At 62.8% G+C, this 55,238-nt stretch carries 58 protein-coding genes and 1 tRNA gene (1 of these 59 running past the window's edge); 23 read left to right on the top strand and 36 right to left on the bottom strand.

The window, feature by feature from the left end:
• The 3 genes from AC0L2Z_RS22500 to AC0L2Z_RS22490 form a co-directional block, all read right to left on the bottom strand.
• A protein-coding gene (locus AC0L2Z_RS22500) for a BolA/IbaG family iron-sulfur metabolism protein (RefSeq protein ID WP_023798252.1) crosses the window boundary here: on the bottom strand, nt 1-106 show its beginning. It extends 128 nt beyond the left edge of the window; only the first 106 of its 234 coding nucleotides appear in the window; its start codon is at nt 104-106; its stop codon lies off the left edge, out of view.
• A gap of 80 nt (nt 107-186) precedes the next feature.
• A complete protein-coding gene (gene purL, locus AC0L2Z_RS22495) occupies nt 187-2,427 on the bottom strand; it encodes a phosphoribosylformylglycinamidine synthase subunit PurL (RefSeq protein WP_473629336.1) in 2,241 nt (746 codons plus the stop codon).
• Nucleotides 2,428-2,570: 143 nt separating this feature from the next.
• Nucleotides 2,571-3,983, bottom strand: a complete 1,413-nt coding sequence (locus tag AC0L2Z_RS22490; RefSeq protein WP_287259666.1) for an aminotransferase-like domain-containing protein — start codon at nt 3,981-3,983, stop codon at nt 2,571-2,573.
• 132 nt (nt 3,984-4,115) lie between these two features.
• Between AC0L2Z_RS22490 and AC0L2Z_RS22485 the strand changes: the two genes are divergently transcribed.
• Nucleotides 4,116-4,322 (top strand): DUF1127 domain-containing protein, encoded by a 207-nt coding sequence (locus tag AC0L2Z_RS22485; protein WP_473629335.1) that lies wholly within the window; start codon nt 4,116-4,118, stop codon nt 4,320-4,322.
• A 144-nt stretch (nt 4,323-4,466) separates the two neighbouring features.
• Here AC0L2Z_RS22485 and AC0L2Z_RS22480 read toward each other — a convergent pair whose 3' ends face one another.
• From AC0L2Z_RS22480 to purC, 5 genes are read right to left on the bottom strand one after another with little or no spacing between them, the layout of a single operon-like run.
• Nucleotides 4,467-4,880, bottom strand: coding sequence for a hypothetical protein (locus tag AC0L2Z_RS22480; RefSeq protein WP_473629334.1), 414 nt, complete (start codon nt 4,878-4,880; stop codon nt 4,467-4,469).
• Nucleotides 4,881-4,925: 45 nt separating this feature from the next.
• A complete protein-coding gene (gene purQ, locus AC0L2Z_RS22475; protein ID WP_023798248.1) occupies nt 4,926-5,594 on the bottom strand; it encodes a phosphoribosylformylglycinamidine synthase subunit PurQ in 669 nt (222 codons plus the stop codon).
• The gene (locus AC0L2Z_RS22470; RefSeq protein ID WP_023798247.1) at nt 5,591-5,845 is read right to left on the bottom strand and encodes a hypothetical protein; all 255 of its coding nucleotides are present in this window, start codon (nt 5,843-5,845) and stop codon (nt 5,591-5,593) included. The genes purQ and AC0L2Z_RS22470 overlap by 4 nt, the downstream gene beginning before the upstream one ends.
• 18 nt (nt 5,846-5,863) lie before the next feature.
• Nucleotides 5,864-6,106, bottom strand: coding sequence for a phosphoribosylformylglycinamidine synthase subunit PurS (gene purS, locus AC0L2Z_RS22465; RefSeq protein WP_023798246.1), 243 nt, complete (start codon nt 6,104-6,106; stop codon nt 5,864-5,866).
• Nucleotides 6,107-6,148: 42 nt separating this feature from the next.
• Complete coding sequence (gene purC / locus AC0L2Z_RS22460; RefSeq protein ID WP_023798245.1) at nt 6,149-6,943, bottom strand: phosphoribosylaminoimidazolesuccinocarboxamide synthase; 795 nt, start codon at nt 6,941-6,943, stop codon at nt 6,149-6,151.
• A gap of 277 nt (nt 6,944-7,220) precedes the next feature.
• On the opposite strand from purC, the gene AC0L2Z_RS22455 reads away from it, so the two are divergent.
• Both AC0L2Z_RS22455 and AC0L2Z_RS22450 read left to right on the top strand, forming a co-directional pair.
• A complete protein-coding gene (locus AC0L2Z_RS22455) occupies nt 7,221-7,541 on the top strand; it encodes a DUF1476 domain-containing protein (RefSeq protein ID WP_027154189.1) in 321 nt (106 codons plus the stop codon).
• A gap of 207 nt (nt 7,542-7,748) precedes the next feature.
• Nucleotides 7,749-8,522 (top strand): HpcH/HpaI aldolase family protein, encoded by a 774-nt coding sequence (locus tag AC0L2Z_RS22450; protein WP_023798243.1) that lies wholly within the window; start codon nt 7,749-7,751, stop codon nt 8,520-8,522.
• Between the two features lie 117 nt (nt 8,523-8,639).
• On the opposite strand, the gene AC0L2Z_RS22445 is transcribed toward AC0L2Z_RS22450, so the two are convergent.
• Complete coding sequence (locus AC0L2Z_RS22445) at nt 8,640-9,188, bottom strand: RBBP9/YdeN family alpha/beta hydrolase (RefSeq protein ID WP_023798242.1); 549 nt, start codon at nt 9,186-9,188, stop codon at nt 8,640-8,642.
• Nucleotides 9,189-9,495: 307 nt separating this feature from the next.
• Here AC0L2Z_RS22445 and AC0L2Z_RS22440 point away from each other — a divergent pair, with 307 nt between their 5' ends.
• Nucleotides 9,496-10,308 carry a VOC family protein gene (locus AC0L2Z_RS22440; RefSeq protein WP_473629333.1) on the top strand — a complete coding sequence of 271 codons (813 nt, stop codon included), beginning with the start codon at nt 9,496-9,498 and terminating at the stop codon, nt 10,306-10,308.
• A 177-nt stretch (nt 10,309-10,485) separates the two neighbouring features.
• Here the strand turns inward: AC0L2Z_RS22440 and purB are convergent, their stop codons facing one another.
• The 3 genes from purB to AC0L2Z_RS22425 are packed head-to-tail and all read right to left on the bottom strand — an operon-like array spanning nt 10,486 to nt 13,093.
• Entirely contained in the window at nt 10,486-11,793 is a 1,308-nt protein-coding gene (purB, locus tag AC0L2Z_RS22435) for an adenylosuccinate lyase (RefSeq protein ID WP_473629332.1), read from the bottom strand.
• Nucleotides 11,794-11,852: 59 nt separating this feature from the next.
• Nucleotides 11,853-12,371 carry a hypothetical protein gene (locus tag AC0L2Z_RS22430; protein WP_287171908.1) on the bottom strand — a complete coding sequence of 173 codons (519 nt, stop codon included), beginning with the start codon at nt 12,369-12,371 and terminating at the stop codon, nt 11,853-11,855.
• A complete protein-coding gene (locus AC0L2Z_RS22425) occupies nt 12,368-13,093 on the bottom strand; it encodes a DUF2259 domain-containing protein (RefSeq protein WP_473481753.1) in 726 nt (241 codons plus the stop codon). Before AC0L2Z_RS22425 ends, AC0L2Z_RS22430 begins: the two co-directional genes overlap by 4 nt.
• Nucleotides 13,094-13,336: 243 nt before the next feature.
• Between AC0L2Z_RS22425 and AC0L2Z_RS22420 the strand changes: the two genes are divergently transcribed.
• The gene (locus AC0L2Z_RS22420; RefSeq protein WP_473629331.1) at nt 13,337-13,591 is read left to right on the top strand and encodes a DUF2171 domain-containing protein; all 255 of its coding nucleotides are present in this window, start codon (nt 13,337-13,339) and stop codon (nt 13,589-13,591) included.
• Nucleotides 13,592-13,614: 23 nt separating this feature from the next.
• Here AC0L2Z_RS22420 and AC0L2Z_RS22415 read toward each other — a convergent pair whose 3' ends face one another.
• A complete protein-coding gene (locus AC0L2Z_RS22415; RefSeq protein WP_473629344.1) occupies nt 13,615-14,616 on the bottom strand; it encodes a P1 family peptidase in 1,002 nt (333 codons plus the stop codon).
• Nucleotides 14,616-15,701, bottom strand: coding sequence for a branched-chain amino acid ABC transporter substrate-binding protein (locus tag AC0L2Z_RS22410; protein ID WP_473629330.1), 1,086 nt, complete (start codon nt 15,699-15,701; stop codon nt 14,616-14,618). Before AC0L2Z_RS22410 ends, AC0L2Z_RS22415 begins: the two co-directional genes overlap by 1 nt.
• A 191-nt stretch (nt 15,702-15,892) precedes the next feature.
• Between AC0L2Z_RS22410 and AC0L2Z_RS22405 the strand changes: the two genes are divergently transcribed.
• From AC0L2Z_RS22405 to AC0L2Z_RS22375, 7 genes are all read left to right on the top strand, one after another.
• Nucleotides 15,893-16,387 (top strand): flavin reductase, encoded by a 495-nt coding sequence (locus AC0L2Z_RS22405; RefSeq protein WP_473629329.1) that lies wholly within the window; start codon nt 15,893-15,895, stop codon nt 16,385-16,387.
• 33 nt (nt 16,388-16,420) lie between these two features.
• Entirely contained in the window at nt 16,421-17,350 is a 930-nt protein-coding gene (locus tag AC0L2Z_RS22400; protein WP_023798232.1) for an AAA family ATPase, read from the top strand.
• 4 nt (nt 17,351-17,354) lie between these two features.
• On the top strand, nt 17,355-18,605 hold the full coding sequence (locus AC0L2Z_RS22395; protein ID WP_473629328.1) for a vWA domain-containing protein: 1,251 nt from the start codon (nt 17,355-17,357) through the stop codon (nt 18,603-18,605).
• Nucleotides 18,606-18,633: 28 nt separating this feature from the next.
• Nucleotides 18,634-18,972: an XdhC family protein gene (locus AC0L2Z_RS22390; RefSeq protein ID WP_473629327.1), complete on the top strand. Its 339-nt coding sequence runs from the start codon at nt 18,634-18,636 to the stop codon at nt 18,970-18,972.
• A 183-nt stretch (nt 18,973-19,155) separates the two neighbouring features.
• Nucleotides 19,156-19,860: an XdhC family protein gene (locus AC0L2Z_RS22385; RefSeq protein WP_473629326.1), complete on the top strand. Its 705-nt coding sequence runs from the start codon at nt 19,156-19,158 to the stop codon at nt 19,858-19,860.
• Nucleotides 19,857-21,479: an NTP transferase domain-containing protein gene (locus AC0L2Z_RS22380; RefSeq protein ID WP_473629325.1), complete on the top strand. Its 1,623-nt coding sequence runs from the start codon at nt 19,857-19,859 to the stop codon at nt 21,477-21,479. The genes AC0L2Z_RS22385 and AC0L2Z_RS22380 overlap by 4 nt, the downstream gene beginning before the upstream one ends.
• 32 nt (nt 21,480-21,511) lie before the next feature.
• Entirely contained in the window at nt 21,512-22,390 is an 879-nt protein-coding gene (locus AC0L2Z_RS22375) for an alpha/beta hydrolase (protein ID WP_473629324.1), read from the top strand.
• Here AC0L2Z_RS22375 and AC0L2Z_RS22370 read toward each other — a convergent pair.
• A complete protein-coding gene (locus tag AC0L2Z_RS22370; protein ID WP_473629323.1) occupies nt 22,387-23,430 on the bottom strand; it encodes a DUF1176 domain-containing protein in 1,044 nt (347 codons plus the stop codon). The genes AC0L2Z_RS22375 and AC0L2Z_RS22370 overlap by 4 nt on opposite strands.
• 125 nt (nt 23,431-23,555) lie before the next feature.
• Between AC0L2Z_RS22370 and AC0L2Z_RS22365 the strand changes: the two genes are divergently transcribed.
• Nucleotides 23,556-24,062 (top strand): DUF1993 domain-containing protein, encoded by a 507-nt coding sequence (locus tag AC0L2Z_RS22365; RefSeq protein ID WP_473629322.1) that lies wholly within the window; start codon nt 23,556-23,558, stop codon nt 24,060-24,062.
• Between the two features lie 38 nt (nt 24,063-24,100).
• On the opposite strand, the gene AC0L2Z_RS22360 is transcribed toward AC0L2Z_RS22365, so the two are convergent.
• Nucleotides 24,101-24,511, bottom strand: a complete 411-nt coding sequence (locus tag AC0L2Z_RS22360) for a hypothetical protein (RefSeq protein ID WP_473629346.1) — start codon at nt 24,509-24,511, stop codon at nt 24,101-24,103.
• On the opposite strand from AC0L2Z_RS22360, the gene AC0L2Z_RS22355 reads away from it, so the two are divergent.
• Entirely contained in the window at nt 24,510-25,577 is a 1,068-nt protein-coding gene (locus AC0L2Z_RS22355; protein ID WP_473629321.1) for an aldo/keto reductase, read from the top strand. The genes AC0L2Z_RS22360 and AC0L2Z_RS22355 overlap by 2 nt on opposite strands.
• 60 nt (nt 25,578-25,637) lie before the next feature.
• Nucleotides 25,638-26,903 (top strand): cysteine desulfurase-like protein, encoded by a 1,266-nt coding sequence (locus AC0L2Z_RS22350; RefSeq protein ID WP_473629320.1) that lies wholly within the window; start codon nt 25,638-25,640, stop codon nt 26,901-26,903.
• A gap of 15 nt (nt 26,904-26,918) precedes the next feature.
• Here AC0L2Z_RS22350 and AC0L2Z_RS22345 read toward each other — a convergent pair whose 3' ends face one another.
• From AC0L2Z_RS22345 to AC0L2Z_RS22325, 5 genes are all read right to left on the bottom strand, one after another.
• Nucleotides 26,919-27,950: a histone deacetylase family protein gene (locus tag AC0L2Z_RS22345; RefSeq protein WP_473629319.1), complete on the bottom strand. Its 1,032-nt coding sequence runs from the start codon at nt 27,948-27,950 to the stop codon at nt 26,919-26,921.
• An 8-nt stretch (nt 27,951-27,958) separates the two neighbouring features.
• Nucleotides 27,959-28,462: a GNAT family N-acetyltransferase gene (locus AC0L2Z_RS22340; RefSeq protein ID WP_031254578.1), complete on the bottom strand. Its 504-nt coding sequence runs from the start codon at nt 28,460-28,462 to the stop codon at nt 27,959-27,961.
• A gap of 208 nt (nt 28,463-28,670) precedes the next feature.
• Nucleotides 28,671-29,600, bottom strand: coding sequence for a 3,5-dioxohexanoate:acetyl-CoA acetone transferase (gene kce / locus AC0L2Z_RS22335; RefSeq protein ID WP_473629318.1), 930 nt, complete (start codon nt 29,598-29,600; stop codon nt 28,671-28,673).
• 3 nt (nt 29,601-29,603) lie between these two features.
• A complete protein-coding gene (locus AC0L2Z_RS22330; RefSeq protein WP_473629317.1) occupies nt 29,604-30,983 on the bottom strand; it encodes an aminotransferase family protein in 1,380 nt (459 codons plus the stop codon).
• A gap of 1 nt (nt 30,984) precedes the next feature.
• Nucleotides 30,985-32,625 carry a N,N-dimethylformamidase beta subunit family domain-containing protein gene (locus AC0L2Z_RS22325; protein ID WP_473629316.1) on the bottom strand — a complete coding sequence of 547 codons (1,641 nt, stop codon included), beginning with the start codon at nt 32,623-32,625 and terminating at the stop codon, nt 30,985-30,987.
• Nucleotides 32,626-32,781: 156 nt separating this feature from the next.
• Between AC0L2Z_RS22325 and AC0L2Z_RS22320 the strand changes: the two genes are divergently transcribed.
• The 7 genes from AC0L2Z_RS22320 to AC0L2Z_RS22290 all read left to right on the top strand — a co-directional run bounded on the left by AC0L2Z_RS22320 (nt 32,782) and on the right by AC0L2Z_RS22290 (nt 39,226).
• On the top strand, nt 32,782-33,030 hold the full coding sequence (locus tag AC0L2Z_RS22320) for a ParB N-terminal domain-containing protein (RefSeq protein ID WP_023798216.1): 249 nt from the start codon (nt 32,782-32,784) through the stop codon (nt 33,028-33,030).
• A 137-nt stretch (nt 33,031-33,167) separates the two neighbouring features.
• Nucleotides 33,168-33,653 (top strand): SRPBCC family protein, encoded by a 486-nt coding sequence (locus AC0L2Z_RS22315; protein ID WP_236378199.1) that lies wholly within the window; start codon nt 33,168-33,170, stop codon nt 33,651-33,653.
• Nucleotides 33,654-33,679: 26 nt separating this feature from the next.
• Entirely contained in the window at nt 33,680-34,636 is a 957-nt protein-coding gene (locus AC0L2Z_RS22310; protein ID WP_473629315.1) for an alpha/beta fold hydrolase, read from the top strand.
• A 186-nt stretch (nt 34,637-34,822) separates the two neighbouring features.
• Nucleotides 34,823-35,227 carry a GFA family protein gene (locus AC0L2Z_RS22305; RefSeq protein WP_473629314.1) on the top strand — a complete coding sequence of 135 codons (405 nt, stop codon included), beginning with the start codon at nt 34,823-34,825 and terminating at the stop codon, nt 35,225-35,227.
• A 168-nt stretch (nt 35,228-35,395) separates the two neighbouring features.
• Nucleotides 35,396-35,644, top strand: coding sequence for a hypothetical protein (locus AC0L2Z_RS22300; RefSeq protein WP_419696895.1), 249 nt, complete (start codon nt 35,396-35,398; stop codon nt 35,642-35,644).
• A gap of 216 nt (nt 35,645-35,860) precedes the next feature.
• Complete coding sequence (locus AC0L2Z_RS22295; protein WP_473629313.1) at nt 35,861-36,877, top strand: glycoside hydrolase family 25 protein; 1,017 nt, start codon at nt 35,861-35,863, stop codon at nt 36,875-36,877.
• Between the two features lie 150 nt (nt 36,878-37,027).
• Nucleotides 37,028-39,226 carry an esterase-like activity of phytase family protein gene (locus AC0L2Z_RS22290; protein WP_473629312.1) on the top strand — a complete coding sequence of 733 codons (2,199 nt, stop codon included), beginning with the start codon at nt 37,028-37,030 and terminating at the stop codon, nt 39,224-39,226.
• A gap of 63 nt (nt 39,227-39,289) precedes the next feature.
• Here the strand turns inward: AC0L2Z_RS22290 and AC0L2Z_RS22285 are convergent, their stop codons facing one another.
• The 14 genes from AC0L2Z_RS22285 to AC0L2Z_RS22220 form a co-directional block, all read right to left on the bottom strand.
• The gene (locus tag AC0L2Z_RS22285; protein WP_473629311.1) at nt 39,290-39,496 is read right to left on the bottom strand and encodes a type II toxin-antitoxin system HicB family antitoxin; all 207 of its coding nucleotides are present in this window, start codon (nt 39,494-39,496) and stop codon (nt 39,290-39,292) included.
• A 4-nt stretch (nt 39,497-39,500) separates the two neighbouring features.
• Nucleotides 39,501-39,701: a type II toxin-antitoxin system HicA family toxin gene (locus AC0L2Z_RS22280; protein WP_473516233.1), complete on the bottom strand. Its 201-nt coding sequence runs from the start codon at nt 39,699-39,701 to the stop codon at nt 39,501-39,503.
• A gap of 6 nt (nt 39,702-39,707) precedes the next feature.
• A complete protein-coding gene (locus AC0L2Z_RS22275) occupies nt 39,708-43,490 on the bottom strand; it encodes a vitamin B12-dependent ribonucleotide reductase (RefSeq protein ID WP_473629310.1) in 3,783 nt (1,260 codons plus the stop codon).
• 701 nt (nt 43,491-44,191) lie between these two features.
• Nucleotides 44,192-44,680, bottom strand: coding sequence for an NUDIX hydrolase (locus tag AC0L2Z_RS22270; protein ID WP_128168492.1), 489 nt, complete (start codon nt 44,678-44,680; stop codon nt 44,192-44,194).
• Between the two features lie 216 nt (nt 44,681-44,896).
• Nucleotides 44,897-45,397: a xanthine phosphoribosyltransferase gene (gene gpt / locus AC0L2Z_RS22265; RefSeq protein WP_023798205.1), complete on the bottom strand. Its 501-nt coding sequence runs from the start codon at nt 45,395-45,397 to the stop codon at nt 44,897-44,899.
• 142 nt (nt 45,398-45,539) lie between these two features.
• Nucleotides 45,540-46,373 (bottom strand): universal stress protein, encoded by an 834-nt coding sequence (locus AC0L2Z_RS22260; protein WP_128168493.1) that lies wholly within the window; start codon nt 46,371-46,373, stop codon nt 45,540-45,542.
• Between the two features lie 205 nt (nt 46,374-46,578).
• A complete protein-coding gene (locus tag AC0L2Z_RS22255; protein WP_128168494.1) occupies nt 46,579-47,322 on the bottom strand; it encodes a competence/damage-inducible protein A in 744 nt (247 codons plus the stop codon).
• Between the two features lie 252 nt (nt 47,323-47,574).
• Nucleotides 47,575-48,474, bottom strand: coding sequence for a carbohydrate ABC transporter permease (locus AC0L2Z_RS22250; RefSeq protein WP_128168495.1), 900 nt, complete (start codon nt 48,472-48,474; stop codon nt 47,575-47,577).
• Nucleotide 48,475: 1 nt separating this feature from the next.
• Nucleotides 48,476-49,327 carry a carbohydrate ABC transporter permease gene (locus AC0L2Z_RS22245; RefSeq protein WP_287062084.1) on the bottom strand — a complete coding sequence of 284 codons (852 nt, stop codon included), beginning with the start codon at nt 49,325-49,327 and terminating at the stop codon, nt 48,476-48,478.
• Nucleotides 49,328-49,533: 206 nt separating this feature from the next.
• A complete protein-coding gene (locus AC0L2Z_RS22240) occupies nt 49,534-50,859 on the bottom strand; it encodes an ABC transporter substrate-binding protein (RefSeq protein ID WP_128168497.1) in 1,326 nt (441 codons plus the stop codon).
• Nucleotides 50,860-50,898: 39 nt separating this feature from the next.
• Nucleotides 50,899-51,987 (bottom strand): ABC transporter ATP-binding protein, encoded by a 1,089-nt coding sequence (locus AC0L2Z_RS22235; RefSeq protein WP_128168498.1) that lies wholly within the window; start codon nt 51,985-51,987, stop codon nt 50,899-50,901.
• Nucleotides 51,988-52,266: 279 nt separating this feature from the next.
• On the bottom strand, nt 52,267-52,506 hold the full coding sequence (locus AC0L2Z_RS22230) for a DUF2188 domain-containing protein (protein WP_023798198.1): 240 nt from the start codon (nt 52,504-52,506) through the stop codon (nt 52,267-52,269).
• 31 nt (nt 52,507-52,537) lie between these two features.
• On the bottom strand, nt 52,538-52,831 hold the full coding sequence (locus AC0L2Z_RS22225; protein WP_287248156.1) for a DUF982 domain-containing protein: 294 nt from the start codon (nt 52,829-52,831) through the stop codon (nt 52,538-52,540).
• Between the two features lie 101 nt (nt 52,832-52,932).
• A complete protein-coding gene (locus AC0L2Z_RS22220) occupies nt 52,933-54,036 on the bottom strand; it encodes an NADH:flavin oxidoreductase/NADH oxidase (RefSeq protein WP_128168499.1) in 1,104 nt (367 codons plus the stop codon).
• A 189-nt stretch (nt 54,037-54,225) separates the two neighbouring features.
• Between AC0L2Z_RS22220 and AC0L2Z_RS22215 the strand changes: the two genes are divergently transcribed.
• Nucleotides 54,226-54,804 carry an NUDIX domain-containing protein gene (locus tag AC0L2Z_RS22215; protein ID WP_128168500.1) on the top strand — a complete coding sequence of 193 codons (579 nt, stop codon included), beginning with the start codon at nt 54,226-54,228 and terminating at the stop codon, nt 54,802-54,804.
• Between the two features lie 110 nt (nt 54,805-54,914).
• Here AC0L2Z_RS22215 and AC0L2Z_RS22210 read toward each other — a convergent pair.
• A tRNA-Leu gene (locus tag AC0L2Z_RS22210) sits at nt 54,915-55,003 on the bottom strand.
• Between the last annotated feature and the right edge of the window lie 235 nt (nt 55,004-55,238).

Raw genomic sequence — 55,238 nt, 5'->3', positions numbered from 1 at the left:
CGGCCGCATAATGGTCGCCGTCGCCGGCCAGGTCGCGAATCGTCACCTTGGCGTCCGGAATGCCTTCCTTGATCAACCGTTCGATGTCGTGCGCGTCCATTGCCATGTGAGGATTCCTTGTTCAGATCTCATAGATATGATCGAAACGGCGGATGAACCACACCGCAACGACCCCGCTCGATCAAATCAGGGGTCCGCGACCTCATTTGCCATGAAGCGAGGAAACCAGGATTCGTGGGCAGCGGTCAATTCGCCGACAGGAATCGCCCGCGCCTCGCCGAGTTTCAGGTCGCTGCCGCCGGTCGAGCCGATCCACGGCGCGAAGATGCCGAGCTTGCTCTGCTGTTCGCGAATGGCGTCCCATTCCTTGCTTTGCGGATCGATCGACAGTGTCAAGAGGTAGCGGCCCTGATCCTCGCCGAACCAGACCGGGATCGGATCGGTCCCGACCAGGCCGGGGACGGTCGCGCCGATGCCGGACGCCATCGCCATCTCGGCCAGCGCGACGGCAATGCCGCCATCGGAAACGTCATGCGCTGATGTGACGACGCCGGAGGCGATCAGGGCGCGCACATGGTCGCCGACGCGCTTTTCATGGTCGAGATCGACCGGCGGCGGCGGGCCGTCGGTGCGGCCATGGATGTCGCGCATATAGGCCGACTGGGCGAGATGCGTTCCCCATATCGCCGGCGCGCCGACCAGCTGGATCATCTGGCCCTCGGCGGCAAAGCCGATCCGCGCCATCTGGGACCAGTCGGCGATCAGTCCGACGCCGCCGATGGTCGGCGTCGGCAAGATGCCTTGCCCGTTGGTTTCGTTGTAGAGCGAGACATTGCCGGAGACGATCGGAAAGCCGAGCGCGCGACAGGCGTCGCCGATGCCTTTCACGGCGCCGACCAACTGGCCCATGATCTCGGGTCGTTCCGGGTTGCCGAAATTGAGGTTGTCGGTGGCCGCGAGCGGCAGGGCGCCGGTGGCGGTAAGATTGCGCCAGCATTCGGCCACCGCCTGCTTGCCGCCCTCGTAAGGGTCGGCCTCGCAATAGCGCGGCGTCACGTCGGAGGAGAAGGCGAGCGCCTTGGTCGGATGGCCCTCGACGCGCACCACGCCGGCATCGCCACCCGGAAGCTGCAGCGAATTGCCCTGGATCAGCGTGTCGTATTGTTCCCATACCCAGCGACGCGAGGACAGGTCGGGCCCGCCAAGCAGTTTCAGCAGCGCCTCAGCGACATCCGCTTGCGGTGCATCGCCGGCCGCCAGCGGCGCCGGCTTCTTCGGCTCGTTCCAGGGACGGTCATATTCCGGCGCCTGGTCGCCAAGGTCCTTGATCGGCAGATTGGCGACTTCGTCGCCCTGGTGCAGCACGCGAAAGCGCAGATCGTCGGTTGTCTTGCCGACGATGGCGAAGTCGAGGCCCCATTTGTGGAAGATCGCCTCGGCTTGCTTTTCCTTTTCGGGGCGCAGCACCATCAGCATGCGCTCCTGGCTCTCCGACAGCATCATCTCATAGGCGCTCATGCGCTCCTCGCGCACCGGCACCTTGTCGAGGTCGAGCTCGATGCCGAGGTCGCCCTTGGCGCCCATCTCGACCGCCGAGCAGGTGAGGCCGGCAGCACCCATGTCCTGGATGGCGATGACGGCGCCGGACGCCATCAGTTCGAGGCAGGCTTCGAGCAGGCATTTTTCGGTGAACGGGTCGCCGACCTGGACGGTGGGCCGCTTCTCGTCGATCTTGTCGTCGAATTCGGCCGAGGCCATGGTGGCGCCGCCGACACCGTCGCGGCCGGTCTTGGCGCCGAGATAGACGACCGGCAGGCCGACTCCCTTGGCTTCCGACAGGAAGATCGCATCGGTCTTGGCCAGCCCCGCCGCAAACGCGTTGACCAGGATGTTACCATTGTAGCGCGCGTCGAAATTGACCTCGCCGCCGACCGTCGGCACGCCGAAGGAATTGCCGTAGCCGCCGACGCCGGCAACGACGCCGGCGATGAGGTGCCTGGTCTTGGGGTGGTCCGGCGCGCCGAAGCGCAGTGCGTTCATTGCCGCGATCGGCCGCGCGCCCATGGTGAAGACATCGCGCAGGATGCCGCCGACGCCGGTCGCCGCGCCCTGATAAGGCTCGATGAAGGAGGGGTGGTTATGGCTCTCCATCTTGAAGACGACGCAGTCGCCGTCGCCGATATCGACCACGCCGGCATTCTCGCCCGGGCCCTGGATGACCTGCGGCCCGGTGGTGGGCAGCGTGCGCAGCCACTTTTTCGAGGATTTATACGAGCAGTGCTCGTTCCACATCGCCGAAAAGATGCCGAGCTCGGTAAAGCTCGGCTCGCGCCCGACCAGGTCGAGGATGCGCTGATATTCGTCGGGCTTCAGCCCGTGCGCGGCAATGAGTTCCGGAGTGATCGGCACGGAATTGGAAATGGTCATGGGCGGCAATTTATGTCCTTGGGATCGAGTCCCGTCTTATCGCAAGCTTTGCAGCCGATACACCCATCAAGCGACGAAAAACGATGGAAAGGGTGCAGCAAGTAGCGAAAGATCGCCACTCGGCCCGCCGGTTTCAAGCCGGTTCAGGAGAAACTGTCGTAGCCGGCGCGGCCCTCGTCCAGCAGCCGCCGGATCACGCCGACGCCGCCGGCGATGTCCTCTCGTCGCTCTGGCTGTGAAACGCCAAACCGCACGCCGTGAAAAACCTGCTCGGAACGCCCGGCCTTGAACTCGTCCTCGTCGTCGATGAGCACGCCATGTTCGAGACAGGCGTTCTTGAAGGTGCCGGAAAGCCATGGATCGGGCAGGGTGAGCCAGACGAAGGGCACATTGTCTAGTGCGTTGAAGTCGAACCCGGCTAGTGTCTCGCGCACGATCGCCACGCGCGCGTTGATCTCGACGATGCTGCGCTTGCGCATCTCGCTGGCCTGGCCGGACAGAACCAGTCGGCTACACACTTCCGCCAGCAGGAAGGGGAGGCCACCCGTCAGCATCTTGTGAGCGACCCGGATCCGGTGGCGATAGGCCGGCGGACAAGCGAGCCAGCCGCCGCGAACGCCGGCCGCAACCGATTTCGACAGGCCGCCGGCAACGATGGTCCGTTCGGGGGCATATTCGGCCAGGAGCGGCGTCGGGTCGTCGGTCAGATCGCCATAGAGATCGTCCTCGATCAGGATGACATTGTATTCGCGCGCGACGCGCGCGACGGCCTCGCGGCGCGTCGCCGACAGCGTCACCAGTGTGGGGTTCTGTGCCGTCGGCATCAGGAACATCATTTTCGGGTGTTTTTGCGCGCAGACGCGTTCGAAATCCTCTGGATCGAGCCCTTCCGCGTCCGACGTCACCAGCGCGGTGCGGCGGCCGATCAGGCCGGCGCTGCGAGAAATCTGCGAATAGGTGAGGTGCTCGAAGACGATATAGTCGCCGGGCGTCGTCAGCGCGGCAATCGCCGCCATAACCGCGGCATGGGTGCCGAGCGTCGGAACGATGCCATCGGGGCTTGGGCGAAACGAATTTCGCGACAGCCAGCTGCAGCCGGCCTCGACCCAGCGGTTGGGAAAATCCCGCGTATAGCTTGAAATCTCGTACGGATGCTCCTGCGCCGTGCGCGAAAGCACATCGGCGACAATGGCGCCCTGGCCGGTATCAGGCGCAGCCGTGCTGTCGAAGCGCAGTTTGCCGCGAGGCGCATCGATATAGCGCGTGCCTTCCACCTGCGGGTCGGGCGCCAGCAGATCGGTCTTGGTGTCATGCCGGCCAAGCACATAGGTTCCGCGTCCGACTTCGCCGCTCACCAGGCCCCGCTCGCGCAACAATTGGTAGGCCCTGCCGACCGTGCCGACGGTCGTGCCGATGTCGTATGCCAGATCGCGCTGCGGCGGCAATTTTGCCCCGGCGGCGATCACGCCACGGTCGATGTCCGTTTCGATGGAATCTGCAAGCCGCTGATAGAGCGGCCCGGAGCCGGCGGAAAGGTCGGGAAGCCAATTTGTCATGGTGACAATTTTCTATATTGCACCGTTTTGAGAGTCAATACATATGTGACCGCGCAACAAATAGGTACAATCTCGAATTTTGGTAGCAAGAAAATGGCTGCAATCGATACAATCCGTTACATGAGAGCTGGATTGCCCGGAGCCCGCCCGTCAGGCCGGCAAGGCTATGTCCGTCGCCTGGTGCGAATGGTCAACACACTCGCAAACCGGATCGGCCGCTTGCTGGATCGCCGGCGCAGTCGGCTGGTCTTGCTGGAAATGACCGACGATCAGCTTAGGGATATCGGCATCTCGCGTGCCGACGCCCATCGTGAGGGTCTGAGGCCGTTCTGGGACTGAGAATACGCGCTGAAATAGAAGACGAGCGAGCCGACAAAACTGCGGCCGGCTGCCATCGACGCTGGAACGGTGATGCAGATTTGCAGGACAAGTGCGGCCAGGCCGATGACCAGACCGGCGACCTGCAGGCAGCGGCTCACTGCCCTATGCAGCCGCACCGCAGGCCTGATTGCCAGCCTGCCAGCGGGCAATGTCCGAGCCGATGCGTGCGCCGAGCGGTTCGGCCATCAGCGGACCGTACACGTCAACTCGGCGTGAATTGCCCTGTGCCTGCACGACCAGCAACGGCTTTCCGCCATAATGCTTGACCGGAACCAGCAGGAAGCGCGGCGTGCCGGTGAACGAATTCAGCTCGTTGGCCATCTGATAGGGTTTGAAAGCGGGATCCTTGCTGGCGATCCAGCATTTGTGGGCGGCGATCGCCACCTGTTCCATGGCAAGCAGCGCACTCTTGCCCGAAGGCGCCGGCGCGTTCTTCGGCTTCGACTGGCAGGAGGCGAGCACAAGGCAGGCGGCGGCGACAAGAGCGAGGCGGGCGATCGTCTGTCTCGGGCTCATGCGGCGCCTATTTCGAATTCGGAAAAAAGATGAACGCTGAAGATATCAAGCGGCGATGCCAAGCGCACTTTCGAACAGCGCCCGGCCGTCGCTGCCGCCATGTGCCGCTTCGATCAGGTTCTCGGGATGCGGCATCAGGCCGAGCACATTGCCCTGGCCGTTGATGATGCCGGCAATGTCGTTGATCGAGCCGTTGGGATTGGTGCCTTCGGCATAGCGGAACACGACCTGGCCTTCGCCTTCGAGCCTGCGCAGCGTCTCGGCGTCGGCAAAGTAATTGCCGTCATGATGCGCCACCGGCGAGCGGATGATCTGGCCCGGCTGGTAGCGGCGGGTGAACATTGTGTTGGCGTTGGCGATCTGCAGCTTGACCTGTCGGCAGACGAATTTCAGCGACGTGTTGCGCATCAAGGCGCCTGGCAAAAGGCCGGCCTCGACCAGGATCTGGAAGCCGTTGCAGACGCCAATGACCATCACGCCCTTGGCCGCCTTTTCGGCGACCGCCCGCATCACCGGCATGCGCGCCGCAATGGCGCCGCAGCGCAGATAATCGCCGAAGGAGAAGCCACCGGGAATGGCGATCAGGTCGACGTCGGGGATTTCGGTATCGGTCTGCCAGACCGTGACCGGCGGCGTTCCCGAAATCTTGGTCAGCGCCGCGATCATGTCGCGGTCACGGTTGAGGCCCGGCAGAAGAACGACGGCTGATTTCATTTCGGTTCGTAAGGCCCCTGGGCTTCGGCAAGTCCACGCAATTCGAGACGGCGCTCTATACGTTCGAGACGATCGTCTTGACGGCCAAGAATGCCGTAGATGTTATGGATGTCGCTTTGCGTTGCGACCATGTGACCCCGAATTGCGTTCAACTCCCGCTTCACTTCGGAAACATCTGGTCGAAGTTCAGCAACTTCGTGGTGCACACGCTTCAGGAGCTCGTACATCAACTCGTTCGTGGCTTCAGTCATATATCCTCCGGCACAACCTCAGGTAATGGCCACACTATAGTTCTCAATCACCGTATTCGCCAGAAGCTTGTCGCACATGGCTTTGAGATCGGCCTCGGCCTTGGCCTTGTCGCTCTCGGCAAGCTCGACGTCGAAAACCTTGCCCTGCCGCACCTGGCCGACGCCGTCAAAGCCCATCCCGGACAATGCGTGTTCGATCGCCTTGCCTTGCGGGTCGAGCACGCCGTTCTTGAGAGTGACGGTAATGCGGGCCTTGATCACGCTGGACATGCTCCTGTTCGACGTGTTGAGCGGCAAGAAATCTCAGTGCGGCTTGCCTTTGAGGCCATCGGTCGAGGCGACGAGCACCGGCCCGGCGGGACGCGGCGGCTCGTTCTCGTTCATGATGCCGAGGCGGCGGGCGACTTCCTGATAGGCTTCGACCAGACCGCCCATGTCGCGGCGGAAACGATCCTTGTCGAGCTTGTCCTGGGTCGCCACGTCCCACAGACGGCACGAGTCCGGCGAGATCTCGTCGGCAACGACGATGCGCATCATGTCGCCTTCGAACAGCCGGCCGCATTCGATCTTGAAGTCGACAAGCTGGATGCCGACTCCCATGAACAAGCCGGAGAGGAAGTCGTTGACGCGGATGGCCAGCGCCATGACGTCGTCGATCTCCTGCGGGCTTGCCCAGCCGAAAGCAGTGATGTGCTCTTCAGACACCATTGGGTCGTCGAGCGCATCGGCCTTATAATAGAATTCGATGATCGAGCGCGGCAGCACGGTGCCTTCCTCGATGCCGAGACGCTTGGCCAGCGAGCCGGCGGCGACATTGCGCACGACCACCTCGAGCGGGATGATCTCGACTTCCTTGATCAGCTGCTCGCGCATGTTGAGCCGGCGGATGAAATGGGTCGGAATGCCCATCCGGTTGAGATGGTTGAAGATGTGCTCGGAAATGCGGTTGTTGAGCACGCCCTTGCCATCGACGATTTCGTGCTTCTTCTTGTTGAAAGCGGTCGCGTCGTCCTTGAAGAACTGGATCAGTGTTCCCGGCTCAGGGCCCTCATAGAGGATCTTGGCCTTGCCTTCATAAATGCGGCGGCGATTTTTCATCTGATCTTTTCTCTGGATTTCCGGGCAGGCGGCAAGCGACCAGTTCCTGTCCGTACGCCTAAATTAGTGCGGCAACGGTAGGGGTTCAATGCCGGTGTCTATCCCAATCGCAGTGTTTGCTCAATCGGCAAATCCTTTCAATCACCGCTTTCCGGAATGAAATGCCGCAGCGCAGCAAGTGATGTAGCATATTGACCGGCCCGCGGCCTTTTGGTTTGTGCTGGGCAAGACACATATTTCGACTGCCAACCAAATCGGATTTGACCGGAGGGATGCCATGAGCAGCATGAAAGATCGCGAGGAGGGCTTCGAGCGCAAGTTCGTAATCGACGAGGAACTCCGGTTCAAGGCTGCGGCCCGCCGCAACAAAGCGCTCGGCCTGTGGGCCGCCGAAAAGCTCGGCAAGGCCGGTGCCGACGCCGAAGCCTATGCCAGCCAGGTCGTCCTCGCCGATATCGAGGAAGCCGGCGACCACGACGTTTTCCGCAAGATCCGCAAGGATTTCGACGAAGCTGGAGTCGCCCAGTCGGATCATCAGATTCGCCGCACCATGGACGATCTGATGGCGCAGGCAATCGAGCAGATCAAGAACACCTGACCCTTGCTCTGAGCCAATCGACACGCTGGACCAATCGACCGCCTCGCCCCTCCGGGCGGTTTTTCTTTGCCTTTGCAGCTGTTTCCGGCTGAACTGCATTAGAGCGACGTGCATCCATTCGGAAAGTACGAGGTACGCTCAACTTTGACTCCTCGCATCGGGCTTGCCGATTTTGGGCCGATGCGAGGTCGAATAAGGAAGGCGCCCATGTCCCTCAAGTCACGCCTTGCGGCCGATGAAACCTTGTGCACCGCATGGTCTGGCGTGCCTGATGCCCTGACGGTCGAGATTCTTGCCAGACAGGGGTTCGATGCCGTCACGCTCGACATGCAGCATGGCGGACATCATGAGGACAGCGTGCTGCGCGGCCTTGGGCCGGTGCTGGCCGCCAACAAACCGGCGCTGGTGCGCATTCCGGTTGGCCGCTTCGACATGGCCAGCCGCGCGCTCGATTTCGGCGCCGAGGCGGTGATTGCGCCGATGGTGAATTCGGTGGCGGATGCTAGGCTGTTCGCTGCCGCCATGAAGTATCCGCCGCTCGGCGAGCGCTCCTGGGGCCCGACTTATGCCTTTCCGCGTCATGGCAAGGGCGACTATGCCGACTGGCTGCGCGACAGCAACGCGCGCACCATGGCCTTCGCCATGGTCGAAACGCGCGCCGCGCTCGATGCACTCGACGGCATCCTCGACACGCCGGGTATCGACGGCATCTTCCTCGGGCCATCGGATTTTTCGATTGCCTGGTCGAACGGCGCCGCCGTCAACTCGACGCTCGAAAGCATGATGGAAACAGTCGCCTCGATCGCCGAGCGGACGCGCAAGGCCGGCAAGCATGCCGCGATCTACGTCATCGAGCCGGCCATCGCCGGCCGTGTGGTGTCGATGGGCTATCGGCTGCTGGCGATGGGCTCCGAGCACGCGTTGATCGGGCTGGGGGCAAAAACCCTGCTGAAGAGCGTGAGGGACTCGATCAGCGCCTAAAGCGCGTCGCATTGAAGGGAATGTAACGCGCTTAAAGTCTTTGTTTTATGCATGTCGTCCCAAAACCGCTTCGCACCCTCGGGTCAGGCCCGAGGGCATGCTTTTGGGCGACATGCACTAAAGGTCGGTCAGGAATTTCGCAAAAGTCATCGAGCCTTCCGGCCACGGGCCGAAGCCGGCATCGGCGTTGAGATGTCCGGCCTCGCCGGCGTCGATGAACAGCGAGCCCCAGGCGCCGGCAATGTCCTCGGCCACCTCGAAGGTGCAGAACGGGTCGTTGCGGCTGGCGATCACCACCGAGGGAAATGCCAGCGGCTCGCGCGGATAAGGTCCGAAGGTCATCAGGTGCCTGGGTTTTATCTCTGGGTTGGCGACGTCGGGCGGCGCCACGAAGAAGGCTCCGGCGACCGGACGCTGGAACTGCGGCATTGCCTGGATCACGGCAGCGACGCCGAGTGAGTGCGCGACGATGACGACCGGTCGCTCGGCCTCGTTGACCGCCTTCGCCACGCTCGCCGTCCAGTCTTCGCGCACTGGTTTCGACCATTCCGCCTGCTCGACGCGCCGCGCCGTCGACAATTTCGATTGCCAGCGGCTCTGCCAATGGTCGGGACCGGAATTGGTGTAGCCCGGCACGATGAGAATGTCTGCATCCCTGACTTTCATGGCGCGCATGTAGCGAGGGACACGGTTTCGTGCAACCGCGCATGATCCCAAAAAGTGTGAAGCGGTTTTTGAACAAGATCATGCGCAACTGGGTCTGATCATTTTGCGATTGCTCATAATTGTGAACACCATGTTCGCTTCTTGACGTCTTGTGTGAACGATCAAGAACGACGATCTGTCATCGGGAAAAGAAACAGCCGTGTACATGAGACCCAGGATTTGGAACTGACACGACGTACGATGGTGTAGGTGGCGCGGGCTCCTGGTTTTGGGGATCTCGTCGAAGGCCGGCCAAACGGAGACTTTGATGAGCGAATTGCCTTTTGCCGCCACGACCCCGGTCAGCGTTGCCCGCGTCGGGCTGCGGGCGCGAGATGCCGAAAGCTTGGCCGCTTACTATCGCGATGTCATCGGGCTGCAGGAACTGAGCCGCGCCGGTGGCACGATCACGCTGGGCGCCGCCAATCGTCCCTTGCTCGACATCGAAGCGGATGCAGCGGCGAAGCCTGACGATCCGCGCAGCGCCGGCCTGTTTCACACTGCCTTCCTGCTGCCCAGCCGGGCCGACCTCGGGCGCTGGATCAACCACGCCATCGCCAACAATATCGGCATCGACGGCGCTTCCGACCATCTGGTCAGCGAGGCGCTCTACCTGACCGATCCCGAAGGCAACGGCATCGAGATCTATTCCGACCGCCGCCATGAGGACTGGAAGTGGAATGGTGACAAGATAGCGATGGCGACCGAACGGCTGAATATTTCGTCGGTCGTCGCCGACGTGCCCGCCGGCAATGCCGCCTGGCAGGGCATGCCGGACAACAGCATCATCGGCCATGTCCATCTGCGCGTCGGACGGCCGGAAGACGCCGAGGCCTGGTGGCACCAGGAATTCGGCTTCGATACCATGGCGAAATATGGTGGCGCGGCGGTGTTCCTGTCGTCAGGCGGCTACCACCACCACATAGGCGCCAATTCGTGGCAGAGTGCCGGCGCCGGCCGTCGCGATCCTTCCCGGTCCGGCCTCGCCTGGGTCGAAATGCGGTCCGACAATGTGACTGATGCAGCGACGCGCGAGGACCCGTGGGGAACGGTGATCAGGACCGTTCCCGGCAAGGCTTGATTATTCGAACCTGACGGTGCGGCGAGGTCGATGCCGTCTTACCTTCTCCCCTTGTTTGTGGGAGAAGGTGGCCGCCCACGGGTCTTGCCTTCGGCAAGCCCGAGGACAGGCTCCGGGGTCCGATGAGGGTGCTCCAGCTTGGAACCGCCGGCTGGGACCGGTCAAAACGGCGTGGCCTCACGCTTCTCCGAACACCCGCTTGAAGATCGTGTTGACATGCTTGGTATGATAGCCAAGGTCGAATTTTTCACGAATTTCGGCCTCGGGCAAGGCTGCGGTGACCTCCTTGTCGGCTAAAAGTTCCTCAAGGAAATCAGCGCCTTGCTCCCATACCTTCATGGCGTTTCGCTGCACCAGCCGGTAGGCGTCCTCACGGCTGACGCCGGCCTGCGTCAGCGCCAGCAGCACACGCTGCGAATGCACGAGGCCGCGGAACTTGTTCATGTTCTTCAGCATGTTGTCGGGATAGACGAGCAATCTGTCGATGACACTGGTCAGCCGCGATAGCGCGAAATCGAGCGTCACAGTCGCATCCGGGCCGATCATGCGCTCGACCGACGAATGCGAAATATCGCGCTCGTGCCAGAGCGCCACGTTCTCCATCGCCGGCAGCGCGAACGAACGCACCATGCGCGCAAGCCCGGTGAGGTTTTCGGTCAGCACCGGGTTACGCTTGTGCGGCATCGCCGACGAGCCCTTTTGCCCGGGCGAAAAATACTCTTCGGCCTCCAGCACCTCGGTGCGCTGCAGATGGCGGATTTCCGTCGCCAGCCGTTCGATCGACGAGGCGATGACAGCGAGCGTCGCAAAGAACATCGCATGGCGGTCGCGCGGGATCACCTGCGTCGACACCGGCTCCGGCTTCAATCCGAGTTTCTTCGCCACATGCTCTTCGACATAAGGATCGATATTGGCGAAGGTACCGACAGCACCCGATATGGCGCATGTCGCGATATCCTCGCGCGCATGCACCAGCCGTTCGCGGCAGCGCGAGAATTCGGCGTAGGCCTGCGCCAGTTTGACGCCGAAGGTGGTCGGCTCGGCATGGATGCCGTGGCTGCGACCGATGGTGACGGTGTCCTTGTGTTCGAAGGCGCGGCGCTTGAGCGCCGCAAGCAGGCCGTCGATGTCGGCCAGAAGGATGTCGCTGGCGCGGGTGAGCTGCACGGCAAAGCAGGTGTCGAGAACGTCCGAGGAGGTCATGCCCTGATGAATGAAGCGGGCGTCCGGCCCGACGAATTCGCTGAGGTGGGTGAGGAAGGCGATGACGTCGTGCTTGGTGACGCGCTCGATCTCGTCGATCGCATCGACGTCGAACTTGGCGGCCCCGCCTTTTTCCCAGATGGTTTTGGCGGCCTTTTTCGGGATCACGCCGAGCTCGGCCAGCGCGTCGCAAGCGTAGGCCTCGATCTCGAACCAGATGCGGAATCGGTTTTCGGGCGACCAGATGGCCACCATTTCCGGCCGGGAGTAGCGAGGGATCATCGGTCAGTCCTGACTTGCGAGGGCGTTCGCCCGCGTCGTAACAGAGGCAGACAAAATGCTCAACGCTGCTGCCGCGCAAACCAGATGCTGGCGAGCGCAAGCGCGATGAAACCGAGCGGAAAATAAAGCCGGATGCCCAGCACGATGAATTGATAGAACGCCGTTGCCATGGTGTGCACGAACTGGATGGACCAGCCAATGGTCAGTGCAGGTTCATGCCACTGGGCATAGTAGGAACGGTATTGCAGCGCAAAGAGCCCACCGGTGAAGCCGATCGTGGTGGCAAGAAGGCAGACAAACGCGGCCGCCAAGGCTACTTGCCAATGCCGCCCGAGCGAGACGAGCCGCGCCAGGAACAGGCCAACCGGAAAGGCGAGCGCACCGCCCGCCGCATAGAGCAACGAGACGAAGCGGATATTTGCCGGGGTCACCCAGTCGTCCAGCAGCAGATTGACAAGTGCGCTGGCGCCCATCGCGGCGGCCCACAGCAGGGCGCCGCAAACTGCGGCGGACGGCGACGGCAAGGCCTTGCGGATGCGATCCAGGACGCCGCTGCGTATGGCGGGGAGCGACGTCACAGCCGGCCGGTCACCGCGATCCAGCGATAGTCAGGCCCTTCGAAGCCATACTGGCGCACCGCGATCAGCACGGCATAGGCGCTGAGGCCCTGCATGGAAAATGTCTGCACCGCGCCGATTCGATAGCCGTTCGGGCAGCCTCTGCTTTTGGGGATCGACTTGTCTTCGTGCAGGAGTTCAGTCTTGCCGCCGCCTTTCGCCTCGATGCGCAACAGGCGAAAGCCGTTGATCTCGCCAAGGTTTTGGCAGGTTTCGGTATCGTTCATGCCGATCTCGTCGAGTCGGAACTCGAGCGGATCATCGACCGGCGAAAAGATCGGCCGCGGGTTGACCACCATGCGGAACGGATCGGCCGAAAGCTCGGTCACCGGGTTGGAGCCGGCGGTGATGCCGCGATTCGCCGTCAATTCCGCCTGTTTGATGATAGCTTCACCTTTCTGCCGGGCTGCAAGACGCGCCGCGTCGAGCGTTGCGTTCTCGTCGTCAAGCCGCACCCTGATCGGTGTGCCCTTGAGAAAACTGTCGTCGGCGGTGTTGATGTAATAGCGATTGGCGTAGGGAAACCCCGACCCGTCCTGGACACCGTACTCCTCGAAGGCGAAGGCGCCGCCATCCCCGGTGAAGCCGAGGATTTCAAGCTCGGCAACATCGCCGGCATGCGCGGCGAGCGAAGTTGCAAACTGGGCAAGGAGGGACACAGCAAACAGGACGAGAATTCGCATCGGATTTCCGTTTGAGCAGCCAGCGTTGTTTCGATCACTATCACGACATCGTCAAAACGTCGTGCCCTCTGAGACGCAACCCGATGCATCCAATCGTGCCGTCATTTGTTTATGTTGGCAGCTTCACCGCATCGACCCGAAAATCGGAATCGATTTTCGGAAAGTACGATGCGTTGATTTAAAGTGTTAGAGCGTCCTTTGCGCGTCCAAAAGGACGCGCGGCGCTCTAATGGAGAACCCACAATGACCGATGCAGCCAGCATTCGCGAACATATGGAAGTGATCGGCGCCGACGGCGTCCATGTCGGCACTGTGGACAAAGTTGAGGGACAACGAATCAAGCTGACCAAGCGCGACAGCGGCGAGGGCGCCCACAGGGGGCATCACCACTTCATTCCGCTCAGCCTCGTAGCCGAAGTCGAGGGCCAGAAAATCCGGCTGTCGGCAAATTCGGATGTCGCGGTCACGTTCGAGGAGGAAAAATCCGACCCCACCTGATGACGGGCCACGGCAGCCCGCATTCAGCGCGACGACCAGACCGGAAACAGGTCGCCATCGGCGGGCGTTGCGGCAAAGACGCCGCGGCTGATGGCGCGCGCCATGGTGGCGCCGGCCACGGCGTAAAGCTCGATGGCGTCGTTGGGCGCGAGCTCGATGCCGCTCTTGCCGGTCGCCAGCGCGAAAACCAGATCGCCGTCGGCCGGCGTATGTGTCGGCCAAATGGCGCGCACGAAGCCGTCATGCGCTGATATCGCCAGGCGTTTTGCGGCGGCATTGGTGAGAAGGGCGTCCGTGGCGATGACGGCGATGGTCGTGTTGCCTCCGACGTGCTTGTCGCGAAATTTCAGCAGGATCCTTTTCGCGTCCTTCGGCATCGGCGTGGGATAACCGAGTCCGCCGAACTCGTCGCCGATCTCGAAGGGCGCTGCCCAGAAGTGCCTGCTTCGGGCGATCGTCACCGAGCCGGTCGGATTGACGGCGACGAGTGCGCCGATGGTGACGCCGCGGTCGAGCATCGTCGAGGCCGATCCGAGGCCGCCCTTGAGGCCGGAACTCAGGGCACCGGTGCCCGCGCCGATCGTGCCGAGCGGAAAATCGATGCCGACTGCCTGTGCCGCCTCATAGCCGAGATCGCGGTAGGGCGGATAGCGGCCCCAGTCCTTGTCGCCACCGTTGCGCAGGTCGAACAGGATCGCCGCCGGCACGATCGGCACGCGATAGCCGCCGACCTCCACGCCGATGCCGTTTTCGCGTAGTGCCGCCTGTACGCCGGAGGCGGCATCGAGGCCGTAAGCCGAGCCACCCGAAAGCACCACGGCATGGATCGCCTCGATCGAATTGTGCGGCTCGAGCAGGTCGGTCTCGCGGGTGCCCGGCGCACCGCCCAGGATCTGCACACCGGCCACTGCCGGCTCGTCGCAGACGATGGTGGTCACCCCGGACTTCAGCCTCGCATCGGAAGCGTTGCCGACACGCAGGCCGGCGACATCGGTGATGAGATTGCGCGGCCCGGTGCGAAACATCATTTGGCCTCCGCCGGCACGAAATTTGCGCCGTTGAAACGGAAGACCCGATAAAGGTTTTCGGTCAAGTCGCCCTTGCCGTCAAAGCGGATCGGTCCGATCGCGGTGCTGAAGTCATGCGCGGCGAGCGCATCGGCCAGTGGCTTGCCGGGGGGTTCCGCCAGGGCCGTCGCCGCCTTGGCGATCTCGACCGCCGCATAGGCCGGCAGCGTGTAGCCCTCCGGCACGATCTTTTGTGCGGCAAAGCTTTCGAGCACCCTGGAGTCGGCGACATCGGCCCATTCGGGCGGCGCAAACATCAGCGTGCCCGTGGTATAAGGCACGTCGCCGGGCGCTGTGCGCAGCGCTTCGCCGCCGGCAAAAATGATGCCGGCATCGAGCTGGCCGGCGTCGCGGCCCATGATGGCGATGTCTTCGCCGTCGCCGCCGGCGAAGACATGCGTTGCGCCGGCCTTCCTCAGCCGCCCGATCAGCCCGATCTGGTTGTCGAGCTGCGGCCTGAATGTGTCGACGAACACCGGTTTCAGCGCCGCCTGCTCGGCTGCCGCCCGAAGTGTCTCGGCGATTTCGCGGCCGTAAATCGTGCCGTCGTCGATGATGGCGAACAGCTCGTTCTGCCATTGGCGGGTGAGGTTGGAGGCGACCGCGTTGCGCTCGTCATCGCCGCGCGGCCCAAGTCGAAAGATCGGCCAGCCGGTCTTGGCGCGCCGGTCGGTCAGGCTTTCGGTGCGCACGCCGACGGTGATGACCGGTATGTCGGCGTCCTTCAGGATCGGCAGTGCCGCCTCGATCGCCCCGGTGCAGAGGAAGCCAACGACCACGCCGACCTTCGCCGCAACGAATTCCCTCGCCGCGGCAGCCCCGCCATCGGCCGTGCAGGCGTCGTCGACAACCTTGAGTTGAGCACCGTTTGCCGCTGCCGCCAGGCCTGCACCCGCCTCGATCTGTTTGCCAAGCATCGCCGAGGGCCCGGACAGTGGTGCTGCGACACCGACCAGCAGCGTCTCAGCGTTCGCATCACCGGCGAGAGACAGCCAGGCCAGCACCGCTATTGTCGTTGTCGTGCCTATTGTCCGGGGTCGCATGCGAGCGAAGAATTCCTCCGCGCCGGTCGCGTGTTTGCCGGCGCCACTTCCTGCCAAGACCTAAAGGCTGGTCAGCTTTCACGCAACACGCGAAATTCAGGATGCATGTCAACCACTTCGCTTGTGGCATGCAATATGCCGCCATATATAACGGTTGGGTTCATCTCGCTTCAAACCAATGGAAATCGCCGGTGCTGAAGAAGAACGACATAGGGCCGCAGGCCTATCGTGACGCGATGGCCCATTTTGCCGGCCACGTCCATGTGGTCACCACCGATGGTTCCGCCGGCAGGCGGGGTGCGACTGTCATTGCAGCCTGTTCGGTGTCGGACACGCCGCCGACCATCCTGGTCTGCCTCAATCGCGAAAATCCCAAGAACGAGCCGTTCATGAAGAATGGCAGGTTCGCCTTGAACGCGCTGGCTTCGGACCAGGAGGCGCTGTCGGTCGGCTTTTCCGGCCTCACCGGCCTGCCCGTCGAGGAACGCTTCGCGCTCGGCGAGTGGGATATGATCTCGACCGGCGCGCCGACACTGAAGGGCGCGCTTGCCGTGTTCGACTGCGAACTGATCGATACCAAGGATCTGGCCACCCACCGTGTGCTTTTTGGCAAGGTGACAGGCCTGCGTATCGGCGATAATTTGCGGCCGCTGATCTATCACGACCGCGGCTATCACGCTCTGTAGAGGCTCTGGATGGGCCGCACGCACGGAGAGAGAATGACCGGGTTGAAACCACGCCCTACGCCGCGGACGATCGATGAGACGCTCGATCTCCTGACCGGCGCGGACTATGTGGCGGACCGGTCGTTGGCGACCGTGCTGTTCTTGTCGCTGCGCATGAAACGGCCGCTGTTCCTCGAGGGCGAGGCCGGCGTCGGCAAGACCGAGATCGCCAAGGTGCTGGCGCAAGCGCTCGGCCGCCGGCTGATCCGCCTGCAATGCTATGAAGGCCTTGATGTCTCTTCGGCCGTCTACGAGTGGAATTACGCCGCGCAGATGATCGAGATCCGCATGGAGGAGGCGGCCGGCAAGGTTGACCGCTCCGACATGGAGCGCAACGTCTTTTCCGAAAAATACCTGATCCGCCGCCCGGTGCTCGACGCGCTGACCGGCAAGGCGGGCGCCGCCCCGGTCTTCCTGATCGACGAGCTCGACCGCACCGATGAGGCCTTCGAGGCGTTCCTGCTCGAAATCCTCTCCGACTTCCAGGTCACGGTGCCCGAGCTCGGCACGATCAAGGCGGAGGAGCCGCCGATCGTCATCATCACCACCAACCGCACCAGAGAGATCCATGACGCGCTGAAGCGGCGCTGCCTCTATCACTGGGTCGATTATCCGAATGCCGAGCGCGAGCTGGAAATCGTGCGCCGGAAAGTGCCGCAGGCCAACAGCCGGCTGTCGGCCGAGGTGGTTTCGTTCATCCAGAAGCTGCGCCAGATCGAACTGTTCAAGGTGCCGGGTGTGGCCGAGACCATCGACTGGGCCGGCGCGCTGACCGAACTCGACAAGGTGGCGCTCGATCCGGAAACCGTTTCCGACACGATCGGCGTGCTGCTGAAATACCAAGACGACATTGCCCGTATCGAGCAGGGCGAAAGCCGGCGCATCCTCAACGAGGTGAAGGCCGAGCTTTCGGCGGCGGAGTAGGGCGATGGTAACGCTGCGTCCCGAACCGAAAGAGGCAACGCCGGACGGGCGGATCGCCGATAACATCGTCTATTTCGCCCGCACCTTGCGCAAGGCCGGCATGCGGGTCGGCCCGGCCTCGGTCAAGGATGCCATCGAGGCGGTGCTGGCCGCCGGCATCGGTTCCCGCGACGATTTCTACTGGACGCTGCATGCCGTGCTGGTATCGCGGCACGAAGATCACCCCACCTTCGACGAAACCTTCCGGCTGTTCTGGAAATCGCACGAACTGATCGAAAAGATGCTGGCGATGTTTTCGCCGGTGGCGCCTGATATCAGAGAGAAGCAAAAGCCGCGGGCTGCGGAAAACCGCGTCAGCCAGGCGATGTTCGAGGGCCACCAGAAGAACCAGCCGGCGCAGGAAATCCCCGAGATCGAGGTCGACGCCCGCTTCACATTTTCCGGCAACGAGGTGCTGAGGGGCAAGGATTTTGCCCAGATGAACGCCGCCGAGATGATCGACGCTAAGAAGGCGATCGCCGAGTTGCGGCTGCCCTTCGACATGGTCAGGACACGCCGCTTCAAGTCCAATGCGCATGGTCGCCGTATTGATCCGCGCGCCATGATGCGTTCCGGTGCGCGCACCGGCGGCGAATTGATCCTGCCGAAATTCCGTTCAGCCCGCGAGGTTCACCCGCCGCTGGTCGTGCTTGCCGATATTTCCGGTTCGATGAGCCAGTACACGCGCATCTTCCTGCATTTTCTGCATGCGCTGACCGAAAAGCGCCGGCGCGTGCACGCCTTCGTTTTCGGCACCAGGCTGACAAATCTGACGCGGCAGATGCGCCATCGCGATCCAGACGCAGCACTCGCCGACTGTTCGGCGGCGGTGATGGACTGGTCGGGCGGCACCCGCATCGGCGATACGATGGGCGAATTCAACCGGCTGTGGTCGCGGCGTGTGCTGGGGCAGGGTGCGGTGGTTCTCCTGATCACCGACGGGCTGGAGCGCGACGACGTTGCCGGCCTGTCGCAGGAAATGGAGCGCCTGCGCAAATCCTGCCGGCGGCTGATCTGGCTGAACCCGCTGCTGCGCTTCGACGGCTTCGAGGCGCGCGCCCGCGGCGTCAAGGCGATGCTGCCGCATGTCGACGAATTTCGCTCGGTGCACAATCTCGATGCGCTCGCCGACCTGTGCGCGTCGCTGGACAAGACTTCGGCGCGCTCCGTCGACCCACGCAGATGGATTGAGGGTGGCGAGAGAGACGCAGCATAGTCATATGTTTTCTCCGGGAGAAACGGTGATGGAAAACAGCATTTATCTCGATGAGGCCCGCGATCCGCTGATCATCGCGGAAGGCTGGATGAAAGTCGGCAAGGATGTCGCCATTGCCACCGTGGTCGAGACCTGGGGCTCGGCGCCGCGCCCGGTCGGCAGCCACCTTGTCATCGACGCGGACGGCAATTTCCACGGCTCCGTCTCTGGTGGCTGCGTCGAAGGCGCGGTGGTCACCGAGGCGGTCGACGTCATCGACAGCGGCAAGGCCAAGATGCTGGAATTCGGCGTCGCCGACGAGACCGCCTGGCAGGTCGGCCTGTCCTGCGGTGGCCGGATCAAGGTCTATGTCGAGCGGTTGGGTTAGAAGCATGATCCCGCAAAGTGGGAACCGGTTTGCGGACAAGAATCATGCTTAAACAAGAGAGCATGATCCCGCAAAGTGGGAACCGGTTTGCGGACAAGAATCATGCTTAAGCAAGAGAGCATGATCCCGCAAAGTGGGAACCGGTTTGCCGACAAGAATCATGCTTAAACAAGAGATATTTCGATGGATCCCTACGCGCTGAAGACGCTGAACGCCGAACGCCGCGCCCGCCGCGCGGTGATCCTGGTCACCGATCTCGGCGATGGCCGCGATCGCATCGTGCGGGAGGGCGATCAGGTCGCCGGCGAATTGGGCGCTGCGATCGCCAAGGCGTTTCGATCAGGCAATTCCGGGTCGGTCGAGGCGGAAGGGCGAACCTTCTTCCTCAACGCCTATCTGCCGCAGCCGCGCCTGGTGGTGATCGGCGCAGTCCATATCAGCCAGGCATTGGCGCCGATGGCCAGGATCGCCGGCTACCCCGTGGAGATCGTCGATCCGCGCACGGCCTTTGCCACCGCAGACCGCTTTCCCGATGTCGCGCTGCATGCCGAATGGCCGGAGGATATCCTGAAGCGCCAGCCGCTCGACAGCTTTACGGCGCTGGCCGCCGTCACCCATGATCCGAAGATCGACGATTTCGCGCTGAAGGCGGCGCTCGACGCCAACTGCTTCTATGTCGGTGCGCTCGGCAGCCGCAAGACCCATGCGAAGCGGGTTGAGCGCCTGCTGGCATTGGGCGCGACCGCCGACCAGGTCGCCCGCATCCATGCGCCGATCGGTCTCGACATTGGTGCGGCGAGCCCGGCCGAGATAGCTGTGGCGGTGTTGGCGCAAGCGATCCAGGCGTTTCGTTCGCGCGGCCTCGAATCCAAGGACGCGGTGGCGTGAAGTTTGGGCCAATCCCCGTAGATACAGCCGAAGGCGCAGTGCTGGCGCATGCCACCACGGCCGGAGAACGGCGCTTGCGCAAGGCACGCAGGCTGAGCGCCGAGGATGTGTCATTGCTCAAGTCAGCAGGGATTTCGCAGGTTGTCGCGGCTGTTCTTGCTCCCGATGATTTGAGTGAGGACGCTGCCGCCGAAAAGATCGCCGAAAGCATGATCTATCGCAATGTCGAGGCGAAGCCCGCCGCGACCGGCCGGGTTAATCTACACGCCCGGGCTGCCGGTATCTTCACGGTCGATGCCGCGATGATCAACGCGATCAACGCCGTCGATCCGACCATCACCATCGCCACGCTGCCGCAGCACGCACCGGTCGAAAATGGCCAGATGGTCGCAACCGTGAAGATCATTCCCTTCGCCGTTGCTTCCGCCCTGGTCGATGCGGTGGCAAGGATCTGCGCCGGCGGCGAGATCTTTGCCGTCAATGCCTATCAGCCGGTGCGTGTCGGCGTCATCCAGACGGTTCTGCCCGGCATCAAGCCGAGTGTGCTCGACAAGACGTTGCGGGTCACCGAAGCCCGTCTGGCGCGCTCGGGTGGCCGGCTAACCACTGAGCGCCGCACGCCGCACGACGCTGGCGCCGTTGCGGAGGCTGCGGGCTCGCTGGCGCGTGACAACGATATTGTGGTGATCTTCGGCGCATCGGCGATGAGCGATTTTGGCGACGTCATCCCGGCAGCGATCGAGAAGGCCGGCGGCACCGTCACTCGCGCCGGCATGCCGGTCGATCCCGGAAATCTCCTGGTGCTCGGCGCGCTTGCCGGCAAGCGCGTCATCGGCGCGCCGGGCTGCGCCCGCAGCCCCAAGGAGAACGGCTTCGACTGGGTTCTCGACAGGTTGATCGCCGGTCTCGACGTGACGGCCAAGGATATTGCCGGCATGGGTGTCGGCGGTCTGTTGATGGAAATCCCGACCCGGCCACAGCCGCGCGAGCCGCTGCCGGCGCCAAAGTCTGAGAGTGCCGAGTTGAAGGTCGATATCGTGCTGCTGGCCGCCGGCCGCTCCAGCCGCATGGGCGGCCCGAACAAGCTGCTGGCACTGTTCGACAGCCAGCCGCTGGTGCGCCGCAGCGCCGAGCGCGCGCTCGGCTCTAAAGCTTCGGGCACCGTCGTCGTCACCGGCCATCAGCGCGAGCGTGTACGCGCCGCGTTGTCGGGACTGGATGTGACTTTCGCTGATAATCCGGATTTCGCCGAGGGCCTGTCTTCATCGCTGAAGGCCGGCATCGCGCGGGTCAGCGGCGATGCTGCCGGCGCCATGATCGTGCTTGGCGACATGCCTGGCATCGCGTCAGCCGACCTCGACAGGCTGATCGATGCATTCCGCAAATTCGAGGGCCGATCGGTCGTGCGCGCGTCGCATGAGGGAAAGCGAGGCAACCCTGTGTTGCTGCCGCGTTCGCTGTTTGCGGCGATCGCTCATCTCGAAGGCGATACCGGCGCGCGCCATCTGGTCGAGGGCGAGGGGCTCGATGTCATCGATGTCGAGATCGGCAGGGCAGCGTCCATCGATGTCGACACCCCCGAGGCGCTGGAAGGCGCCGGCGGCGTGCTGCAGGATTGACAAACCGGGGCCGAAAAACGCATGCCTGAGGGATGGCTATTCGAACCGTCCTATGCGCTCTACTGACTTCAATATTTTTCCTGTCTTCTTGCGCTGCTTACGCTGACGTTCTCAAGCCCTTCAAAGACGATCTGTTCGCCTATCCGGCCATCCTCTCGTCCGAGGGCGCCTATGTAGTCGTCGACTATCGCGAGCTGCGCGATATCAACGCCCGCGACCAAGTGCCGGAGCGCCGCGCGCAGGCGCAGTATGTCGACATCGGTGTGCGCAAGGTGCAGCAGGATCTGCTGCTGAAGACCGACGCCGGCAATATCCGCCACGTCGCCGTCGGTCGCACGCAAGGCGCCGGCATCATCGTGCTCTATCTCCACGGGCAGGGCGGCAGCCGTAAGCAGGGCGTCGACGATTTCACCTTCGGCGGCAATTTCAACCGCATCAAGAACCTGATGGCCGGCAATGGCGGCCTCTATCTGTCGCCGGACTTCTCCGATTTCGGCGACACAGGTGCTGCCCAGATCGCCGCGCTGATCGGCCACTATGCCGAACGGTCGCCGGGCGCGAAGATCTTCGTCGCCTGCGGCTCGATGGGCGGCGCACTGTGCTGGAAGCTAGCCGTCCGCAAGGACACTAGCGGCCGCATCGGCGGGCTGCTGCTGCTCGGTTCGCTGTGGGATGAAAGTTTCCTCTCGAGCCCGGCCTTCAGCCGCCGGGTTCCGGTCTTCTTTGGCCAGGGCAGCAAGGACCCGGTGTTTCCAGTCGAGAAACAGGAAGCCTTCTTCCGTTCGATCCTGGCCAAATCGAAAACCTATCCGGCTCGCTTTGTCCGCTTCGAGACCGGCACGCACGGCACGCCGATCCGCATGACCGACTGGCGCGGCACGCTCAACTGGATGCTGTCGAAGGCCCCTTAAGGCGGTGTGTTGTAGTCCACCACTGTCTGCGGATTGATCTCGCCGTCATAGGAGGCGTCGACATCGTACTGCACCAGCGAGAAATTGCCGTTGCGAAACAGATACGTGCCGGCCGACGCGGCATCGCCGACACCGCGCCACTTGTTGAGCGACGAGATCGTCTTGGTGGCGTCGTCATACTCGGAATTGACCAGCTGGTCGTCGGTCTGGAAGCCGGTGACGTTGATCGCCTCGACCTTGCCTTCGCTATCGTTGTTCTCATAGTGGATATCGAGTTCCGGCGAGGCGAACTGCAGCTGCCGGACGCCTGACACATCGTCGTGGACATAGTAGACGGCACTCTCATTGTAGGCAGCCATCGAGCAGAAGAAGCGAAACAGCCGCGTCTCGCGTTCGGGTTGATCGGCCTCGGCGCCGGCATCCTTGTAGCGCAGGGAGTAGGCGTCCGGCTCTGCCAAGGGCTCGCCGCCAGGCATTTCCTTGTCGCACTGGTCGCCATAAGTGGCCGCAAACGCCTTCTTGGCCTGCTCCAGCGCCGCATCCTTCTTCGGCGGCGGCGGTGCGTCGCCGCAGCTTGCCGGCACGGCGTCCTCGAATTCGGCATTGGACGGTTTCAGCGCGCCCTTGTCGATGAAGATCGGGCGGAATGGCGGTTCCTGGATCGAGGCGTTGACCTGGCGCAGCGTGTAGCAGCCGGCAAAGACATTTTCGCTGCCGTCCTTGGCCGTCGCCCGGATGGCGACCGGAACATTGTAATAGATGCTGCCGGCCGCACCGTCTTCGGACACGCCACCGGTTTTGACCTCGACCCTTTCGGTGCCGTCATAGCCCTTGACGAAGGCGTCGAAATCCTTGGCCGGCCTGGTGTCGCCGAAATAGTCCCAGGCGCGCGCGAACTCTTGCCGGTTGATGGCGCTGTAGAACGAGCGGATGACCGCTTCGGCGTCCGACCTGTCATCGACATAAGGTGCTTCGGCGGCGAGCACTGGCTGCACGGCAAGGAAGAAAAAAGCCGTCGCTGCAAAAAGGGCGCTTCTCATCGGGAATCTCCACCGGATGGGAAATCCTATCATAGCGATTGCGGCGACGCGGTGACGCTTGAAGAATCGCCCACGGAGGCGCTAGGTCAGCGCCGTCGGCGTTCCCGCCAGGATAGGAGAGTCTCGTGACCATATCGATGTACGAAGCGTCCGTGCCGGTGTTTTCGGCCAGGTTGAAGGCGCTATCCGACGTGCTGAACATCGCCGAGCAGAATGCGCTCGACCGCAAGATCGATCCGCAGGTGTTTTTGACGTCGAGGCTGGCGCCGGACATGTATGCGTTGACCAGACAGGTGCAGATCGCCACCGACCACGCCAAGGGCGCGCCGTCGCGGCTTGCCGGTCGCGAGGTGCCGAAATACGAAGACAACGAGGCGAGCTTTGCCGATCTCCAGGCGCGTATCGCCAAGACCGTCGACCTCCTGGCGACATTCTCGGCTGCCGATATGGACGGCTCCGATGACAGAATGATCGAGCTGAAGCTTGGCCAGCGCGAATTGTCGATGGCCGGCATGCAGTATCTGCTGCATCTCGCCATGCCCAATTTCTATTTCCACGTGACCACCGCCTACGACATCCTGCGCCACAATGGTGTGCCGCTGAGCAAGGCGATTTTCATGGGATCGCGTTGAAGAATGGCGATATCCCGGTCGAGCCGGGATATCCGTGACTAACGTGAGGACATTTCGCGGGCGACGCGCGGAAAATCGGCTGGTTTGATGCCGATGTCGGCACGATCGGCATTGCTCATCGAATGAAGCAGCGCCAGAGCCGCGCGGTAGCGCAGATGTTCCTGTGGACGTGGACGGGCGAACATTTCAGTGAGAAAACCCATGATTCCAGCCCCTGGTTGGTCCTCCCGAGCTTCAATGTAGGCGACTCGTAACAATTGTGCAGTGCAGCATTTGCATGGCAGCCATGCCGCGCTGATCTTTTGACTTCGCCGAGCGCCCTGCTTCGGCCGCTCGGAAAAGTCGCTGGCCACGGTCGGCAGGGTTGGAGACAGCCCGCGCATTCCTGTATGCTGCGGCTTCCTTCCCGCGCAGCCGCGCAAAAGAGTTCCCGCCGGAGAAATTTCCATGCAAAAACGCCGCCTTGGTCGGACCGATCTTCTTGTTTCCCAGATTTGCCTGGGATCGATGACCTGGGGCCAGCAGAACACCCAAGCGGATGGCCACGCCCAAATGGATCTGGCATTTTCGCGCGGCGTCAACTTCATCGACACCGCCGAGCTCTACCCGATCCCGCCCAAGGCGGAGACGCAAGGCTGGACCGAGAAGATCATCGGCAGCTGGATGAAAGCGAAGGGCAACCGCGATCAAGTGATCATCGCCTCGAAGGTGGTTGGCCGCACCGCCAACACATGGTTTCGCGGCAACCGCCCGTCGAAGCTGGTGCGCGCCGACATCTTCGATGCCGTCGAAAAATCGCTGACCAGGCTCAACACCGATTATCTCGACCTTTACCAGATCCATTGGCCGGAACGGGACGTGCCATGGGGCGCCAATCCGAACCGCGTCGGTGCCGTGCCGCTGCGGACAGATTCCGCCGGTGCACCGGGCGGCGAGACGCCGATCACCGAAACGCTCGCCGTCTTCGAAGAATTGGTGAAGGCCGGAAAAATCCGCCATTTCGGCCTGTCGAACGAGAGTTCCTGGGGCGTCATGCGGTTTATCGGCGAAGCCGACAAAGGCGTCGGCCCGCGCCTGGCGTCGCTGCAGAACGCCTATAATTTCGTCAACCGCGGCTTCGAGGTGAACCTTGCCGAGGTCTGCGAGCGCGAACAGGTTTCACTGCTCGCCTATTCGCCGCTGGCGCAAGGCTACCTGACCGGCAAATACGATCATGGCGCGCGGCCGCAAGGCTCGCGTTCTCAGCTTTTCAACCGTGGCCAGCGCTACGAGACGCCCAATGCCGCGGAGGCGCAGCTCCAGTATAACGAACTGGCGCGCTCTTTCGGCATGGAGCCGGCATTGTTTGCCAACGCTTATGTCACGAGCCGGCCCTTCGTCACTTCGAGCATCATCGGCGCGACGACCCTTCCGCAGCTCGAAATGGCGCTGTCTTCCGCTGATGTCGTCTGGACCGAGGATATGCAGAAGGCGGTCGATGCAATCCACCAGCGTGTCGGCAACCCGTGTCCGTGAGCTCCTTTCCGGCGCTGCAAGGCGTGATCGCCGAACGATTACAGTAGGGAGGGGGAAAAAGTGAATTTTCCAATCGAGGTCGTGCGCGAGAAATTTCCGGCACTGTCGCTGACCGACAAGGGCCGTCGCCGCATCTATCTCGACAACCCTGCCGGCACTCAGGTGCCGCAAACGGTCGCCGACGCGGTGTCACGCTGCCTGTTGACCACAAACGCCAATCTCGGCGGCTTCTTCGAAACCACGATCATGGCGCAACAAATCGTCGACGAGGCCCATGCGGCGATGGCCGATTTCCTCGGTGCTGCAAGCCCGCAGGAAATCATCATCGGTGCGAACATGACGACGCTGACCTACCACATGTCGCGCACGCTCGGCCGCACGATGAAACCCGGTGACGAGATCATCCTCACCCGCATGGACCACGAGGGCAACGTATCGCCATGGCTGCAGCTCGCCGAAGATCTTGGCCTTGTCGTGCGCTGGCTGGCTTTCGACGAGCAGAGCTGGCGGATCGAGGAGGCGGCGCTTGCTGCGCTGCTCACCGACAGGACGCGGCTTGTCGCCTTGAACTACGCCAGCAATCTGACCGGCTCGGTCAACCGGGTGAAGGCGCTGACCGGCATCGCCAGGCAGGCTGGCGCGCTGGTCTATGTCGACGCCGTGCAGTTCGCACCGCACGGCCTGATCGACGTCAGGGACCTCGGCTGCGATTTCCTGGTCTGTTCGGCCTATAAATTCTTCGGGCCGCACATGGGCATCGTGTGGGGCAGGCTGGATGTCATCGACGCGCTGACACCCTACAAATGCCGCTGTTCGTCCAACGCTCTGCCGGAGCGGTTCGAACTCGGCACGCCGCAGATCGAGCTGATGGCCGGACTGACAGCCGCGGTCGATTATTTTACGGAGCTGGGCGCCGCCGCCGGTAAGGATGGTTCGCGACGTACCAGGATAGTCAAGGCGTTTGAAAGTTCAATTGCTTACGAGAACAGGCTGACGCAAAAGCTGATCGACGGCCTGTCGGCCGTTTCGGGCCTGACCATCCACGGCATCACCGATCCGGCACGGTTCGGAGAGCGCGTGCCGACGGTCTCGTTCACTGTCGACGGCATCGTGCCGGAGACGATCGTGCGGCAGATGAATGCGGAAAACATCTTCCTGTGGTCCGGCCACAACTATGCCTGGGAGATCGTGCACCAGCTTGGCATTCCGGCCGAGCACGGTGTCGTGCGCATCGGCATCGCCCATTACAATACGGCGGCCGAGATCGATGAGACGCTGGAGAGCGTGCATCGCGTTATCGCGATGCTGCGACAGGAGCGATCCTGAGGCATCCGGCTGATATTAGCGTTTCTTGCCGCCGCTGAACCCGGTGAGGAAGGCAGTAAGATTGTCGCCGAGTTCGTCGCAGAGATAGCCGCCTTCCTGGACGATGACCGTCGGCAGGCCACAACCGGCGATGGCTTCGCCGATGCGCGAGAAGCCTGGCGTCGTTACCGTCAGTCCGCCGAACGGATCGCCCTCGAAGGCGTCGAGGCCGAGCGCCACGACAAGCGCTTCCGGCGCAAAGGCGCGGATGCGCTGGAACGCCATGTCGAGTGCTTCCAGGAACGCGGCATCGCCGGATTTGCGCGCCAGCGGCAGGTTAAGATTGTAGCCGAGACCAGGCCCTTCGCCGCGTTCGTCGGCATGACCCCAGAAGAACGGATAGAAGCGCACCGGATCGGCATGCAGCGAGACGGTGAGCACGTCCGGCCGGGCATAGAAAATACCTTGCGTGCCGTTGCCGTGATGCAGGTCGACGTCGAGGATCGCCACCCGCGCAGCTTGCCTGCGCAGCACCTGCGTCGCGACCGCCGAATTGTTGATGAAGCAGAAGCCGCCGGCGACGTCGGCAAAGGCGTGATGGCCGGGCGGACGGCACAGCGCATAGGCAGCCGGCGCGCCCGCCATTACCGTGTCGGCGGCCTCGACCGCGCTCCAGGCGCTCCACAGCGCGCTCCGCCAGGTCTCGCCGGAGATCGGGCAAGCGGTATCGGCCATGTGGTAGCCGGCCTGGCCGACCGCCGAGGCCGGATAAGAGCCGCCCCGCGCGATCGGATGGATGTTGGGGATCACTTCGGCCGAAGCGCCTTCGATTCGCTGCCAGCGCGCGAAGATGTGCTCGAGAAGATCGAGATATTCGGGCGTATGCACAGCGGCAACCGGACCAAGCCCGTGATCTCTCGGCCGTTCGATCGTGCAGCCGGCAGCCTCGGCGCCGGCGAGCAGCCGTTCGACGCGCTCCGGCTTTTCCGGATTGGGCTTTTGGGCGCCGCTGGAGAGGAACGCCTTGGGATCGTGGCGCTTCTGCTCTTCGGCATAAAAGGCTTTCATGATTTCCCTCATTCCTCTGGTGCATCGGCGAAGGCAAAGAACGCGTCGCCGACGATCTTCTGCACCTGCTCGTAGCTCGACCAGGCAATGCCCAGCCTTTCGTAAAAGGCCTTGGCGGTTTCATTGTCGCTGTCGACGGACAGTCTGAGATAGGCGCCGCCGTCCTTCCGGCATTCTCGGGCGACACGCCGCAGCAGGCGTTCGCCGATCCTGCGGCCGCGAAACCGATCTTCGACATAGAGATCCTGCACATAGACGCCGGGCCGCCCCATCCAGGTCGAGAAGATCGGGAAATGCAGGCAGAGGCCGGCAAACTCGCCGTCGACTTCGGCGATCAGAGTCGAGAAGGCGGGTTTTTCGCCAAAGCCACAGGTGCGCAGGTCTTCGGGCGTAGAAGTGATTTCCTGGTGTGCGCCGGTATGCGCGCCAAGCCGCAGGATCGCGGCATGGATGGTTTCGACGTCCTCGATGCGGCCGGGGCGGATGAGGACGTTTGTTGATGGCGTAGTCACGACAGGCAGGGCGCCCAGGCACCCCCCTCTGTCCTGCCGGACATCTCCCCCGCAAGGGGGGAGATTGGCAGCTTCGCTCTTGGCGTCTGTCCTGCAACGTAGACGATTGGCGGAAACGACTGGGACATCCGATCTCCCCCCTTGCGGGGGAGATGTCCGGTAGGACAGAGGGGGGTGCGACGGAACGCAAGCATCTCAAATCATCGTCTCAAAAAGCCACCCGGTCACCGCCCTTGAGCGCCAGCATCTCGCGCGCCTCGGTGGGCGTGGCGACGTCCAGCGACAGCCCGTCGAGCACGCTGCGGATGCGGCGCACCTGGTCGGCATTGGACTTTGCCAGCTGGCGGCCGTCGTAAAGGCTGTCCTCCAGCCCGACGCGGACATTGCCGCCCATCGCCGCCGCAATCGCAATCATCGGCATCTGGTGGCGCCCGGCGGCCAGCACCGAAAACTGGTAGCTGTCGCCGAACAGTTTGTCGGCGATGCGCTTCATATGAACCAGATTGTCGGGATCGGCGCCGATACCGCCGAGAATGCCGAACACGAACTGGATGAACAGAGGTCCCGACACCAGACCTCGATCGCGAAAATGCGCCAGTGAATAGAGGTGGCCGACATCGTAGCATTCAAATTCGAAGCGTGTGCCGCAGCCCTTTCCAAGTCTTTCGAGCACGGTCTCCATATCGGCAAAGGTGTTTTTGAAGATCGTGTCGCGGGTCGCTTCCAGCAGTTTCGGCTCCCACTCGTGCCGCCACTCCCTTGACCGGTCGAGCATCGGGAACAGCGCGAAATTCATCGAGCCCATGTTGAGCGAGCACATTTCGGGCTCGGCCCTGAGTGGTGCGGCCAGCCGCTGGTCGAGCGTCATCAGCGAGGAGCCGCCGGTGGTGATGTTGATCACCGCTGATGTCGCCTGCTTGATGCGCGGCAGGAACTGCATGAACACATCAGGATCGGCGGTCGGCCGCCCGTCCGTCGGATCACGGGCGTGAAGATGCAGGATCGAGGCGCCGGCTTCGGCAGCCGCGATCGCCTCTGCGGCGATCTGGTCCGGCGTCACCGGCAGATGCGGCGACATCGACGGCGTGTGCACCGACCCGGTGACGGCGCAGGTGATGATGACTTTTCGCGGCGCCATGGCTCAGCCTTCGACCGGCAGGTCGAGTTCGCCGGCCAGCACCTGCAGCGAGTCACCGATGATGGCGACGATCTCGCCGATCTGCTCGGCCGTGACGATCATCGGCGGCGCCACCATGAAATTGTCGCCGTCGACGCCGCCCTTGACCTTTCGCCCATAGATGATCAGGCCGCGCTCATAGGCGAGGTCGAGCAGGCGCTGGGTGGCCTTCTTCGCCGGTGCGATCGGCCGCAGCGTATCGGGGTCGGCGACCATCTCGGCACCGAGCAGCAGTCCCTTGCCGCGCACGTCGGCGATAAACGGAAACCGCTTGGCCAGGCCCTTCAACTCAGCCATCAAAAGATCGCCCATGCCAGCCGCGTTGGCGATCAGATCGAGACGATCCATTTCGCCAAGCACGGCGAGCCCGGCGGCGCAGGCGAGCGGATTGCCGGCATAGGTATGGCCATGCTGGAAGCCGCCGGAGGCGAGCAGCGGCTGCACCAGCCGCATGGATGCCGCCAGCGCGCCGAGCGGCGCATAGCCCGAGCCCAGCCCCTTCGACAGCGCGACGATGTCGGGCTTGCAGTTAAAATGGTCGCCGCCGAGGAATTTGCCGGTGCGGCCGGCACCGCTCATCACTTCGTCATGGATGAGCAGGATGCCGTAGCGGTCGCAGATTTCGCGGATGCGCGGATAGTAGCTGTCCGGCGCCACCAGCGCCGCGGTGGCAGCGCCGCCGACCGGCTCCATGATGAAGGCGAGCACGCTTTGCGGCCCCTCGGCGAGGATATTCTCTTCCAGCATGTCGGCGTAGCGGACGCCGCGCTGTTCCATCGAGAGATTGTCGCGGTCGCGCCAGGCGGCCGGCGCCGGCACGGTCGGCATGACCTGCATCATCGGCGCAAAGGTTTCGGCCAGCGCATCGTCGCCCGTGACGGCGAGCGCCCCGAGCGTGCCGCCATGATAGGAGGGAAAGCGCGTGATCACCTTCCAGCGGCTGGCCTGTCCGGTGGCGACGGCCCATTGCCGCGCCAGCTTGACGCAGGATTCCGTCGCTTCCGAACCGCCCGAGACAAAGAAGATCCGGTCCAGGTCTTCGGGCAGCTTTCCGGCCAACTCCCGTGCCAGGTCCTCGGCCGGCTCGTTCTCGAAATGCAGCCGGTAGGCGAAGGTGGCGCGATCCATCTGCCGCTTCATCGCATCGAGTACGTTGCGGTTGGAATGACCGATATTGGCGACCATCGGTCCGCTCGACCCGTCGATGAAGCGGCGGCCGTCCTGCGTCCAGATGTAGATGCCTTCGGCGCGGTCGACCAGCGGCCGGCGCAGGCTGGACAGATAGAACAGATGCGACGGCAGGCGCGTCTCGGTATCCGGGGCAGGGGTCTGGGACTTCAGCATGTCAGGACTTTCCGAGATAGCGGTCGAGTACATTCCTGGTGACACGCTCGACCATCGCGTCCTGCCTTAGCAGGCCGGCGACCCATTCGCAGCTTCCGGCGTGGAACACCTCGCCCTTGCCGCGCCGGAAATTGACGATCATGCCGTTGCCGCGCTTGACCTTGTCGAGATTGGCGTCGCTCGCCTCGCCGAACAGCGTTTCGGCGGTGAAGCGTCCATCCTCGTCGCCGAGAAACTGGTGTTCGAACGCGATGTCGGCGCTCTCCTCGACTTGCGCAGCCATGCCGACCGCAAGGATTTCCAGCCCATCCGGCGCGCCGCTGTCGGGCGTCGGGTAGGGCAGGCCGCCGTGGATCTCGTGGTCGAGCCCGTCGACCTCATAGCCATAGACATGGCTGTCGGCGCCGAGCAGGTCGCCGTAATAGATGCCTGTGCCGGCGAACGCCCAATGCTCAGGCCGGTAGACCGGAAAGCCGCGCACGCCGCGCGGTGCGCAACCGCCCCAGCCGGCGTAGAGGCCCCTGGTCGCATTGAGCCCGAAGGTCGTCGCACCCGGTCGGCCGATTTCCGGTGCTTCCCAGGAGTTGGTGGCGCGGGTCACGTCGCCGCCGCGATAGACCGGATCCTCGGCGCGGGCGCGGTATTTGTAGCAGACCTGACGGCGGCCCTCGTCCTCCAGTCTGGTCTGCCACATGAAATTGCCGGCGAAGCGCGCCGCATGGCCGCCGCGCTCGACATAGGCGTCGACAGCGTCGCGCATCTCCCAGGTCCAGTATTCGTCATGGCCGACGAAGACGACGCAGTCGTAGTCGTCGAGGATTTCGGGCGAGAAATGCAATTCGTGCTGGCTGGCAAGGTCGACCGCATAGGCGGCACGCTCTGCAAAACGAAAGAAGTGGCTGTCATAGCTTGCCCAGCCCGACGAGGCGTATTTCTTCGAATGGCCGGTGGCGAATGCCCATTCCATATGCGGATAGCGCGGCACGGTTTTGGGCGCCACGGCGACCTCGAGCGGCACGCGCGGCGCCTCCTTCGGCAGGACAACAAAGCCGCGGCACCATGGCCGCTGCGTCGACACCATTGGGGCATACTGGTCGCGGTTCGGGCCGGTGATGCCTTCGTAATGATTGGAGCCGCCCCAGGTGTTGTAGGCAAGCCAGGTGCCGGTAGCGGCGACCTGCAGCACACGACCCCGTTTCTTGCCGGGCTGCGGGGTAACGATGAAAAGATGGTGGCAGCGGACCGGCTTGCCATCGCGGCCATCCGCCGTCAGCGTGACGCGATAGGCCCCGGACGGCCAGTCGTCGCCGACGCGGAATTCAAACGACGCGTCCCAGTCGCAGCCTAGGACCGAACATTGGTCGGGTGTATCCTGCCAGCGTGCCGCGATCCCGGCCTTCTCGAACATTTTCGTCTCGATGCCGCCGTCGCGGACGATCGCCATGCTGAAGCTGGAGGCCGTCGAGCTGACATGCAGCGTCACCGTCTCGCCCCGACGGTATGAGAAACGGTCGCTGTAGCACCAGATCTCGCCATGTTCGCCGTCCATGCCCGGCCACTCCCAGTAGTGGCCGCGCACCGCTTGCCGGCGCGGGTGGGGCGTCAGTCCGAAATCGGGGAATTCGGTCGGCAAGTCAGTCATGGCTACCGGCATGATCGAAGATCGCCATTTCGGCCATCTGCTCGGCAAGCGTCAATCGGAAACGATCGGGCCAGCGATAGCTGACAGCCGGCCTTGGCCTTGCCTGTCAAACCGACTATCTCTCAAAAGGCGGCCTTTTCCGCCGCGGGAGCCGACATGCTGAGAGTGCAAAAGGTCAGGGTGGACGACATCTACGTGCCGACCGCGCGCAGGAAGACGCTGCATCCCGAGACCGTTCGGCATCTGGCCGAGGACATTCTGGAAAACGGCATGAAGACGCCGATCCAGGTGCGCCACGACGGCAAGCGCCATATCCTGGTTGAAGGCCTGCACCGGCTGGAAGCGGCGAAGTGGCTCGGCGAGACCGAGATCGAAGCCTATCTGGTGCAAGCCAAGCGCCACTAAGCTCTCATTCGGCGTCCGCCGGAATCGGCCTGGCGAAGTTTTTCGCGAAACCGTGTCGGGCTGCGCGTTGCCCACTCGTCCTTGAGACGGAAACCGGCATTCAAGCAATCCTTTTGCAAGCAAGTGAGGAGACCATCATGACGACCAAGCTCGACATCGCCCCCAGTTCCGACCGTGAACTGGTTCTCGCCCGCATCATCGATGCGCCGCGCGAGAACGTCTATCGCTGCTGGACCGAGCCGAAGCTCGTGACGCAATGGTTCGCGCCAAAGCCGTGGACGACGCCGCGCGCCGAAATGGACGTACGCACCGGCGGCTCCAGCCTGGTTGTGATGGCCGGTCCCGACGGCAACGAATTCCCGAACCCCGGGGTCTTCCTCGAAGTCGTGCCGGGCAAAAAGATCGTTCTCACCGACGCCTACACAAAGGCCTGGGAGCCGTCCGAAAAGCCGTTCATGACGGTCGTGCTGACCTTTGAGGATGAAGGCGAGGGCAAGACCCGCTACATCGCCCGGGTTGCGCATTGGTCGGTCACTGACCGCGAAGAGCACGAGAAGATGGGCTTTCACGAGGGCTGGGGCCAGTGCGCCGACCAGCTCGAAGAAGTCGCCAAGCGGCTTTGATATCGGCGGGACGCAAGGAGACCGACATGTCCAGATCGATGTTTTTCGCCATTTTCGCCTCGGCCGCGGCGCTCTTCGCCGCGCCGGGCGACAGCAATGCCGAGGACGTAAAGCCGTCCATGACCAGCGAAACGAAAGCCATGCCCAAGCTGGCGAAATCCGGCCTGCTGCCGATCAACGGCCTGAATTATTATTACGCCGTCTATGGCCGGGGCGAGCCGCTGATTCTGCTCCATGGTGGTCTCGGCACCACAGACATGTTCGCGCCGATCCTGCCGAAGCTTGCCGAAAGCCGCACCGTCATCGGCGTCGACCTGCATGGTCACGGCCGCACCGCGCTCGGCGATCGGCCGTTGAGCCTTGAGGTGATGGGCGACGACATGGCGGCGATCGTCAAGGCGCTCGGCTACGACAAAGTCGACGTCATGGGTTATTCGCTGGGCGGCGGCGTTGCCTTCCGCATGGCCGCCCAGCATCCCGAGACAGTGCGCCGGCTGGTGCTGGTCTCGACCGGGTATGCCTCGGACGGCTTCTATGCCGACATGCGTACTCAGCAGGCGCAGGTCGGCGCCGCGATGGCCGACATGATGAAGGACACGCCGATGTACAAATCCTACGTGGCGGTCGCGCCGCGCCCGCAGGATTTTCCAAAACTGCTCGACCAGCTGGGCGCCCATATGCGCAAGGACTACGACTACTCCGCCGCCGTGGCGAAGCTGAAGATGCCGGTCATGCTGATATTTGGCGACAGCGACATGTACCGGCCCGAGCATGAGATCAAGTTCTATCAGATGCTCGGCGGCGGGCTGAAGGACGCCGGCTGGATGCGCGAGAACCTGTCGCAGAACCGCTTGGCCATCCTGCCGAACCGCACCCACTACGACGTGTTTTTCGCGCCGGAACTGGTGGCCGCCGCACTGCCCTTCCTCAATGGCGAGACCAAGGTCAAGACCTGGGACGAGATCGTCAGAGAAACGCACTGACCGCCTGACAACTGCCTGCCGGCCGTCCTCCCGCGAGATGGCCGGCGACGCTCGTTGCGCATCGCGCCTGATCGTACATTCGGCCTGCCGCATCACGCCAACAGATGGCGCCATCAAAGCTTTTCAATTGACGCTCCTATCCCGGCAGCTACCTTCCTGCCAATCTTCAGAAGACGGGCTAAGGCAATGGCGAAATATCAGGGTGGCTGCCTGTGCGGGGCAGTGCGCTACCGCACCGAGGCCGCGCCGATCAACGAGCGCGCCTGCCATTGCCGGCTTTGCCAGAAGGCGCTGGGCGCGGCCTTCAACGCCCGCGTGCTGTTCCGCATCGACGACGTGACCATCGACGGGCCGGTGGCGACGGTGAATTCCTCGCCCGATCTCAAGCGCGGCTTCTGCCCGGGCTGCGGCACGACGATATTTTCCCGGCGCGACTCCGCCGGCATCACCTCCGGCTCGCTCGACGATCCTTCCATGTTCAAGCCGCAGATGCATATCTGGACCGCCTCGAAGCAGCCCTGGGTACAGCTCGACGACGGACTGCCGCAATATGAAGGCGCCCACCGCCGAATTGAAGCACAGGCGAATTGAAGTACATGCGAACTGAAGCACAGGCGAACCGAAGCGCAGGCGAAATCAAGCACAAGGCGTGCCCAAATTTTTTCGTCCGGGGCACGAGATAGTCGGCAAAGCGTCATTGGCGAGCCATCATTGCCGCCTATCTATTGCCTGCGGGTCGGCAGTCGAAGGAGGCGACGGATGAACGACAGAATTAACACCCTGGATGAGCTTTTGAGCGATCCGATGGTCAAGCTGGTGATGGAGCGTGACCGCGTGCAGCCGGCCGAGCTTCGCTCGCTGCTTGAAGAAAAGGTTCGCCGGGATGACGATGCGTCGGTCAATCCCGTCACCGATCGCCCAAACTCCGATCGCCTTGGCACCGACCGCTCCGTCCCGCCCGCTCATATGGTAGCCGAGAGCTGCCACAATCTGTGGTTGTGCGGCTAAGCAGCGGCCTGGCGTCGGCGATCCTTCGCGCGCCTTCGGTCCTGCGGCGTTTCCAGGCTCTCACCGCTACGGTGATAGAGCGAGCGCCTTACCCAGCCCCTCTGCCCTAACAATTTGATTCAAACTTTGTTGGTAATTTCTTGTTAGTAATCCGGACTGGTTTGTCCGGCGGCGTTGTCTTGCCCTCGGTCTGTTGTGTTCTGCGTACAGGTCCAGATGCGGTTACCAGGCGTCGTCATCTTCTCGATCGCGTCACTTTGCCTTGCCGGCTGCACGTCCACGTCCGGCGTCGACGCGCTGCAAGTGCCGTCCAGCGAGACGACCAGTTCGGTTGTGCGGCCGCCCGCGCCGGTGGCGTCGGTCGGCGCTGCCGATGTCGAACCCGACTTCGCGCAGGAGGAGGCGACGGAGCAGACTGTGGCGATGGCCACTCCGGAGCCTGCCGAAAGCATCGAGCCACCCCTCGAGCCGATTGCCCTGGTGGCGCCGAATCGGCTGGCACGGGCAGCACCGATGCTCGCCGAGCCGGTCCAGCGCTATCGTTTTCGTGACGCCAAGCCGATCAATTTCGGCAGGGCATCGCCCAGACACCTCGCCATTCACGGCGTCGACGTCTCGCGCTGGCAAGGCAACGTGAACTGGGCGAAGCTGCGCGCGCAGGGCGCGAACTTCGCCTACATCAAGGCGACCGATGGCGGCGATCATCTTGATCCGATGTTCATGAAGAACTGGCGCAATGCCGACGCCGCCGGCCTGAAGCGCGGCGCCTACCATTTCTTCTACTGGTGCCGCACTGCTGGTGAGCAGGCCGACTGGTTCATCCGCAACGTGCCGAGGGTCGAGGGCGCCTTGCCGCCGGTGATCGATGTCGAGTGGAACGGCGAATCCAGCTGCAAGCGGCGGCCGACGCGGCAAAAGGTGCTGGAGAAGATGCAGGTCTTCATGGACAAGCTCGAGCGCCACTACGGCCAGCGGCCCATCATCTACACCGCGCCTGATTTCTACCGCGACAATCTCAGAGGCGCATTTCTGGACTATCCATTCTGGCTGCGCGCGGTGGCACAGCACCCGTCAAAGGTCTATCCCGGCCGCAAATGGGTGTTCTGGCAGTATTCCGGCTCCGGCCTGTCGCATGGGGTGAGGGGCCGCATCGACCTCAACGTCTTCCACGGCGACGAGAGAGCCTGGCGGAACTGGGTTGGCGGGCGGCAGATGGTGGCCGAGGCGGAGTAGGCGGCCGAACAAAGTGTCCATTTGCAGACCAGCATGAGGTGAATATCGACGGACCTGGCCGCCTGTCGCGGAAGTGTCATCGTTCCGTCATCGCATTGAAATGTCGTTCCCGCAATCAGGTGGCTTCCATTCGAACAGGAGACGCCACCCGTGCCCCGCCATTCCGCGCTTTTCGTCCTGACGGCAGCGCTTGCTGCCTCGGTTTCGCTGCCGGCCCATGCCGACATGATGTTCAACCGGGTCGCGAGCTTCGCAGTCGCTGGTAACCTGCCGGGAAACGTCGAGAACACCACGCCGACTTCGTCCGAGATCATCACGGCGAGCGAAAACGGCATGACGCTGGTTTATTCCGATAGCCCGCTCGGTGCTGTCGGCTTCATCGACATCGCCGATCCCAAGGCGCCCAAGGCCGGCGGCATCGTCAAGATAGCAGGCGAGCCGACCTCGGTTGTGGTCATCGGCGGCAAGGTGCTGGCCGGCGTCAACACGTCGGAAAGCAAAGCCAGGCCTTCGGGCAACCTCACCGTTATCGACCTTGCCTCCAAGGCGATCGAAGGCACTTGCGACCTCGGCGGCCAGCCGGACTCGCTGGCGTTCAGCAAGGACGGCAAGTTTTTGGCCATCGCCATCGAGAACGAGCGCGACGAGGATCTGAACGACGGAGAAATTCCGCAGATGCCGGCAGGCGACCTTAGGATTTTCACGCTTGCCGAAAGCCAGCCTGATTGCGCGACGATGAAGACCGTCAACCTGGCGGGCATTGCCGAAGTCGCTGGGGAAGATCCGGAGCCGGAATTCGTCGCCTTCAACGAGGCCGGCGAGATAGCGGTCACGCTGCAGGAAAACAACCACATCGCCATCGTCAACGCCGAAACCGGCGCGATCGTCACCCACTTCTCCGCAGGCTCCGCCACGCTGGACAAGATCGACACCAAGAAGAACGGCGCCTTGTCGTTCGATGGCAAAATGGAAAACGTCGCGCGCGAGCCCGACGCCGTGAAATGGCTCGACAATGACCGCCTCGTCGTCGCCAACGAAGGCGACTACAAGGGCGGCTCGCGCGGTTTCACGATCTTCAGCAAGAAGGGCGAGGTCCTCTACGAATCCGGTTCGTCCTTCGAGCACCAGGTCGCCAATGCCGGCCATTATCCCGACGACCGCAACAAGAAGGGTGTCGAGCCGGAAGGTCTCGAGACCGGCACGTTCGGCGAGGACAGGCTGCTGTTCGTCGCTTCGGAGCGTGGCTCCGTTGTCGGCGTCTACAAGGACACCGGTGCGGAGCCTCAGTTCGCCCAGATCCTGCCGTCCGGCATCGGCCCGGAAGGCCTGGTCGCGATCCCGTCGCGCAATCTCCTGGTTACCGCCAACGAGGCCGACCTGGTCGAGGACGGGCTCGCCCGCTCGCACGTGATGATTTATGAGCGCTCCGAAGGCTCCGCCACTTACCCGATGATCACGGCAAAGCTCACGGCAGACGGCACGCCGCTCGGCTGGGGCGCGCTTTCGGCGCTCGCTGCCGGCGACGCTGCCGGCAGGCTGTTCGCTGCCTCGGACTCGTTCTACGCCGACGCGCCCTCGATCTTCGAGGTCGATGCCACCCAGACCCCGGCACTGATCACCGGCAAGACCATCGTCACGCGTGATGGCCATCCTGCACAGAAGATCGACATCGAAGGTCTTGTCGCCGACGGTGAAGGCGGCTTCTGGCTGGCCAATGAAGGCGATCCGGCAAAGCTCGTCCCGCACGCCATCCTGCGCGTCGACGACAAGGGTGTGATCAAGCAGGAAATCGGCTTCCCGATGGAACTGCTCGCCCACCAGACCCGCTTCGGTCTCGAAGGCATCACCGCGATCGGCGAGGGCGACGACCTGACGCTGGTGATGGCCGTGCAACGCGAATGGGCCGACGATCCGAAGGGCCAGGTCAAGCTTTTGGCCTACAAGCCGAAGGCCAAGGAATGGTCGGCTGTGCGCTACCCGCTCGAAGCGACCGAAGCTGGCTGGATGGGCCTGTCGGAGATCACCGCGCATGACGGCAAGCTCTACATCCTCGAACGCGACAACCAGATCGGCGACCTGGCCAAGGTGAAGCGCATCTATTCGGTGGTGCTCGATGCCTTCAAGCCGGCCAAGCTCGGCGGCGACCTGCCGTTGGTCGAAAAGACGCTGGTGCGCGACATCATCAGTGACCTGAAATCAGCCACCAACGGCTATGTCGTCGACAAGGTCGAAGGTTTCACCATCGACAAGAACGGCGACATCTTCGTCGCCACCGACAATGACGGCGTCGATGATTCGTCCGGCGAAACGCTGTTTTTACGCCTGGGCAACATCAGCGCGGTGAACTAAGGCTGGAGCAGTTCTCCCTTCTCCCCTCGTGGGCCCACAAGGGGAGAAGGGAAGGCCCGGTTGTTACACCTCTACATATTCCGCCAGGCTCACACCTTTGGGCACATCCAGCCCATCGGCACGCAAGCCTTCGATATGAAAGCGTATAGCGTCGCGAATTTCGGTTTCCACCTCAGGCACCGTCGCACCGGTCGCGATGCAGCCAGGCAGGTCCGGCACGTAAGCGGAAAAATTGTTTCCGGCTTTTTCGATCACCACCGCGTAACGCATGTTATCACTCCTTTAAACCGGACTGCTTGAGGATGCTATTCAGTGTTCCCGGTGCAACCTCGTCAGACGGCTTGCCGGCCACCGTGACGCGGCCGGCTTTGATTTCATGCTTATATTGGCGATGACTGCCTTTAGTTGCAACCAGATACCAGCCGTCGGTTTCCAGCAGGCGAATGACTTCGCGGACCGTAAGCCGAGGCGGCATCGGTCCTCAGCTACATCCGCTCGTCGAGCCACAGGTGTCGCACTTCTCGCACGTGCCGTTCCGCACCATCGTAAAATTGTGGCATTCGGAGCATTCGTTGCCGGTGTAGCCCTGCATCAGGGATTGCTGACGCCGGGTCGCCGCAAGCGCCTTGGCCTCGGCGGCTTCTTTCGCGGCCTCGTCGGTGAACAGCGCAGTCGGGTCGGTTGCTTCCTCGTAGGCAATGTCCTCGACCAGTTCCTTCGCCCGTTCCTCATAGTCTCGCTTATAGGCGATGGCTTCGTCGCTGGCCGGCTTCAGCGCCAGCACGTTGGAGCCTGAGAACGCGGTCGGCGCCGAGCGAGTGGTAACGGGAGAGGGACTTGAACCGCCGAACCCCTTGGGGTCGGCGCCCATGCCCGACACCAGCTTGACCGGCGAGACGCCGCGGGTCAGCCCCTTCGAGAACGGCGTCGCCTTGCCTTCGTTGATGCCGCGGCCGAGTGCGGTCTTGTCGAAATCCGACTGGTCGACATGGGCGAGGTCGTGGCGGGCAAGATAGGACACAGCAAGCTCGCGGAACACGTAGTCGAGGATCGACGTGGCGTTCTTGATCGCGTCATTGCCCTGCACCATGCCGGCCGGCTCGAATTTGGTGAAGGTGAAGGCTTCGACATATTCCTCGAGCGGCACGCCATATTGCAGGCCGAGCGAGATGGCGATGGCGAAATTGTTCATCATCGCCCGGAAGGCCGCACCTTCCTTGTGCATGTCGATGAAGATCTCGCCGAGGCGACCGTCGTCGAATTCGCCGGTGCGCAGATAGACCTTGTGGCCGCCGACGACCGCTTTCTGGGTATAGCCCTTGCGGCGGTTCGGCAGCTTTTCGCGGTCGCGATAGAGGCGTTCGACGACGCGTTCGACGATCTTTTCGGTCACCTGCACGGCGCGCTGTGAAGCCGGCGCGGCGATCAGCTGCTCGACGGCATCGTCCTCGTCGTCTTCGACGTCGGCAAGCAGCGAGGCGTTGAGCGGCTGCGAGAGTTTCGAGCCGTCGCGATAGAGCGCGTTGGCCTTCAGCGCCAGCTTCCACGACAGCATGTAGGCGCCCTTGGCGTCTTCCACCGTCGCGTCGTTCGGCATGTTGATGGTCTTGGAAATGGCGCCGGAGATGAACGGCTGCGCCGCCGCCATCATCTGGATGTGGCTGTTGATCGACAGTGAACGCTTGCCGATCTTGCCGCACGGGCTGGCGCAGTCGAACACCGGCAGATGCTCGGCCTTCAGGAACGGCGCGCCTTCCAGGGTCATCGCACCGCAGACATGGATGTTGGCGGCCTCGATGTCCTTCTTCGAGAAGCCGAGCGCCGGCAGCATCTCGAACGAGAAATCGTTGAGCTGCTCGTCGGTGAAGCCAAACGTCTCCTTCACCCAATCGGCACCCAGCGTCCACTGGTTGAAGACGAACTTGATGTCGAAGGCCGACTTCAACGCGGCGTTAAGCGCCGCGATCTTGTCGTCGGTAAAACCCTTTGCCCTAAGCGAGCCGGGGTTGATGGCAGGCGCCTGGTTGAGGTTGCCGTGGCCGACCGCATAGGCCTCGATCTCGGCGATCTGGCTTTCCGAATAGCCGAGCGTGCGCAGCGCTTCAGGGACGGCGCGGTTGATGATCTTGAAATAGCCGCCGCCGGCCAGCTTCTTGAATTTCACCAGTGCGAAATCGGGCTCGATGCCGGTGGTATCGCAATCCATGACCAGGCCGATCGTGCCGGTCGGCGCGATCACGGTTGCCTGCGCATTGCGGTAGCCATGCTCCTCGCCGAGCTCGATGGCGCGGTCCCAGGCAGCCTTGGCATGGGCGGCAAGCTCCGGCTGCTTCAGGTCGGAGGCGACCAGCGGCACCGGGTTGACGGCGAGTTTCTCGTAGCCGTCCTTGTCGCCATAGGCAGCGCGGCGATGGTTGCGCATGACGCGCAGCATGTTCTGCGCATTGCGGTCGTAGTCGGGGAAGGCGCCGAGCTCGGCGGCCATTTCGGCCGAGGTGGCATAGGCCGTGCCGGTCATGATTGCGGTGAGTGCTGCGCAGATGGCGCGGCCCTCGTCGGAATCATAGGGAATGCCCGAGGTCATCAGCAGGCCGCCGATATTGGCGTAGCCGAGGCCGAGCGTGCGGTATTCGTAGGAGAGCTTGGCGATCTCCTTCGACGGGAACTGCGCCATCATGACGGAAATTTCCAGCACCATGGTCCACAGCCGAACCGTGTGCTCGTAGGCTGCGATATCGATGGTGCCGTCGGCGTTGCGATAGGGCAGCAGGTTGATCGAGGCCAGGTTGCAGGCGGTGTCGTCGAGGAACATGTATTCCGAGCACGGGTTGGACGCCCGGATCGCACCGGCCGCGGCGCAGGTGTGCCAGTCGTTCATCGTCGTGTTGAAGTGCAGGCCCGGGTCGGCCGACGCCCAAGCGGCATAGCCGATCTTTTCCCACAGATCCCTGGCTTTCAGCGTCTTCAGCACCTTGCCGTCCTTGCGGGCGGTGAGATGCCAGTCGCCGTCCTGCTCTACGGCGCGCAGGAAATCGTCCTTCAGCGAGACCGAATTGTTGGAGTTCTGGCCCGAAACCGTGAGGTAGGCGTCCGAATCCCAGTCGGTGTCGTAGGTCTTGAACGACATCGAGGTGTAGCCCTGCCTGGCGAACTGGATGACGCGGTAGATGTAGTTCTCCGGCACCCCGTCCTTCTTGGCCAGCTTGATCTCACGCTTCAGCGCGGTGTTGATCGCCGGGTCGAAGCAATCGTCGTCCTGGCCTTCGCAGTTGATGCAGGCTTTCATGATCGCTTCGAGGTGCTTCTTGACGATCTTAGAGCCGGTGACCAGCGAGGCGACCTTCTGCTCCTCATTGACCTTCCAGTCGATGAATTCCTCGATATCGGGATGGTCGGCGTCGACGATGACCATCTTTGCGGCGCGGCGCGTCGTGCCGCCCGACTTGATAGCGCCCGCCGCGCGGTCGCCGATCTTGAGGAAGCTCATCAGGCCGGACGAGCGGCCGCCGCCGGACAGTTTTTCGCCTTCGCCGCGCAGGAACGAGAAGTTGGAGCCGGTGCCGGAGCCGTATTTGAACAGCCGCGCTTCACGCACCCACAAATCCATGATGCCGCCTTCGTTGACGAGATCGTCCTGCACGCCCTGGATGAAGCAGGCATGCGGCTGCGGATGCTCGTAGGAAGACTTCGACTTGGTCAGCTTGCCGGTGAACGGGTCGACATAGAAGTGGCCCTGGCTCGGGCCGTCGATGCCGTAGGCCCAGTGCAGGCCGGTGTTGAACCATTGCGGCGAGTTCGGCGCAACGCGCTGGGTGGCCAGCATATAGGCGAGCTCGTCGCGGAAGGCGCGCGCGTCGTCCTCCGACTTGAAGTAGCCGCCCTTCCAGCCCCAATAGGTCCAGGTGCCGGCAAGACGGTCGAAGACCTGGCGGGCGTCGATCTCGGAGCCGTAGCGCTCGGCTGCGGGCAGTTTTGCCAGCTCGGCCTCGTCGGCGACGGAGCGCCACAGGAAGGAGGGGACGTCATTCTCCTCGACCTTCTTCAGCCGTGCCGGCACTCCGGCCTTGCGGAAATATTTCTGCGCCAGGATGTCGGCGGCAACCTGACTGAACTGCGCCGGCACATCGATATTGTCCAAGCGGAACACCACCGAGCCATCCGGATTCTTGATCTCCGAAAGCGCCTTGCGGAATTCGATCTCCGCATAAGCCGCCCGTTCTTGACCTGCTAGCCCTTGCTTGGTGAAACGACGCTCGATGCGCATTGGTCCTATCCCTTTGTGTCTAGATATAGCGCCTTTCCCAGGGGATTTCTGCCCCCATTGCGAAACGCGCATGTCCGCCGTCTGCCGGCGTTCGAAAACGGCCGGCTCCTTTTCACGAGGCTCCGCCCGCCCTGCTGGTCGAACTCCTTGCGAAGTAGCCGTCCAACGCGCCGACAGACCCTGCGGGTCCCTCAAGACTGAAACTTTTTTGCGACTCCCTCAATCGAGGGAACTTCACATTATCTAGCGTCGAACCTACCTGCAAACACTAAATATAGTATTAACAGACAATTTATTCCAGTCCGACATTTTTCCCTTTCGTCCCCAAAAACCCCAAAATCCCGACGCCTCCGCCGGCCCCGTAGCCAGGGCGGAAATGCGGCCAAACGCACATAATCCGGGAAAAAAGACCGGGCTCAAAACTTTCCGGTCGCGCTCTCAACAGGAGCGCATGACCTATAAAAGGCGACTCGTTTTGCGCCGTCAAGGATTCGTTTGCGTAGCTTTTGTGACCCCAACATCTTGTGTGTCACATATGTGGATAACGGGGATAGAAGTGGCCGCAGGATTTCGATTTACCCACGTTCAGGCCATCAGCCCGACAACGCATGCCAAAGCTGGAGTGGCCAAATCGATTCCCTTTGCCCAAGAACATCGCCGGTGATGCGCGGCAGGTGCGCGGCTTTGGCCGCTATGCTTGCTCAGGAGAACTGGTGCGGGTCGGCACAGAAATAGGCGATGATCTGGCCAAGATCCGGCTCGTTGACCATGCGCACAGCCTCGGCGGGGCTGACCCATTTTCGGATGCGCGACCGCTTTTCCTTCCACCGGTCGGCGATCTTGTCGACCCGCAGCGGAAACACCAAAACCTCGCAAGGCACTTCCTCGCCGGAAGCCAATGCCTTGGCATAGAAGTAGCGGCCGGCTTCGTGGTGGGAGACCGTGCCGCGCAGTCCGGCTTCCTCGCCGGCCTCGCGCGCCGCCGCTTCGCAAAGCAGTTCCTTGGCCTCAGGCCAGCCCTTGGGAAGCACCCAGCGACCGGTATCGCGGCTGGTGATCAGCATGATCTCGACGCCATGGCCGGTGTCGCGCCAGGGCAATGCTGCAACCTGCAGGCGGCACGGCGCTGCGCCGAAGAGCCGCTGGACCCTTTCGGCCAAATGGTTGTGCGTTACTGGCCTCGTCAACATCGTAGAAGCTTGCCCCAGCCTCCAGAATCACTTGTCGTCTCGTGAATCTTACGGCTAATCATAAGCAATAAAAGTAAAAAACCTCATACGCACGAATTAACCACACACGAGACGTCGATTCAGGAATATCGTGCGCCGCTGCACTCTTTCAAGAAGTGCGCCGGCAAGAAGGCCGCGCCGGTATGTTCCGGGAGGAGAAAAAGCAGCTGCCGCGAATCAGCCGGCGTGGTCGTCGGCGATCGGCTTCTGGTAGGTGAAGCCCATGTCCCACGGAAAATAGATCCAGGTGTCCTGGCTGACCTCGGTGACGAAGGTGTCGACCAGCGGCCTGCCTTTCGGCTTGGCGTAGACGGTGGCGAAATGCGCCTTGGGCATCATGGCGCGGACGATGCCCGCGGTCTTGCCGGTGTCGGTGAGGTCATCGATGATCAATACGCCGGCGCCGTCATCGGCGAGCAGTGCCGGCGTGACCTCCTTCAGCACCTGCAACTGCCCCTGGCTGGCATAGTCGTGATAGGAGGCGACGCAAACCGTCTCGATGACCCGGATGCCGAGTTCACGCGAGATGATGGCGGCCGGCACCAGGCCGCCGCGGGTGATGCAGACGATCGCTTTCCATTGGCCTTTGTTGGCGCCGGCAAGCCGCCAGGCGAGCGCACGCGCGTCGCGGTGGAACTGATCCCAGGAGACGGGAAAGGCCTTTTCGGGAAGGGACATTTTTCGCGCACTCCGCAGCGCGCGAAAACGCGCGCAGACACTTGAAGGAACGCGCGGAATTAACTGGAAAGCCTTGGCCCTGGCAAGGGCGGCGGCAGGCGATCCCTGTGGACTTGCCGCCTGTGGACTTGCCGCTTGTCGATTACCGCGACAGGAAAGCTGCCACCGGCAGGGTGCGCAGCACCGTGCGGGTGACACCGCCGAACAGAAGCTGGCGCAGCCAGGAATGGCTGTAGGCGCCGAGCACGAGCAGGTCGGCGCCAGTTTCGGCAACCCTGGTCTGGAGCACCTCGTCGACCGAGTGGCCGGCCGATTGCAGCACCGAGACGCTGACCGTGGCGCCATGCCTGGACAGGGCGGCGGCGATTTCGGCGCCGGCCGCCTCCGGGGCCTCGTCGAGCGTGTCCGGCGGGTCGATAACGACAATATCGGTTTGTTCGGCCTCGATGATGAAGGGCAGGGCGTCGAAAGCGGCGCGCGCCGCTTCCTTGCTGCCGTTCCAGGCGAGCAGCACATGCTTGAAGCTGGTGATCAGCGGGCCTGAGTGCGGCACGACCAGCACCGGCCGGCCGGCGTCATAGACCAGCGTGTCGACATCGGCGTTTTGATCGCCGCCCGTCTCGCGCTGCGCGGCGATGATCAGGTCCGCGGTGCGAACGGTCGGGATGCCGGTCAGCGCGCTGTCTCCTGAAAAGCTCTCGAGGCTGCGCCACTCGAAGGACAGGCCGGACTCTTCGACATGCCGGAGGAAAACCGCCCGCAATTTTTCAGCGCGTTCCTTGTTCATGTCGGCCGAAACCTGCAGGAACTCGGTGTCGGGAAAGCCGGTGGCCGAGGTGTAGGGGACCGGAAGCGCTTCGGCATGAATGCCGATGAGATGGCTCTCGAACTTGTCGGCAAGCGGGACGGCGCATTCGAGCACGCGCTCCGCGTCCTGTTCGTTCTGCAGTATGGCGACGATGGTCTTGAATCGCATGGCAACCCCTCAATTCGCGGGCGAGCGAACTCGCCCGCATGAAACGTTACAGCACTATGCTTGGTTCCGGTTAGCCCGGATATGGCCTAATGTATGTCGCCCAAAAGCATGCCCTCGGGCGCGTGGTGCGCAGCGGTTTGGGGCACCATGAATAAAGACAAGAAGGCGCGTCGCATGAATCCTCTCAGGCGCGACGCGCTTTGGATCAGTTGGCCGCGCTGGCGAGCCCTGCGACCATCGCTTCGACGTCGGCGCGGGCGGCGTCCAGCGCTTGCTGGCTGCGGGCACGGACGACCAGCTCGGTCCAGAACTTGCCGTCGCTGTATTTCGGGTAGGAGCCGATGATTGTGTCCGGATGCGCCCTCTGGATCTCGCCCAGCGGTCCGCCGACCAGGCCTTCGCCGAACGGACAGTGCACCGTGGCCGACAGCATTTTGGTGCCGGCCTGCAGCGTCGGCACGACATTGTCGAGCATCGCCTGGAAAATCGCCGGCACGCCGGCCATGACATGGACGTTGCCGATGCGAAAGCCCGGCGCGATCGACACCGGATTGTCGATATGGTCGGCACCGCGCGGCATCCGCGCCATGCGCTTGCGCGCCTCGGTGTATTCGATGCCGCGCGCGGCGTAGCTCGCTTCCAGCATCGCATAGGCTTTGGCGTCGTATTCGCAGGGCACGCCGAAGGCCCTGGCAATGGCATCCGCGGTGATGTCGTCATGCGTCGGACCGATGCCGCCGGTGGTGAAGAGGTAGGTATAGCGGGCACGCAAGGCATTCACCGCGGCGACGATCTCGTCTTCCTCGTCGGCAACGATGCGCACCTCCTTCAGGTCGATGCCGATCGCCGTCATGATGTCGGCGAGGTGGCCGATATTCTTGTCCTTGGTGCGGCCGGACAGAATCTCGTCGCCGATGACGAGCATGGCAGCGGTGACGATTTCGGGCATCGGGAGGCTCCGCAGAAGGTCAGTTGAGGCAGGCAGGTCGCCTGAGATAACGCGGCGGATGGTTGGCGGCAATGCGCCTCTTCTTCCTTCTCCCCTTGTGGGAGAAGGTGGATTGGCGCGCAGCGCCAAGACGGTTGAGGGGTGTTGGACGGAACGCTGTTGGTGCCAAGCTGGAACACCCCTCATCCGACCTCGCTTCGCGAGGCCACCTTCTCCCACAAGGGGAGAAGGGAGAAGGCGCCCCGCAGGGCGCTATTCCTTCACCGCTCCGGTCATCGAGGAAACGTAGTGCTCGACGAAGAACGAATAGAGCACCACCACCGGCAGCGAGCCGATCAGGGCTCCGGCCATCAGCGCTCCCCATTCATAGACGTCGGAGCGGACAAGCTCGGTGAGCACCCCGACCGGCACAGTTTTGTTTTCCGACGACTGGATGAACGTCAGCGCATAGATGAATTCGTTCCATGACAGGGTGAATGCGAAGATGCCGGCCGAAATCAGGCCGGGCACCGACAGCGGCAGCACGATCTTCATGAGGATCTGCCAGCGGCTCGCCCCGTCGATGAGCGCGCATTCTTCCAGTTCGAACGGGATCGAGCGGAAGTAACCCATCAGCAGCCAGGTGCAGAAAGGGATCAGGAAGGTCGGGTAGGTCAGGATGAGCGCGAACGGGGTGTCGAAAAGCCCAAGGTTGAACACCATCACCGACAGCGGGATGAACAGGATCGAGGGCGGCACGAGATAGGCGAGGAAGATCGCGAGCCCGACGTGCCGCGCTCCCGAAAACCGCAGCCGTTCGATCGCATAGGCCGCGAACACCGCAGCCAGCAGCGACAGGAATGTGGCGGCGGTGGAGATGATGATCGTGTTGAGCAGCCAGCCCGGATAGGACGTGTCGAACAAGAGATAGCGGATGTGCTCGAATGTCGGATGCACGACCCAGAACGGATTGAAATTGGCGTAGTCGGTCATCTCGTGATTGGGCTTGATCGCCGTGATCGTCATCCAGTAGAACGGGAACAACAGCACGATGACGAACACCAGCAACGGCAGATAGACCGTCACCACGCGCCGCGGCAGGCTCTGAAGATAGCCCATGCCGCCTTCGTCGAGTTCCTGCCGTTTCGTTTTCTTGATCGCGGTCTCAGCCATGTCAGTCTCCTCCGCCCTGCTGCCATTTGCGGCGTTGCAGGCCGAAATAGCTGAACAGGATCGCCGCAAGCAGGAACGGGATCATGGCGACCGCGATGGCGGCGCCCTCGCCAAGCTGGCCTCCCGAAATGCCGCGCTGAAACGACAATGTCGCCATCAGATGGGTGGCATTGACCGGTCCGCCGCGGGTCAGCACATAGATCAGCTGGAAATCGGTGAAGGTGAACAGCACCGAAAACGTCATGGTGATGGCGATGATCGGCGTCAGCAGCGGCAGCGTCACAAAACGGAACAATTGCCAGCGACTGGCGCCGTCGAGCGTGGCGGCCTCGTAAAGCGACTGCGGTATCGTTTGCAAGCCGGCAAGCAGCGTGATGGCGACGAACGGAATGCCGCGCCAGACATTGGCGGCGATGACCGAAGCGCGCGCGTTCTCCGGATCGCCGAGGAAATTGATGCGATGGTCGATCAGGCCCATTTCCATAAGTGCCCAGGACAGGATGGAGAACTGCGAATCGTAGATCCACCAGAAGGCGATGGCCGACAGCACCGTCGGCACCACAAACGGCAGCAGGATGATCGCGCGGAAGAACGATTTGATGGGAAGGTTCTGATTGAGAATGAGCGCCAGCCAGAGGCCGAGCGCGAACTTCAGGATCGAGGCGCTTATCGTGTAGAGCAAGGTGTTGAAGACGGAGAGCCAGAAGACGGCGTCATCCGACAGATATTGGTAGTTTTCGATGCCTATGAAGATACCGGGGCGACCGATGCGGGTATCCGTGAAGCCGAGCCAGACCCCGAGCCCGAGCGGATAGGTGAGGAAGACCAGCAGCAGCGCTGCCGCCGGCAGCATGAAGCCGAAGCTAAGCGCGTTCCGGCTGTCGGCCAGGAGCGACAGGCTCCGCGACAGGATCGACGGACGCGGCTGAACGGCAGCGGACGACACGGCCATGGGACGGCTCCTCATAGGGTCTAGTGGCATGGTGGCCTGAGTGGCGGCCACGCGATTTCAGAAACCAGACCGGGCAGCGCGGTCGCGGCTGCCCGGCTGCGCTGCGATCAAACGCGATAGTAGCGGTTGGCGCGTTTCTCCGCCTCTTCCATCGCCTCCTGCGGCGTCGCCTGGCCCGTCACCGCCTTGGCGAACATGTCGACCAGGACATAGTCGGCCATGGTCGCCGCCGAAGCGTAGCCGAGCGGCCCGGCATAACCGTTGGGACGCAGCGTCGCAGAGGCCTTGGCGTAAGCGGCATTGTTCGGGTCGGCCGTCCACACAGGATTGTTCTCGAAGGCTTTGAGTGTCTGGCAGCAATAGCCGGCGGAGGAGGTGATCCACTCTGCCATTTGCTGTTCCTCGAACATGAACTGCAGATAGGCCTTGGCCGCGTTGGGGTAGGGCGTGTAGTCGAAGATCACGGCCGTGGTCACCTGGAACAGCTCGACCGATTTTCCGACAGGACCGATCGGCAGGCTGGTCGTGCGCATGTCCTTGGCGATTTCAGCCAGTTTCGGATCATTGTCCTTGTTGGTCTTGGCCGTGTTATACACGGAAATGCCGTTGGCGATGACGCCCAGTTCGCCGGCCAGGAAGGCGCGGTTGTTGTTCACGTCGAGCCAGCTTTCGGTGCCGGGGATGAAGGTCTTGTAGAGTTCCTGGGCGTATTCGATCGCCTTGAGCGTCTCGGGGCTGTTGATCGTCACCTTTCCGCTCTCGTCGACCATCTGGCCGCCATGGCTCCAAAGCAGCCAGTGAGCATAGTTGTTGCCGTCGCCGACGCCATGGCCGTGCGTGAAGCCGGCCGGATGGCCCTTCGCCTGCAAGGCCTTGCAAAGCTCGAGGAAGCCCGCCGTGTCCTTCGGAAACTCCGAGAAGCCGGCCTCCTTCACCCAGCTTTCCCGATAGACGATGGCATTGCCGATGGTGGCCAGGGGCAGGCCGAGGAATTTTCCCTCCCGCGTCGCATATTGCTTTGGTCCGTCGTGCCAGCCGCCATATTTCGTGCCGAGATACTCACCCAGTTCCGACACGTCGTGCAGCTTGTCGGGGTACTGGTGCGGGTCGTCGAACCAGACCAGCATCAGATCTGGACCGGAGCCGACATTGGCGGCAACCGCCGCCTTGGGGCGAATGTCCTCCCAGCTTTCCTTGTCGACGCGGACCTCGACGCCTGTCGCCTCGGAGAACCGCTTGGTGTTGGCCAGCCATTGGTCTTCATCGCCCTGAACGAACGGCGACCAGCGCAGCATGCGCAGCTTTGCGCCATCTTCGGGCTTGTACGTCAACCCCTCCTGGGCAAAGGCGGAAGAGCCGACGAAGCGGCTTCCCAAGGCTCCCGCCGCCACGCCGGCGGTCGTGCGGATCACGTCACGTCTGGTGAATTTCATGCTCGTTTCCTCCTGTTTATTGTCCTTGCCTTATGGATCCTACTGCCGGGCGCGCAGTTCGAAGCGCTGCCCGGTTTCGCCATGAAAGAGATGGATGAGGCCCGGCTCGGCCGTGAGCCGTACGGTCTCGCCCGGCGTGAAGGAATGGCGCTCGCGGAAATTGGCGACGATCTCGTCACCGCCGGCCGTCCGGCCGATGAGCTGCACTTCCGACCCGGTCGGCTCGACCACCACGACGGTGACTGGAATGCCGTCGTCTTGGGATAGCCGCAGATGCTCGGGGCGTATCCCCAGCACCACCTGCTCGCCGCTGCCGGTCGACGGCACTGCGGCCAGCGGCAGGGAAATCCCGCCGGAGCCGCGAAAAGACGGTGAGCCGCCATCCGTCGCGATTTCGCCCCGCAGCATGTTCATGGCGGGCGAGCCGATAAAGCTGGCGACAAAAAGGTTGTTGGGCCGGTCGTAGAGCTCCAATGGCGGCCCGATCTGCTCGACGATGCCGTCATGCATGACGACGATCTTGTCGGCCATGGTCATCGCCTCGATCTGGTCGTGGGTGACATAGACCGTCGTGGTTTTCAAGCGCTGGTGCAGTTCCTTGATCTCGGCGCGCATCTGCACCCTGAGCTTGGCGTCGAGATTGGACAGCGGCTCGTCGAACAGGAAGACCGCCGGATCGCGCACGATCGCCCGGCCCATGGCGACGCGCTGGCGCTGGCCGCCGGAAAGCTGCCGGGGATAGCGCTCCAGCAATGGCACCAGCCCCAGGATTTCGGCGGCGCGCTTGACGCTGGCAGCGCTTTCGGCTTTCGCAGCACCCTTGAGCATCAGCGAGAACGCCATGTTCTCGGCCACGGTCATGTGCGGGTAGAGCGCGTAGTTCTGGAACACCATGGCGACGTCGCGTTCTTTTGGCGCAACGTTGTTGACGACGCGCTCGCCAATCGCGATCTGACCGCGCGAAATCTTTTCCAGGCCGGCGATCATCCTGAGAAGGGTCGATTTTCCGCAGCCCGACGGCCCGACCAGCGTGACGAACTCGCCGTCCTCTATATCGACGCTGACACCGTGCAGAATCTCGACGGTTCCGAATGATTTGTAGACATCGCCAATCGCGACAGACGCCATCGATTTCCTCCCGAATGCTTCCTGCGACGTCTTCGAAGGAAACCGCTTTCCTGACTGGCCGCGGCAGTTCCCAAAGCTCCTCCCTGGTCACGCGCGATGATGAAACGGTAGCGCTACCAGACTGCCCTGTAAAGCGGCTGCGTGGCAAGCGCCCTTCTTCGTCGCGCCTGATCGTGAGCGTTCCCAGCGGGACTGTAATTCGCCATGTCCGGGATCATAGCAAGAGCATGACTTGTCAAGCCCCAGCTCTTGAAACCGAGGTGCGAGAACGACACCAGCCTAATCGGAAACTTCGGTTTGCGGCCGGTCCCGGCCGTCGGCGAGCTCGTCGTGCCATTTGCCTTCGGCGTCCTCGTACTGGATGCCGTCGGTGGTGCCGGCGACCTGCTGTTCGGCCGAAGCGATCTCGGCGGCGCGCAGCGCGTCCTCGTGAGTAGGAAACGTCTCCGAAAATGTCTCGCCGACCTTATAGGCCCAGCCCCCGTCATGCTCGACGATCTTGTAGGTCAGCTTGGCCATGAAATCCTCCAGTGGAAAAAGCTCGGGTTGCTCAATGCGGTTTGCGGTCGGGCAGTTTGCCTTCGGGCAATCTCTCTTCGGGAACCAGCACGTCCGATTCCATGGCGGCCTCTACCAATGCCCGGCGCGCATCCGCTGTCGAACGATAACCTTCCAGCACTTTTAGGCAAGTGTCGAGAGCATCGCGATGCCGAGGGCCACGATTGAGCGGCCAGACGGTCATCAGGCACTCCGCAGCTTCCTGGGTGCTGCGGATCTCACGGTATTTGCCGACACGGCCAAGTTCGACCACGACCGGCTTTTCAAAAGGCTTGCTGTCCATCATCGCCGCCAACGCGGAGCCGCTGATTTGGTTGCACGCCCCTCGGCGTGCGCAAATGTCTCGGGGTAACGGTCGTTGCGGCGGCGGCCCTGCAATCGGGCCGGTCAGCCGGCCGCCTTCATCCAGTGCTGCATCGTCGTCACCGAGCGGGCAAGCTGCGGCGCCGGCTGGATTTTTTCGCCGAAGGTGGCCGCGGCGCGCCACGCCCACCGCGGATCGGCGAGGAAGGCGCGGGCCAGGGCCACCATGTCGGCACGGCCCTCGGCGACGATCGCCTCGGCCTGCTTCGGATCGTCGATCAGGCCGACGGCCCTTGTCGGGATTCCGGCGCCGTTGCGAACGGCCTCCGCCAGGTGCACTTGGTAGCCGCGACCTGCCGGCAGCTTCTGCAGGGGCGAATTGCCGCCGCTCGAGCAGCAGAGATAGGCGACGCCCGTTGCCTTCAGCGCCTTGGCCACTTCGATTGCGTCGTCGACGTCGAAGCCGCCATCGACCCATTCCTTGACCGACAGACGCGCCCCGAGCATCAGCCCGGGCACTGCCTTTCTCACTGCCTTGGCGATCTCGACGACAAAACGCATGCGGTTTTCCAGCGAGCCGCCCCAGCGGTCGGTGCGCTGGTTGGAAAGCGGCGACAGGAACTGGAAGATCAGATAGCCGTGCGCGGCGTGCAATTCGATGAAATCGAAGCCGGCACGTTCGGCCCGCCTTGCCGCCTCGGCGAAGCGTTCGATGATCTGCAGGATCTCCTCATCCTCCAGCGCCCTCGGCACCTGCCAGCCCGTGTCGTAGGCGATTGCCGAGGCCGACACGATCGGCCAAGGGTCCTGATCGGCGTTCAGCGGCCCGCCGCCTTCCCAAGGTTTCTGGTTGGAGGCCTTGCGGCCGGCATGGGCAAGCTGCGTGCCGAACCTGGTGCCGGGAGCAGCGACGCGCTTGGCCGCATCCAGCGCGCGCCGGGCGGCCGCCTCGTTGTCGTCGGAATAAAGGCCGAGGCAGCCATGCGAGATGCGGCCGCGCCGCTCGACGTCGGTCATCTCGACGGTGACCATGCCGGCGCCGGACATCGCCAGGTTCATCCAGTGGTACAGGTGCCAGTCGCTGGCCGAGCCGTCTTCGGCGGAATACTGGCACATCGGCGCCACCGCAATGCGGTTGGGAAAGGTCAGGCCGTCAAGCGTGATCGGCTGGAAAAGGGAAGGGGTCATCAGGAAACTCCGGGGAGGGGCTGTCGCTATTTAGGCAATGGATTGCGCCCGCGCCATACACGAGGCGGTGAAGCGCGCCTCTGCTGGATGAAGCCGCGATCCTTCGCTGTAGCGATTGCCCTGAATTGCTGTCGGGATTGCGCGAAGGCCCGATCACCGCTACGCCTCGCCGGCAACACGGAGTTCACCATGGAAGACCGCATTCGCATCCGTTCGGAGGAAGTCCTTTCCGACGACTGGGCAGTCCTGAAAAAGACCGTCCTCGATTATCGCCGCCGCGACGGGCAGTGGGAGACGCAGATCCGCCAGACCTACGATCGCGGCGACGGCGCGGTGATCCTGCCTTACGACCCGGAGCGCTCGACGGTTCTGCTGGTGCGGCAGTTCCGCTACGCGGCCTACGCCACCGGCCACCGCGAGCCGCTGATCGAGGCCTGCGCCGGCCTGCTCGATGAACACGATCCCGAAACCTGCATCCGCAAGGAGGCGGAAGAGGAACTCGGCTATAGGCTGAAGGACGTCGAACGGCTGTTTTCGCCCTTCATGAGCCCCGGCAGCGTGACCGAACGGCTCTGGTTTTTCGTCGCCCGCTATTCGCCGACCGACCGCATCTCCGACGGCGGCGGCGCGCCGGACGAAGGCGAAGACATCGAGGTCCTGGAAATGCCGCTCGACGAGGCGCTGGCCGGCATCCACGACGGCCGCATCATCGACGCCAAGACCATCATCCTGATCCAGCAACTGAAGCTGAACCCGATCCGGGTGTGATCCAAGCCGGAACCTGCATGCACCAGCGCTGTGGCGTCGGTTGCTGGTGCGGACGACGGGAATCGAACCCGTACGATCAGAGATCGAGGGATTTCAAGTCCGAGGTGAGGTGGTGCGAGCGACGGGGATCGAACCCGTAAGCCATTGTAGTGGCGGCAGATTTTAAGTCTGCTGAGTTTACCAGTTTCTCCACGCTCGCTGGCACAGTTGGCCCTGTTTGGCACAGCCGTGTCACTGTGTCACGAAGGTTTCTCAGCAGGATTGGCACGGGCAAACTTGGTGCGCTGCTGCGGTGCAGAACCTTTTGATGGCGGAGCGAGGCGCCCCCCTCTGTCCTGCCGGACATCTCCCCCACTTGGGCATATGCGCTAAGATAGGTGTTGCAGCGGGGAATCGGTTGTGATTCTACGCTGCGATGACTCACGAATCGCTTG

This window comes from Mesorhizobium sp. WSM4850 (assembly GCF_055811735.1).
The sequence above is the reverse complement of the archived record's forward strand: the minus strand, read 5'-3'. Positions and strand labels throughout refer to the sequence as shown.

Coding starts and splice junctions, on each gene's coding strand:
- AC0L2Z_RS22300 (WP_419696895.1), top strand. CDS start 35,396: ATGAACGACAGAATTAACACCCTGGATGAGCTTTTGAGCGATCCGATG.
- AC0L2Z_RS22230 (WP_023798198.1), bottom strand. CDS start 52,506: ATGGCCAAGCTGACCTACAAGATCGTCGAGCATGACGGGGGCTGGGCC.
- AC0L2Z_RS22385 (WP_473629326.1), top strand. CDS start 19,156: ATGGATCCCTACGCGCTGAAGACGCTGAACGCCGAACGCCGCGCCCGC.
- AC0L2Z_RS22215 (WP_128168500.1), top strand. CDS start 54,226: ATGGAAGACCGCATTCGCATCCGTTCGGAGGAAGTCCTTTCCGACGAC.
- AC0L2Z_RS22490 (WP_287259666.1), bottom strand. CDS start 3,983: ATGACAAATTGGCTTCCCGACCTTTCCGCCGGCTCCGGGCCGCTCTAT.
- AC0L2Z_RS22310 (WP_473629315.1), top strand. CDS start 33,680: ATGTCCAGATCGATGTTTTTCGCCATTTTCGCCTCGGCCGCGGCGCTC.
- AC0L2Z_RS22420 (WP_473629331.1), top strand. CDS start 13,337: ATGACCGATGCAGCCAGCATTCGCGAACATATGGAAGTGATCGGCGCC.
- AC0L2Z_RS22330 (WP_473629317.1), bottom strand. CDS start 30,983: ATGCTGAAGTCCCAGACCCCTGCCCCGGATACCGAGACGCGCCTGCCG.
- AC0L2Z_RS22295 (WP_473629313.1), top strand. CDS start 35,861: ATGCGGTTACCAGGCGTCGTCATCTTCTCGATCGCGTCACTTTGCCTT.
- kce (WP_473629318.1), bottom strand. CDS start 29,600: ATGGCGCCGCGAAAAGTCATCATCACCTGCGCCGTCACCGGGTCGGTG.
- AC0L2Z_RS22425 (WP_473481753.1), bottom strand. CDS start 13,093: ATGCGAATTCTCGTCCTGTTTGCTGTGTCCCTCCTTGCCCAGTTTGCA.
- AC0L2Z_RS22375 (WP_473629324.1), top strand. CDS start 21,512: ATGGCTATTCGAACCGTCCTATGCGCTCTACTGACTTCAATATTTTTC.
- AC0L2Z_RS22250 (WP_128168495.1), bottom strand. CDS start 48,474: ATGGCTGAGACCGCGATCAAGAAAACGAAACGGCAGGAACTCGACGAA.
- purC (WP_023798245.1), bottom strand. CDS start 6,943: ATGAAAAATCGCCGCCGCATTTATGAAGGCAAGGCCAAGATCCTCTAT.
- purB (WP_473629332.1), bottom strand. CDS start 11,793: ATGATCCCTCGCTACTCCCGGCCGGAAATGGTGGCCATCTGGTCGCCC.
- AC0L2Z_RS22455 (WP_027154189.1), top strand. CDS start 7,221: ATGAGCAGCATGAAAGATCGCGAGGAGGGCTTCGAGCGCAAGTTCGTA.
- AC0L2Z_RS22225 (WP_287248156.1), bottom strand. CDS start 52,831: ATGATGGACAGCAAGCCTTTTGAAAAGCCGGTCGTGGTCGAACTTGGC.
- AC0L2Z_RS22415 (WP_473629344.1), bottom strand. CDS start 14,616: ATGTTTCGCACCGGGCCGCGCAATCTCATCACCGATGTCGCCGGCCTG.
- AC0L2Z_RS22360 (WP_473629346.1), bottom strand. CDS start 24,511: ATGGAAATTTCTCCGGCGGGAACTCTTTTGCGCGGCTGCGCGGGAAGG.
- AC0L2Z_RS22450 (WP_023798243.1), top strand. CDS start 7,749: ATGTCCCTCAAGTCACGCCTTGCGGCCGATGAAACCTTGTGCACCGCA.
- AC0L2Z_RS22305 (WP_473629314.1), top strand. CDS start 34,823: ATGGCGAAATATCAGGGTGGCTGCCTGTGCGGGGCAGTGCGCTACCGC.
- AC0L2Z_RS22395 (WP_473629328.1), top strand. CDS start 17,355: ATGGTAACGCTGCGTCCCGAACCGAAAGAGGCAACGCCGGACGGGCGG.
- AC0L2Z_RS22255 (WP_128168494.1), bottom strand. CDS start 47,322: ATGCCCGAAATCGTCACCGCTGCCATGCTCGTCATCGGCGACGAGATT.
- AC0L2Z_RS22240 (WP_128168497.1), bottom strand. CDS start 50,859: ATGAAATTCACCAGACGTGACGTGATCCGCACGACCGCCGGCGTGGCG.
- AC0L2Z_RS22470 (WP_023798247.1), bottom strand. CDS start 5,845: ATGACTGAAGCCACGAACGAGTTGATGTACGAGCTCCTGAAGCGTGTG.
- AC0L2Z_RS22410 (WP_473629330.1), bottom strand. CDS start 15,701: ATGCGACCCCGGACAATAGGCACGACAACGACAATAGCGGTGCTGGCC.
- AC0L2Z_RS22325 (WP_473629316.1), bottom strand. CDS start 32,625: ATGACTGACTTGCCGACCGAATTCCCCGATTTCGGACTGACGCCCCAC.
- AC0L2Z_RS22245 (WP_287062084.1), bottom strand. CDS start 49,327: ATGCTGCCGGCGGCAGCGCTGCTGCTGGTCTTCCTCACCTATCCGCTC.
- purL (WP_473629336.1), bottom strand. CDS start 2,427: ATGACCATTTCCAATTCCGTGCCGATCACTCCGGAACTCATTGCCGCG.
- AC0L2Z_RS22345 (WP_473629319.1), bottom strand. CDS start 27,950: ATGAAAGCCTTTTATGCCGAAGAGCAGAAGCGCCACGATCCCAAGGCG.
- AC0L2Z_RS22260 (WP_128168493.1), bottom strand. CDS start 46,373: ATGCGATTCAAGACCATCGTCGCCATACTGCAGAACGAACAGGACGCG.
- gpt (WP_023798205.1), bottom strand. CDS start 45,397: ATGTCCCTTCCCGAAAAGGCCTTTCCCGTCTCCTGGGATCAGTTCCAC.
- AC0L2Z_RS22275 (WP_473629310.1), bottom strand. CDS start 43,490: ATGCGCATCGAGCGTCGTTTCACCAAGCAAGGGCTAGCAGGTCAAGAA.
- AC0L2Z_RS22280 (WP_473516233.1), bottom strand. CDS start 39,701: ATGCCGCCTCGGCTTACGGTCCGCGAAGTCATTCGCCTGCTGGAAACC.
- AC0L2Z_RS22390 (WP_473629327.1), top strand. CDS start 18,634: ATGGAAAACAGCATTTATCTCGATGAGGCCCGCGATCCGCTGATCATC.
- AC0L2Z_RS22315 (WP_236378199.1), top strand. CDS start 33,168: ATGACGACCAAGCTCGACATCGCCCCCAGTTCCGACCGTGAACTGGTT.
- AC0L2Z_RS22355 (WP_473629321.1), top strand. CDS start 24,510: ATGCAAAAACGCCGCCTTGGTCGGACCGATCTTCTTGTTTCCCAGATT.
- AC0L2Z_RS22320 (WP_023798216.1), top strand. CDS start 32,782: ATGCTGAGAGTGCAAAAGGTCAGGGTGGACGACATCTACGTGCCGACC.
- AC0L2Z_RS22480 (WP_473629334.1), bottom strand. CDS start 4,880: ATGAGCCCGAGACAGACGATCGCCCGCCTCGCTCTTGTCGCCGCCGCC.
- AC0L2Z_RS22235 (WP_128168498.1), bottom strand. CDS start 51,987: ATGGCGTCTGTCGCGATTGGCGATGTCTACAAATCATTCGGAACCGTC.
- AC0L2Z_RS22440 (WP_473629333.1), top strand. CDS start 9,496: ATGAGCGAATTGCCTTTTGCCGCCACGACCCCGGTCAGCGTTGCCCGC.
- purQ (WP_023798248.1), bottom strand. CDS start 5,594: ATGAAATCAGCCGTCGTTCTTCTGCCGGGCCTCAACCGTGACCGCGAC.
- AC0L2Z_RS22285 (WP_473629311.1), bottom strand. CDS start 39,496: ATGCGTTACGCGGTGGTGATCGAAAAAGCCGGAAACAATTTTTCCGCT.
- AC0L2Z_RS22445 (WP_023798242.1), bottom strand. CDS start 9,188: ATGAAAGTCAGGGATGCAGACATTCTCATCGTGCCGGGCTACACCAAT.
- AC0L2Z_RS22400 (WP_023798232.1), top strand. CDS start 16,421: ATGACCGGGTTGAAACCACGCCCTACGCCGCGGACGATCGATGAGACG.
- AC0L2Z_RS22220 (WP_128168499.1), bottom strand. CDS start 54,036: ATGACCCCTTCCCTTTTCCAGCCGATCACGCTTGACGGCCTGACCTTT.
- AC0L2Z_RS22270 (WP_128168492.1), bottom strand. CDS start 44,680: ATGTTGACGAGGCCAGTAACGCACAACCATTTGGCCGAAAGGGTCCAG.
- AC0L2Z_RS22370 (WP_473629323.1), bottom strand. CDS start 23,430: ATGAGAAGCGCCCTTTTTGCAGCGACGGCTTTTTTCTTCCTTGCCGTG.